At 58.5% G+C, this 55,856-nt stretch carries 48 protein-coding genes (1 of these 48 cut by a window edge); 28 read left to right on the top strand and 20 right to left on the bottom strand.

Translation table 11 applies throughout. The features are described 5' to 3' along the window. The first annotated feature begins 50 nt into the window (after positions 1-50). Both GY33_RS0108515 and GY33_RS0108510 read left to right on the top strand, forming a co-directional pair. Positions 51-1,040 carry an HD-GYP domain-containing protein gene (locus GY33_RS0108515; protein ID WP_031386928.1) on the top strand — a complete coding sequence of 330 codons (990 nt, stop codon included), beginning with the start codon at positions 51-53 and terminating at the stop codon, positions 1,038-1,040. Positions 1,041-1,206: 166 nt separating this feature from the next. Further along, positions 1,207-2,061, top strand: a complete 855-nt coding sequence (locus tag GY33_RS0108510) for a hypothetical protein (protein ID WP_031386927.1) — start codon at positions 1,207-1,209, stop codon at positions 2,059-2,061. Between the two features lie 10 nt (positions 2,062-2,071). Here the strand turns inward: GY33_RS0108510 and GY33_RS19105 are convergent, their stop codons facing one another. Continuing rightward, positions 2,072-2,551 (bottom strand): rhodanese-like domain-containing protein, encoded by a 480-nt coding sequence (locus GY33_RS19105; RefSeq protein WP_051822429.1) that lies wholly within the window; start codon positions 2,549-2,551, stop codon positions 2,072-2,074. Between the two features lie 76 nt (positions 2,552-2,627). Between GY33_RS19105 and GY33_RS0108500 the strand changes: the two genes are divergently transcribed. Both GY33_RS0108500 and gnd read left to right on the top strand, forming a co-directional pair. After that, positions 2,628-3,017, top strand: a complete 390-nt coding sequence (locus GY33_RS0108500) for a DUF1622 domain-containing protein (protein ID WP_200874852.1) — start codon at positions 2,628-2,630, stop codon at positions 3,015-3,017. Positions 3,018-3,049: 32 nt separating this feature from the next. After that, positions 3,050-4,519, top strand: a complete 1,470-nt coding sequence (gene gnd / locus GY33_RS0108495; protein ID WP_031386924.1) for a decarboxylating NADP(+)-dependent phosphogluconate dehydrogenase — start codon at positions 3,050-3,052, stop codon at positions 4,517-4,519. A gap of 13 nt (positions 4,520-4,532) precedes the next feature. Here gnd and pspC read toward each other — a convergent pair whose 3' ends face one another. Genes pspC through GY33_RS0108480 form a run of 3 tightly spaced genes read right to left on the bottom strand, consistent with a single transcriptional unit; the run spans position 4,533 to position 5,935 of the window. Next, complete coding sequence (gene pspC / locus GY33_RS0108490) at positions 4,533-4,910, bottom strand: envelope stress response membrane protein PspC (protein ID WP_031386923.1); 378 nt, start codon at positions 4,908-4,910, stop codon at positions 4,533-4,535. Next, a complete protein-coding gene (locus GY33_RS0108485) occupies positions 4,907-5,155 on the bottom strand; it encodes an envelope stress response membrane protein PspB (RefSeq protein ID WP_031386922.1) in 249 nt (82 codons plus the stop codon). The genes pspC and GY33_RS0108485 overlap by 4 nt, the downstream gene beginning before the upstream one ends. 51 nt (positions 5,156-5,206) lie before the next feature. Continuing rightward, positions 5,207-5,935, bottom strand: a complete 729-nt coding sequence (locus GY33_RS0108480; protein ID WP_031386921.1) for a PspA/IM30 family protein — start codon at positions 5,933-5,935, stop codon at positions 5,207-5,209. 160 nt (positions 5,936-6,095) lie between these two features. Here GY33_RS0108480 and GY33_RS0108475 point away from each other — a divergent pair, with 160 nt between their 5' ends. From GY33_RS0108475 to GY33_RS0108440, 7 genes are all read left to right on the top strand, one after another. After that, the gene (locus tag GY33_RS0108475; protein ID WP_031386920.1) at positions 6,096-7,193 is read left to right on the top strand and encodes a sigma 54-interacting transcriptional regulator; all 1,098 of its coding nucleotides are present in this window, start codon (positions 6,096-6,098) and stop codon (positions 7,191-7,193) included. A 265-nt stretch (positions 7,194-7,458) separates the two neighbouring features. Beyond that, entirely contained in the window at positions 7,459-9,312 is a 1,854-nt protein-coding gene (gene treZ, locus GY33_RS0108470; RefSeq protein WP_051822428.1) for a malto-oligosyltrehalose trehalohydrolase, read from the top strand. 26 nt (positions 9,313-9,338) lie between these two features. Beyond that, complete coding sequence (locus GY33_RS19100; RefSeq protein ID WP_035271615.1) at positions 9,339-9,680, top strand: sll1863 family stress response protein; 342 nt, start codon at positions 9,339-9,341, stop codon at positions 9,678-9,680. 365 nt (positions 9,681-10,045) lie between these two features. Continuing rightward, on the top strand, positions 10,046-11,302 hold the full coding sequence (locus GY33_RS0108455) for a response regulator (RefSeq protein WP_051822427.1): 1,257 nt from the start codon (positions 10,046-10,048) through the stop codon (positions 11,300-11,302). 29 nt (positions 11,303-11,331) lie between these two features. Further along, a complete protein-coding gene (locus GY33_RS19740; RefSeq protein ID WP_051822426.1) occupies positions 11,332-12,948 on the top strand; it encodes an ATP-binding response regulator in 1,617 nt (538 codons plus the stop codon). A gap of 59 nt (positions 12,949-13,007) precedes the next feature. Next, positions 13,008-14,201 carry an HD domain-containing phosphohydrolase gene (locus GY33_RS0108445; protein WP_031386915.1) on the top strand — a complete coding sequence of 398 codons (1,194 nt, stop codon included), beginning with the start codon at positions 13,008-13,010 and terminating at the stop codon, positions 14,199-14,201. A gap of 83 nt (positions 14,202-14,284) precedes the next feature. Beyond that, positions 14,285-14,797 (top strand): nitroreductase family protein, encoded by a 513-nt coding sequence (locus tag GY33_RS0108440; protein ID WP_031386914.1) that lies wholly within the window; start codon positions 14,285-14,287, stop codon positions 14,795-14,797. Positions 14,798-14,975: 178 nt separating this feature from the next. On the opposite strand, the gene GY33_RS0108435 is transcribed toward GY33_RS0108440, so the two are convergent. Continuing rightward, positions 14,976-15,188 (bottom strand): hypothetical protein, encoded by a 213-nt coding sequence (locus GY33_RS0108435; RefSeq protein ID WP_031386913.1) that lies wholly within the window; start codon positions 15,186-15,188, stop codon positions 14,976-14,978. A 69-nt stretch (positions 15,189-15,257) separates the two neighbouring features. After that, entirely contained in the window at positions 15,258-16,397 is a 1,140-nt protein-coding gene (locus GY33_RS0108430) for a LeuA family protein (RefSeq protein ID WP_084184973.1), read from the bottom strand. Between the two features lie 422 nt (positions 16,398-16,819). Between GY33_RS0108430 and nifH the strand changes: the two genes are divergently transcribed. The 10 genes from nifH to GY33_RS0108380 all read left to right on the top strand — a co-directional run bounded on the left by nifH (position 16,820) and on the right by GY33_RS0108380 (position 27,914). Then, positions 16,820-17,644 (top strand): nitrogenase iron protein, encoded by an 825-nt coding sequence (gene nifH / locus GY33_RS0108425; protein WP_031386911.1) that lies wholly within the window; start codon positions 16,820-16,822, stop codon positions 17,642-17,644. A gap of 70 nt (positions 17,645-17,714) precedes the next feature. Beyond that, entirely contained in the window at positions 17,715-18,074 is a 360-nt protein-coding gene (locus tag GY33_RS0108420) for a P-II family nitrogen regulator (protein ID WP_031386910.1), read from the top strand. Continuing rightward, positions 18,071-18,445 (top strand): P-II family nitrogen regulator, encoded by a 375-nt coding sequence (locus GY33_RS0108415; protein ID WP_031386909.1) that lies wholly within the window; start codon positions 18,071-18,073, stop codon positions 18,443-18,445. The genes GY33_RS0108420 and GY33_RS0108415 overlap by 4 nt, the downstream gene beginning before the upstream one ends. Before the next feature lie 184 nt (positions 18,446-18,629). Continuing rightward, entirely contained in the window at positions 18,630-20,273 is a 1,644-nt protein-coding gene (gene nifD / locus GY33_RS0108410) for a nitrogenase molybdenum-iron protein alpha chain (protein WP_031386908.1), read from the top strand. A 70-nt stretch (positions 20,274-20,343) separates the two neighbouring features. Continuing rightward, complete coding sequence (nifK, locus tag GY33_RS0108405) at positions 20,344-21,723, top strand: nitrogenase molybdenum-iron protein subunit beta (RefSeq protein ID WP_031386907.1); 1,380 nt, start codon at positions 20,344-20,346, stop codon at positions 21,721-21,723. Positions 21,724-21,792: 69 nt separating this feature from the next. After that, positions 21,793-22,071 carry a (2Fe-2S) ferredoxin domain-containing protein gene (locus GY33_RS0108400; protein ID WP_035271647.1) on the top strand — a complete coding sequence of 93 codons (279 nt, stop codon included), beginning with the start codon at positions 21,793-21,795 and terminating at the stop codon, positions 22,069-22,071. Between the two features lie 97 nt (positions 22,072-22,168). Beyond that, on the top strand, positions 22,169-23,560 hold the full coding sequence (gene nifE / locus GY33_RS0108395; RefSeq protein ID WP_031386905.1) for a nitrogenase iron-molybdenum cofactor biosynthesis protein NifE: 1,392 nt from the start codon (positions 22,169-22,171) through the stop codon (positions 23,558-23,560). Further along, positions 23,557-24,927 (top strand): nitrogenase component 1, encoded by a 1,371-nt coding sequence (locus GY33_RS0108390; protein ID WP_031386904.1) that lies wholly within the window; start codon positions 23,557-23,559, stop codon positions 24,925-24,927. Before nifE ends, GY33_RS0108390 begins: the two co-directional genes overlap by 4 nt. A gap of 14 nt (positions 24,928-24,941) precedes the next feature. Beyond that, on the top strand, positions 24,942-26,219 hold the full coding sequence (locus tag GY33_RS0108385; RefSeq protein ID WP_031386903.1) for a radical SAM protein: 1,278 nt from the start codon (positions 24,942-24,944) through the stop codon (positions 26,217-26,219). 210 nt (positions 26,220-26,429) lie between these two features. Continuing rightward, positions 26,430-27,914 carry a sensor domain-containing diguanylate cyclase gene (locus GY33_RS0108380; protein WP_051822425.1) on the top strand — a complete coding sequence of 495 codons (1,485 nt, stop codon included), beginning with the start codon at positions 26,430-26,432 and terminating at the stop codon, positions 27,912-27,914. 74 nt (positions 27,915-27,988) lie between these two features. Here the strand turns inward: GY33_RS0108380 and GY33_RS0108375 are convergent, their stop codons facing one another. Then, positions 27,989-31,885 carry a response regulator gene (locus tag GY33_RS0108375; RefSeq protein WP_051822424.1) on the bottom strand — a complete coding sequence of 1,299 codons (3,897 nt, stop codon included), beginning with the start codon at positions 31,883-31,885 and terminating at the stop codon, positions 27,989-27,991. A 595-nt stretch (positions 31,886-32,480) separates the two neighbouring features. On the opposite strand from GY33_RS0108375, the gene GY33_RS0108370 reads away from it, so the two are divergent. Next, positions 32,481-36,524 (top strand): DEAD/DEAH box helicase, encoded by a 4,044-nt coding sequence (locus tag GY33_RS0108370; protein ID WP_200874851.1) that lies wholly within the window; start codon positions 32,481-32,483, stop codon positions 36,522-36,524. A 55-nt stretch (positions 36,525-36,579) separates the two neighbouring features. Beyond that, positions 36,580-37,380, top strand: coding sequence for an ElyC/SanA/YdcF family protein (locus tag GY33_RS0108365; RefSeq protein WP_031386899.1), 801 nt, complete (start codon positions 36,580-36,582; stop codon positions 37,378-37,380). 25 nt (positions 37,381-37,405) lie between these two features. Here GY33_RS0108365 and GY33_RS0108360 read toward each other — a convergent pair whose 3' ends face one another. The 11 genes from GY33_RS0108360 to GY33_RS0108310 form a co-directional block, all read right to left on the bottom strand. After that, positions 37,406-38,497 carry an AI-2E family transporter gene (locus GY33_RS0108360; RefSeq protein ID WP_031386898.1) on the bottom strand — a complete coding sequence of 364 codons (1,092 nt, stop codon included), beginning with the start codon at positions 38,495-38,497 and terminating at the stop codon, positions 37,406-37,408. A gap of 30 nt (positions 38,498-38,527) precedes the next feature. Next, on the bottom strand, positions 38,528-39,478 hold the full coding sequence (locus GY33_RS0108355; protein ID WP_031386897.1) for a YbgA family protein: 951 nt from the start codon (positions 39,476-39,478) through the stop codon (positions 38,528-38,530). Positions 39,479-39,538: 60 nt separating this feature from the next. After that, positions 39,539-40,711 (bottom strand): ATP-binding protein, encoded by a 1,173-nt coding sequence (locus GY33_RS0108350; protein WP_084184971.1) that lies wholly within the window; start codon positions 40,709-40,711, stop codon positions 39,539-39,541. Further along, positions 40,696-41,949: a diaminopimelate decarboxylase gene (lysA, locus tag GY33_RS0108345; RefSeq protein WP_031386895.1), complete on the bottom strand. Its 1,254-nt coding sequence runs from the start codon at positions 41,947-41,949 to the stop codon at positions 40,696-40,698. Before lysA ends, GY33_RS0108350 begins: the two co-directional genes overlap by 16 nt. A 15-nt stretch (positions 41,950-41,964) precedes the next feature. Next, positions 41,965-44,721: a DNA mismatch repair protein MutS gene (mutS, locus tag GY33_RS0108340; RefSeq protein WP_031386894.1), complete on the bottom strand. Its 2,757-nt coding sequence runs from the start codon at positions 44,719-44,721 to the stop codon at positions 41,965-41,967. Continuing rightward, positions 44,714-45,835: a tetratricopeptide repeat protein gene (locus GY33_RS0108335; protein ID WP_035271606.1), complete on the bottom strand. Its 1,122-nt coding sequence runs from the start codon at positions 45,833-45,835 to the stop codon at positions 44,714-44,716. Before GY33_RS0108335 ends, mutS begins: the two co-directional genes overlap by 8 nt. 266 nt (positions 45,836-46,101) lie before the next feature. Beyond that, positions 46,102-46,512, bottom strand: coding sequence for a LapA family protein (locus GY33_RS19095; protein WP_035271603.1), 411 nt, complete (start codon positions 46,510-46,512; stop codon positions 46,102-46,104). After that, the gene (locus tag GY33_RS0108325) at positions 46,500-47,027 is read right to left on the bottom strand and encodes an HIT family protein (RefSeq protein ID WP_051822423.1); all 528 of its coding nucleotides are present in this window, start codon (positions 47,025-47,027) and stop codon (positions 46,500-46,502) included. Before GY33_RS0108325 ends, GY33_RS19095 begins: the two co-directional genes overlap by 13 nt. Positions 47,028-47,042: 15 nt before the next feature. Further along, positions 47,043-47,783, bottom strand: a complete 741-nt coding sequence (locus GY33_RS0108320) for an amino acid ABC transporter ATP-binding protein (RefSeq protein ID WP_031386890.1) — start codon at positions 47,781-47,783, stop codon at positions 47,043-47,045. Continuing rightward, on the bottom strand, positions 47,770-48,597 hold the full coding sequence (locus GY33_RS0108315; protein WP_031386889.1) for an amino acid ABC transporter permease: 828 nt from the start codon (positions 48,595-48,597) through the stop codon (positions 47,770-47,772). Before GY33_RS0108315 ends, GY33_RS0108320 begins: the two co-directional genes overlap by 14 nt. A 106-nt stretch (positions 48,598-48,703) precedes the next feature. After that, a complete protein-coding gene (locus tag GY33_RS0108310; protein WP_031386888.1) occupies positions 48,704-49,447 on the bottom strand; it encodes a basic amino acid ABC transporter substrate-binding protein in 744 nt (247 codons plus the stop codon). A gap of 250 nt (positions 49,448-49,697) precedes the next feature. On the opposite strand from GY33_RS0108310, the gene GY33_RS0108305 reads away from it, so the two are divergent. Continuing rightward, on the top strand, positions 49,698-50,183 hold the full coding sequence (locus tag GY33_RS0108305; protein WP_031386887.1) for a hypothetical protein: 486 nt from the start codon (positions 49,698-49,700) through the stop codon (positions 50,181-50,183). Between the two features lie 13 nt (positions 50,184-50,196). Here GY33_RS0108305 and GY33_RS19090 read toward each other — a convergent pair whose 3' ends face one another. Continuing rightward, positions 50,197-51,183, bottom strand: coding sequence for a DUF362 domain-containing protein (locus GY33_RS19090; RefSeq protein ID WP_161788456.1), 987 nt, complete (start codon positions 51,181-51,183; stop codon positions 50,197-50,199). Further along, a complete protein-coding gene (locus GY33_RS0108295) occupies positions 51,180-52,031 on the bottom strand; it encodes a rhodanese-like domain-containing protein (RefSeq protein WP_035271600.1) in 852 nt (283 codons plus the stop codon). The genes GY33_RS19090 and GY33_RS0108295 overlap by 4 nt, the downstream gene beginning before the upstream one ends. Before the next feature lie 217 nt (positions 52,032-52,248). On the opposite strand from GY33_RS0108295, the gene GY33_RS0108290 reads away from it, so the two are divergent. The 4 genes from GY33_RS0108290 to GY33_RS19735 all read left to right on the top strand — a co-directional run. Next, the gene (locus GY33_RS0108290; RefSeq protein WP_031386884.1) at positions 52,249-52,905 is read left to right on the top strand and encodes a site-2 protease family protein; all 657 of its coding nucleotides are present in this window, start codon (positions 52,249-52,251) and stop codon (positions 52,903-52,905) included. A 72-nt stretch (positions 52,906-52,977) separates the two neighbouring features. After that, entirely contained in the window at positions 52,978-54,000 is a 1,023-nt protein-coding gene (gene trpS / locus GY33_RS0108285; protein WP_031386883.1) for a tryptophan--tRNA ligase, read from the top strand. Positions 54,001-54,149: 149 nt separating this feature from the next. After that, positions 54,150-55,286, top strand: a complete 1,137-nt coding sequence (locus GY33_RS0108280; protein ID WP_161788455.1) for a LapA family protein — start codon at positions 54,150-54,152, stop codon at positions 55,284-55,286. 142 nt (positions 55,287-55,428) lie between these two features. Beyond that, positions 55,429-55,856, top strand: the beginning of a protein-coding gene (locus GY33_RS19735) for a tetratricopeptide repeat protein (protein WP_031386881.1). The gene runs 736 nt beyond the window's last position; only the first 428 of its 1,164 coding nucleotides appear in the window; its start codon is at positions 55,429-55,431; its stop codon lies beyond the right edge, outside the window.

Raw genomic sequence — 55,856 nt, 5'->3', positions numbered from 1 at the left:
AGCAACCCCGAAAGTTGAGATAATTTACTTTAATCCAATCAATACTGTATATGATAGAAAATCAATATTTTCATATTTCTCCGCTTTTGCTGGTCACTTCAGAGCAACAATTTGACTTCAAGATCTATCTTTTTCAGGATAACAACTATATCCTCTACGCAACACCAACGAATTTTACGGAAGAGCATCGGAAAAGACTCGTTGATAATGGAATTGGGAATATATATATCAACAACAAGGATAAGATGAAATATGAGTCTTTTGTTCAGAAAAATCTCCATGTGCTGCTTGATAACCCAAAAATTTCACTGGATAGCAAAGTTGAAATTCTCTACGACCATTCCATGATCGTCGTGGAAAAATTTTTTAATCAAATCAGTAAGGATTATCCAAATAGCGACAGCTACGAAAAGCTGGTCCAGGTCGTTGATAACATTTATAGATTATTCAATAATAATCAAGGTGCGATACAATCCTTACGCAACTTAATCGCTACAAACTACAAAGAGTATGTTCATTGCATAAACACTTCTCTTTATGCAATTTCTTTGCTAATTCATCATCATCGTGAGCAGTCCGATCCCCAGGTCCTGAGAAAATCAACTGTCCGCCAAATCGGAGTTGGAGCTTTGCTCCACGATATCGGTAAGTCAAAGGTTAGACAGAGTATTCTTGAAAAATTCGGTGTTTTGACTCCGAAGGAGTTCGACGAGGTCAAGAAACATCCCATTCATGGCGTCGAAATGTGTCAGTATATGGACCTGGACCAGTCAGTGGCCCAGTGCGTTTTGTTTCATCATGAAAAGCTGGACGGCTCAGGGTATCCGACCGGGACAAGGAACATACCCAGGCATGTGCAGGTGATCACCATTGCGGATATGTACGACGCCATTACCTGTGAGAGACCCTACCGCAAGTACAAAATCACTTCCTTCGAGGCCTTGAGGATTTTATCTAAAGATGTGGAGCGAGGACGGCTCGATCGAGAACTCGTGACTTCCTTTATCAGGATGATCAGCCAGGGCGGGATACAGCTATGACGTTATCGTGTTTTCAAAAGGATAGGACTTGATCAACTCGGAGTCGGTTCGGAATCGGCGTCGGAATGTCCATGGTTGACGTGCCGATGAGATATGGAGTTGCTTCATATCTCTTCCCGTATCTTCGAAACAAATCTGGTCTTCCACCCATCACCAGGGGGGCAACATGGCTTTGAGCGATCTGCAACGGCTCGTGGTTTTCGATACAGCCAATCAGCTCTGGCAGCAGGACATGCTGATGAATGCCTACTTTCATGGCTCCAGCGTGGGTGCCAATCTGCGGTCCATGATCCTGGGCCGTCAGCCGGTCCAGCCCCTGACTAATCCTTTCGACGAAGCCATCACCGGCAAGCTCCGCGCGGATAGCCGGACCATCCGGCAGAATGCCCGGAACGTGAAGGAGGCCGGGGCCATGATGGGTATTGCCAAGGAAGCCGTGAGTACGCTCAAGGGATTGTTGAAAGAGATGGAGGCGTTGGCGAAGAAAGTTAAGGAGGAGCGCGATAATCACGCTGGTCCAGATCCATTTGAAGCTTCGTCAGCGGACAAGAAGGATTACGAGGCGCTCCGTAATCGTATCACCAGCACCGTCGAGTCCACGCGCTTCAACAACATCGCCCTCCTGGACGCAAGCCAATGGGATTCCCAGCAGATTACCTCGGATGGCAAAGTGCATATCCAGGGTTTCCCGGATGGCGGATTTGATCTGAATTTTCGTGCACTCAACAAGGGTGATTCCGATTTTGATTGGGATATGCTGACAGGTGTCGCCCTCGAAGCCGACCCGGATGCTCAATTACAGGCTCTGTCCGGCTATATCGGCGACATGACCCTCATCGAAGACATCTACACTCGCCGTGAGGACGGCTTGGAATACCAGGCTTCAGCCCTGGTATCCCAGGCTGATCTGCTGGATCAGGCCGTGGAGGCCAGGCGGCATGTGCCGACGAAGTCATTGGAACAAATCCTGCTGGATTTGTTGTTTCGCAATTCCGGGCGAATCGTGGACGAGACGGGGTGAGGGGCCGGCTTCAGCGGTCCACTGGCAGGCCGTGACGTAGCCAGCCGCGTCCATGGCTGCTTCCGGTCATGCCTTCGGGGATAGCCTGGGCCTTGGTGAATCCGTTGGCGTGCAGGAAGGGAAGCAGCAGGCCGGTGCGGTTGCCGGTGCGGCAGATAATGGCGAAAGGTCGGGTTTTATCGGATTCCAGGGCCGCTTCCAGGTCGCGGAGGAAGCCTTCCGGTCCTTGGGGGTGGGTTTCGAAGGACAGCCGGATCGCGTCTTGAGGCGTTCCGGTTTGCTGCCATTCTTCCGCGCGCCGGATGTCCACGATGGTCAGCTTCCTCTCCTGAACCATCTCCCAGGCGGCATTGGCCGTAAGGTTGTCTCCCGAAACGGTTGTTGACGAGGACTGGGTCGCGTATTGAAAAATCAGCACCGCGACCAGCATGGCCAGAAGCACGGCGGGGATCAGGAAGCGTGTTGAGGGCTTGGGATGTGAAGTCGGCATGGAGGTCTCTGTAAGACCTCTCCGGGCAGGAATCAAGGCTCTTTTTGGTTGAAACATTTGAGGGTTGGAGTGCGACATGGTTGGAGAGCCCAGCGGGGTGTTCATGAGTTTCATGTATTACGCCGCCCTGAGCATGGAAGCCCTGGGCGTGGCGGTAATTTGCGTCGGCGTGGTGGCCACTACCGGACTTTTTTTGTACCGTTCCTGGGTACATCGGAGCACGGATCATTTCTATCACACTTACCGGCGCGGCATGGGCAAGGCCATTTTGCTGGGGTTGGAACTCCTGGTGGCCGGGGACATCATCCTTACCGCCACCCATAATTTCAACTTGCAGCATGTCGCCCTGCTGGGGCTTTTGGTGCTGATCCGGACTTTCCTCAGCTTTTCCTTGGAAATCGAGCTGAACGGCCATCTGCCCTGGCGACGGCCTCGTGAAGACCAGGAGAACGGAAATTTTGTGTGACGCAACCAGCAATTGCAAGAGAGGATGAACGAATGGACAAGCTGGCGGATATCGGGGTGATCGGTTTGGCGGTGATGGGTGAAAACCTGATCCTGAACATGGAGAGCAAGGGGTTCCGGGTGGCCTGCCATAACCGGACCGTGGACAAGGTGGACGCTTTTTTGGCCGGTCGCGGCCAAGGGAAGAATTTGATCGGATGCCGGACCCTGGAAGAACTGGTCGCCAGCCTGGAACGACCTCGCCGGATCATGTTCATGGTCCGGGCCGGAGCGGCGGTGGATCAGCTCATCGACGCCCTGGAACCAATGCTGGAGCCGGGGGACATCCTTGTAGACGGCGGCAACAGTTCCTACCTGGACACCACCCGGCGCTGTACGGATTTGGCCGCGAAAGGGTTACTGTATGTCGGGGCCGGGGTTTCCGGGGGAGAAGAGGGGGCCCTGCTCGGGCCGTCCATCATGCCCGGCGGCAATGCCCAGGCCTGGCCGGCGTTGAAGCCGATTTTCCAGGCCATCGCGGCCAAGGTGGCGGACGGGACCCCGTGTTGCGACTGGGTCGGACCGGACGGGTCCGGGCATTTCGTGAAGATGGTCCACAACGGGATCGAATACGGCGACATGCAGTTGATCTGCGAGGCCTATCATTTGTTATCCCAAGGCCTGGGTATGAGCGCGGACCAGATCCAACCCATTTTTGCGGCCTGGAACACCAGGGAATTGGACTCCTATCTCATTGAGATCACCGCGGACATCCTCGGGCACGTGGACCCGGAAAGCGGGACGCCCACCGTGGATCTGATCCTGGACACGGCCGGTCAGAAAGGCACGGGCAAGTGGACCTCCCAGGTTGGCCTGGACCTGGGTGTGGCCATCCCCCAGATCGCCGAGGCGGTCTTTGCCCGCTTCCTCTCCGCGATCAAAGATGAACGGGTCGCGGCCGGTCCCTACCTTTCCGGCCCTGGCAAGGCTGCCTCGCAAGGCAGTGACGGCGACATGTCCGCAGTAGTGGATCAATTGGAAAAAGCCGTTTACGCGGCCAAGATCTGCTCCTACGCCCAGGGCTTTCAACTTTTGCGCGCGGCGTCGATGGAATATGGATGGAATCTGAATTTCGGGGAGATCGCCCTGCTCTGGCGGGAAGGATGCATCATCCGGGCCCGCTTTCTGGGCACAATCAAGGAGGCCTACGACGCTGACCCGGATCTGGCCAACCTGGTGCTGGCTCCGTACTTCCGCGAAGTCCTGGCCGGGGCTCAGGCGGCGTGGCGTACGGTTCTGAAAACTGCCGTGGACCTGGGCGTTCCGGCCCCGGTAATGGCCGCGTCCCTGTGCTACTATGACGGCTACCGCTGCGAACGCCTCCCGGCCAACCTGCTCCAGGCCCAACGCGACTACTTCGGCGCGCACACCTACGAGCGTGTGGACAAACCGAGAGGGGAGTTCTTCCACACCAACTGGACGGGAACGGGAGGCGAGACGGCGTCTTCGACGTATAACGTTTGATCGGACCTTCGACCTACCGCCTGAATCGGCGATCCCAGTCGAATTCCTTGGATGTGACCACGTTTTCCAGGCGGCGGATGCGTTTATCCAGGCGGTCGAATTTGCTTTTGATTCTGGATAGGCCTTCGTTCCTGGAGCGGGCGTAGGCCTGGTAGAAATCGCTTTCCTCGTCGTTGTTCAGGGGCAGTACGGGCTCGGGCTTGAGTAGGAACCCGGCCAGCAGGTAGATGCCCACCAGGGGCCAGAAGCCGGTGAAGAACATCAGCATCACGGCGATGACCCGGGTCCAGAACAGAGACACGTCGAAGTACCGGGCCAAGCCCTTGCACACCCCGAGAATCATGCCGCTCCTGGAGCGGTAGAGCCTATCCCGGCCCGCTTGATTGATCATTTTGGACCACCTTCATCGTTTTGGCGCATCAGGATGGATTCCAGGTTGTCCACCCGGGCGTCCAGTTTTTCCAAGCTTTGATAGATCTCCTGGATCATGCGGGCTTCGTCGGTCTCTTCCGGCGATAATCCTCCGTCCGGGCCGGAACGGAAATGGCGGATACCTGTGAGTACGATCACGCCCAGGAAGAAAACGATGATCAACGCCGTTCCGGCGAGAACCAGGGTGGTCAGAAAACCCATCATGGTCGTATTCCTTGGTTGTGGTTGGGGAGTAGGCAACCGGCTAGAGGCCGATTAGAGCCCCGTCTGGTCAGGCCCGGACGGAGCAGCGTTTCTGGCGCGCAAGGAGGCCAGTTCGCGTTCGATATCCTCGTCCGCGGCCAACTTGGCGAATTTTTCCTCCAGCGTAAAGGCCTCCTCACTTTTCCCCTGTCGTTGACGACTAGTTGAGGAGGTTGCCCAGGGACCGGCCAGATCTGCTTCGGCCTCCATCCGGTCGATGCGCTGCTCGAACTCCTCGAAGCGCAACATGGCCGCATGGGAGTCGGCCCGGCGCATATCCAGCCCGGCTCGCTTGCGGCCCTTGGCGCGCATGTGTCGCTGGATGAGAAGACGCTGTTTGTCCTTGGCCGAGAGCAGCTTTTCCTCCAGCGTGGCGATATCGGCCTTGTAGCCTTCGATAATTCCCTCGCTTTCGGCCAACTCCCCGGCCAACCGATCTGCCTTGGCCTCCAGCTCCCGTTTCTCCAGCAGAGCCTCTCTTGCCAAGTCTTCGTAGCCCTTGTCCACGGCCAAGGCGGCTTTATCTCCCCAGCCCAGCACCTTGGCGTCAACCTGTTCCCATTCCCGGCGAATTCTGACCGCCGTGGCCATGGCTCCGGCGCAGGAGGCCTTGAGTTCTACCAGGGTTTCCTCCATCTCCTGGATCATCAGGCGCAGAAGTTTTTCCGGATCCTCGGCCTTCTCCAGCATGGCGTTGATGTTGGAGCTGATGATATCTCGAAATCTGGTGAAAATACCCATACTATGGTCCTCCTTGCGGTTTCCGGGGCGATGTGGTCGTTTCTCGAAAAAGCATATGGCGTGCCAAAATATGATCATCCGGTATTTCAGTGTATTGCGGAAAAAGAATAGCGATGGTGCTTGACGAGCTCAGATACTATTCGGCAGAAAGAAACAATCTATGGCGAATATCACCACAAGCATCTCCACGATACCCGAAGCCCTGGGGGGTTCAGACGCCTTCCTAGCCTTGCAAGAGCACATTGTTGCCGTGGCCAAGGTGAACCGGCCCGTAATCATCGTCGGTGAGCGGGGTACGGGTAAGGAACTGGCCGCGATTCGGTTGCACTACCATTCCCATCGCTGGCAGGGGCCGCTGGTGGCCGTGAACTGCTCGGCTTTGTCCGAATCGCTTCTGGAATCCGAACTCTTCGGCCATGAGCCGGGAGCCTTCACCGGAGCGGTCCGGTTGCGGCGGGGTCGATTTGAGGCGGCGCACAAGGGTACCCTGTTTTTGGACGAAATCGGAACCATGCCCCTGAACATGCAGGAAAAGATTCTGCGCGTGGCCGAGTACCAAGTCGTGGAGCGCCTTGGCGGCTCCTCGCCCCTGGAGGTGGACGTCCGGATCATCGTGGCCACCAACGCCGATCTCGTCGCCCTGGCGGCCCAGGGGCGGTTTAAGCCCGACCTGCTGGACCGTTTGGCCTTTGAAGTCCTGCGCGTCCCGCCGCTCCGCGAGCGGCACGGTGACGCGGTACTGCTGGCCGAGCACTTCGCGGCCCGGATGGCCGTGGAACTGGGCCGTTTCGAACCGCCACGCCTGTCGGCGTCCGTGGTCAAGGCCCTGGAAACGTATTCCTGGCCGGGCAATGTACGGGAATTGAAAAACGTCGTGGAGCGGGCCGTGTTTCGGGCCGGTGACGCGACAGTGATCAAGGAGCTGACTCTGGACCCTTTTGCCGCGATGCCGTCAGCGGGAAGGGTCGCGACCGTTGGAAAAACAGCACATGAAGCATCATCCCCACGATCTCCTCTGTCCGACGCATCGACCGATCACGCCAGGACTCCGGAAGAGCCCATTCCCGAACAGCTCAGCCTGCCCGAAGCCGTGGACGAACTGGAACGCCGCCGCCTGCGCCAAGCATTACGCCAAGTCAGGTTCAACCAGCGTCGGGCCGCTGAAATCCTCGGCCTTCGCTATCATCAATTCCGCGGTCTGTACCGGAAACATAGGGAGGCTCTTGAGTTGGAGGGGGAAGCTGGCTCAAGAAAGTGATGAATCGTGGGGTGACGGTGAAAATAACTGTCACGGAACGCGGATCTGGTCACCCTACCGAGTGGGCTGGAAAACATTCGGATGATCCGGGCTGAGGGCAAAGGCATGGATTAGGAGCCAAGGCTTGCCGTTTATCAATCCGTCCGTGTGTTGCGTAAAGGATTCCGCCAGGTATTGGTTGTGTATGGTAATAACACATTTATTTTCTTCACGACCACACAAAGCGGCTTTTTTTCACTCACGCACTGAACAAGGAAAGCAAACCATGAACAATCAGATTAGATCCTTCTTGGAAAGGTGTTCCTTTGGCCCGAGTCTCGAAGACGCCGGCGTACGTTTTCGGCTTTGGGCTCCGGGAGCCAAACACGTGGACGTGGTCCTGACGGGAGAGGGAGCGGAGCGGAGCGTGGCCATGGCGGACGCTGGAAACGGCTGGCGCGAGGTTTTGGTTCCCGAGGCCGGGGTCGGCTCCTTGTATCATTTCAAGATCAACGGCGAGACTCTGGTCCCGGACCCGGGTTCGCGCTTTCAGCCTGAGGACGGCTTCGGGCCGAGCCAGGTGGTGGATACCGCCGGGTTCACCTGGGAGAATTCGGACTGGAAAGGGCGGCCCTGGGCGGAGACCGTGCTCTACGAGCTCCATGTGGGCACGTTCACGCCGGAAGGCACCTATGACGGAGTCCGCGCCCGCTTGCCATATCTCAAGGAACTGGGCGTCACGGCCGTGGAGCTGATGCCTCTGGCCGATTTTCCGGGTCGCCGCAATTGGGGGTATGACGGGGTGCTGCCCTTTGCCCCGGATTCGGTCTACGGCTCGCCTCAGGATTTGCGGCGTCTCATCGACGAGGCCCATGGGCTGGGGCTGATGGTTTTTCTGGACGTGGTCTACAATCATTTCGGCCCGGAAGGAAACTACCTCCATCTCTATGCTCCCCAGTTCTTCACCGAGGCCTACCAGACCCCCTGGGGATCGGCCATTGATTTTTCCGTGCGTCAGGTCCGGGACTTTTTTATTGCCAACGCCGTGTTCTGGCTGCGGGAGTATCGGTTTGACGGCCTACGCCTGGACGCGGTCCATGCCATCCAGGATGACGGTCCCGTGCATATCCTGGAGGAATTGGCCCAGACCGTGAGCAAGGTGCTTCCCCAGGACCGACACGTGCACCTGGTTTTGGAAAACGACGCCAATCAGGCTCGGTTTCTGGGGCGAGCAGGAACCGGGGAGCCAAAATACTACGTGGCCCAGTGGAACGACGATATTCACCATGTCTACCATGTGCTGGGTACCGGGGAGACCCAGGGCTACTACGCGGACTACGCGGACAACGCGCTGGACCGGCTGGGCCGATGTTTGGCCGAGGGCTTCGCCTATCAGGGCGAACCCTCACCCCACCGGGAGGGCGAGGCCCGGGGCGAGCCCAGTGCCCATCTCCCGCCCGAAGCCTTCGTGGCCTTTATTCAGAACCACGACCAGATCGGCAACCGGGCTTTGGGAGAGCGGCTGACCTTGCTGGCCCCGGTGGAAAAGCGCACGGCCCTGACGGCCATGTATTTGCTCAGCCCCCAGATTCCGATGCTCTACATGGGCGAGGAGTGGGCCACGGAGCAGCCTTTTCCGTTTTTTTGCGACTTCCAGGGCGATTTGGCCGATGCGGTCCGGGAAGGCCGGCGCAAGGAATTCGCGGCCTTCCCGGAGTTCGCCGACCCGGCCATGCGCAAGCGCATCCCCGACCCCAACGATCCTGCCACGGCCCGGAGCGCCGTGTTGAACTGGGATGAGCGCTATTCCGTGGGGCACGCCCAGTGGCTGACCTTCTACCGGGATCTTCTGGCCCTGCGCCGGGAACGCATCGTGCCCTTGCTGGGTTTGATGCAGCCCGGAGCCGCCACATGGCAAATCCACGAATCCAGCGTGCTAATCGTGGACTGGCCATTGACCGATGACCGTGTTCTGCGCATGACGGGCAATCTCGGTCCCAAGTCATTCCTGACTAACTCTGGCCCGAAAAATGCTCCCGATTCACTGGATATCATCTATGTTTCGCCTTACGCTCAACGAAAAGGAAACGACGTGGAATTGCAGGGCTGGGGAATAATGTGGACCGTGGTCCCTAAATGAGGAATTATACAGGGAGGTGACAGATTATGTCGGAAAAACGTGATGCGTATGTCCAGAGGTTGAAAGCCAAGGTTGACGAATGGAACGCGGACATCGACAAATTGACGGCCAAAGCGGACCAGGCCGAAGCGGACGCAAAAATCAAGTGTCAGCAGAAGCTTGAAGAGTTGCGGTCAAAGCGCCAGGAATTGGAAGAGAAAATCGTGGATCTGCAAAGCGCGGGAGAATCAACCTGGGAAGAACTCAGGCAGGGCGTCGAATCCTCCTGGGGAGTATGGAAGGCGAGTTTTGCCAGGGCGAAAACAGCATTTGAAAAGGGGTATCAGGAAGGTCGGGAAGAGAGGCAGAGCAAAGACCGTGACGAGTAGCCTTTGCTGCAATTTTGCATTTCCTGACGTTGTCTCACAGCATGTAACCACGCCAGGAGGTTTTCATGTCCCTCATAAATCCGCTCAGGTTCCGCGAGAAGGGTTGAAGTCGTTCAGTTATTGATTCCGCCCAGTTATATTCACGTAAAGTCAGACGGTTGCCTCTTCAAGGAAAATGCCCTCCTGGAAATCCTGCACATCGTTTTCTCGTCCGGCTGTTTTGCAAGAACATAACCCGGGCCATTCGCCTGGAACCCAAGCTGCTTTTCAAGAATGCCGACTTGGACATTGGCTATGAGGGAATCGACGAACCGTATTGACACGACGGCGAGAACGTGATGCCTGGAATCGAAAGGATGATTGCAATGGACATCTCATCAACCGCCAAGGAGCAGGCCATGAAGTACCGCATTCTGTTCGTGGACGACGAGCATCAAGTACTGCACGGGTTGCGGCGGATGCTACACAGTCAGAGTCGGGAGTGGGAGTTGCATTTCGCGCCCGGCGGGAAAGAAGCCTTGGAGCTGATGGCCGCCACGTCCATGGACGTGGTGGTTTCGGACATGCGCATGCCGGGCATGGATGGGCTCCAGCTGTTGACCGAGGTCAAGGAGCTGTATCCCAATGCCGCCCGGGTGGCCTTGTCAGGGCATATGGACGAACGGATGATCATGGGCTCCACCAAGGTGGTGCATCAGTATCTGAGCAAGCCGTGCAGTCCGGAAGCGTTGATCGCCGTGCTTCGCCGTCTCCTGGCCCTGCGCCGCTATCTGGCCGAGGAAGCCCTGACCTGTCTGTCCTCCAGCCTGGAACAAATCCCCAGTCTGCCCAAGCTGTACGTGGCGATTCAGGAAGAATTGCAATCCTCCCACTGCTCCTTGAAGAAAGTCGGCGAAATTATTTCCACGGACGTGGGCATGTCCGCCAAAATTCTGCAACTGGTCAACTCGTCCTTTTTCGGAATGTACACCAAGGTGACCAGCCCAGCCCAGGCCGTGAATCTGTTGGGTACGGAAACGGTCAAGGCCCTGGTGCTGCATGTCCAGATTTTTTCACAATATGATCCCAGGAAATGCCCGCGCTTATCCCTGGCCCGGCTTGCCCGGCACAGCCTGATGACCGCCACCCTGACCAAGCGGATCTGTGCCATGGAAAACGAGTCTCGGGATATCCAGGAAGATGCGTTCCTGGCCGGAATTCTCCATGACGTGGGCAAGTTGATTTTTGCCGTGAACTGTCCTGGATTGTACGATGAGATACTTGAAATGGTCGCCGCGAAAAACATGTCGCTACCCGCCGTGGAACGAGAGGTTCTGGGTGCCGGACATGCCCAGCTTGGGGCCTATGTCCTGGGCTTGTGGGGCATGTCCGATCCGGTGCTGGAAGCCATCGCCTTTCATCATGAACCCGTTCTGAGCACCACGACGCAGTTTGTTCCCTTGACGGCACTGCATGCCGCCAACGCATTGACCATCCAGTTGCAACCCGAAGGCCCCACCGGAATGCCCGAAGGGCTGGATGCGGACTACTTGGCTTTCTGTGGCCTGTCGGACCGGATATCCCTCTGGGAGGGAATGGCCAGAGATCTCTTCGGAATGGCCGAAGTCGAGAGCGCAACCTGATCAATGGTGGTCAAGGAGGATCAGCGGAAATGGGCGAAACGGAATCTATTTTGATCGTTGACGATGAAGAAATTCTGCTGGAACTCTATGCGGAGATCCTCACGTCCCAAGGGTACGAGGTCAGCCTGGCAAGAACCGCCTCCGAGGGGCTTGCCCTGACCCGTGAACTGCAACCGGACCTGGTGTTGCTGGATGTGGGACTGCCCGACGGCAACGGCGTGGATGTGTGTCGGCGGATCAAGAATGATCCATCCTTGTCCGGGACGTCAGTCTTTCTCTTTTCAGGCAAGTACGTCGATTCAGAAAAACAGGCCGACGGTCTGGAGATCGGGGCGGACGAGTACCTGGTCAAACCGATGAAGGCCAGGGAGTTTTTGGCCCGGATTGCGGCTTTGTTCAAAATGAAAAAAGCCGAGCGAGAGGTGCGCCGCTCGCACTTGGAAATTTACCAGATTTTGGCCTCCATCCAGTCCATGTTGGTGGTCATCGACGAACGGGGAAGGATCTCCCGGTGGAACCATATTGCCACGAAACTGTTCGGTCTGCCCTATGATCACGTCAAGGATCGTGTGCTGGAAGATTTGAGCCTGAGTTGGGAGTCCGAGCGGGTTTTGGAGGGGATTCGCTCCTGTCGGGATACCATGGCCAGCGTTCGCCTCGAAAACGTCCGGTTTACACGTCCGAAAGGCTACGAAGGCTATTTGAACATCAATATCGATCCGGTTTTTTCCTCTTTGGCGCGGGGGTTGGGCGGGGCGGTCCTGCTAGGCGAGGACATTTCCGAACGTCGTCTGCTGGAAGCACATCTGCTGCAAGCTCAGAAACTTGAATCCATCGGTCAGCTCGCCGCGGGCGTGGCCCACGAAATCAACACGCCCATTCAGTTTATCAGCGATAACATGCGCTTCTTGCAGGATGCTTTCAAGGATCTGCGCTTCCTGATTTCCACTTGCCGGGAACTTCTCGGCGACGAATCGACAAGCGGTTTTTCGGTCAATAACGTCAAGGAGGCGCAAAACAGGTTTTCCGCCATCGACGTCGAGTACTTGCTTCGTGAAACCCCTCAGGCCATCGAGCAATCCCTTGGAGGTTTGGAACGAGTGGCCCACATTGTCCGATCCATGAAGTCCTTCGCCCATCCTGGCGAAAAAAATATGGTTCTGGCCGACATCAACAAGGCCCTGACCGATACGGTCACGGTCTCCCGCAACGAATGGAAATACGTGGCCGAAATGCACATGGATCTGGATCCGGAGCTGCCCAGGATGTCTTGCTATCTGAGTGAGCTGAACCAGGCTTTCCTGAACATCGTGACCAACGCGGCCCAGGCCGTCGCCGAAGCCCATGGCGAGCACTCCCAGGAGCAGGGGCTGATCACTATTTCCTCCCGCTACGACGGAGAGTGGATTGAAATCCGAATCTCGGACACCGGAGCCGGTATTCCGGATGATATCAAGCCGCGACTCTTCGATCCGTTTTTCACTACCAAGGAAGTGGGCAAGGGTACGGGGCAGGGACTGGTGATCGTGCACAACGCCATTGTCAAGCGCCATGGAGGAACCGTTGCCGTGGAGTCCGAAGTGGGACGCGGCACGACGTTTGTTTTACGATTACCGGCCTCCACGGCGGACGATCCTTTTTCGTAATTCACCACATGACTCTGATTTTTCCCCGAATACTTCCAGTGTCCTAAAGGAACTCGACCATGAGCGATCAATGCACCATTCAGGATAAAATCCTTTTCGTGGATGACGACCAGAACATCCTGGACGCCTTGCGTCGAAACTTCCGCAAGGAATATATATTGGAAACCGCCACCAGCGCTCGGGAAGCCGCGGGGGTCATCGCCCGCAAGGGGCCGTTCGCCGTGGTGGTTTCGGACATGCGCATGCCTGGGGTGGACGGGGTGCAGTTTTTGACCCGGCTCAAGGAGATCAGCCCGGACACGATCCGGATCATGCTCACCGGCTACGCTGATGTTCAATCTTCCATCGCCGCTGTAAACGAAGGCAGCGTATTCCGGTTCCTGACCAAGCCCTGTTCGGCCCAGCATATGAAGCGGGTTCTGGATGACGCTTTGCGTCAGTACCGGTTGGTGACCGCGGAAAAACAGCTCCTGGAGCAGACCCTCAGCGGCAGCGTCAAGGTGCTCACCGAGCTACTGGCCCTGGTGAACCCGGACGCCTTTGGCCGGGCCAACCGCATCCATCGCCTGGTCCGTCAGATCGCCTTGCATCTGGGCGTGGCCAAGACCTGGGAAATGGAAAACGCGGCCCTGCTCTCCCAGATCGGCTGCATGCTTTTGCCCTCCATGGCCATTCAGCGCATCATTCAGGGCGAGAGCCTGGATGGCGAGATGCAGCAGGTCTATGACATGCATCCGGCCATTGCCGCTGATCTGTTGAGCCATATCCCCCGCCTGGAAAATGTTCGGGAAATCATCCTTTACCAGGAAAAACATTATGACGGACAGGGGGCGCCCATTGGCGGAAAAACCGGGCCGGACATCCCCCTTGGCGGACGCATCCTGAAAATCCTGGTGGACTTTGACCAGTTAGAGAATTCCGGCAAGTCCGCGGAACAGGCCCAGAACATTCTGCGCGGCCGGGAAGGGTGGTATGACCCTCAGATTCTGGATGCCCTGGCTAAAGTGCTCAGCAGCAAGACCGGGTATGAAATGCGGGAAGTGCGCGTGGATCAGTTGGAAAGCGGGATGCTCCTGGCCGAGGACGTACAGAGCCAGAGAGGCATGCTGCTGGTGGCCCAGGGCCAGGAGGTCACTCCGGTGCTGATCACCCGTCTGCGGACCTATGCCGGGATCAGCGGCGTTCACGAACCGATCAAGGTCCTGGTGCCGCCGATGGAAGAACGCGGCAAACAGAAACAAGAACAGTGCTGAAGCCGCTTAGAGACTCGCATGACGCATCCGACCAGAGGACACCTCACGGACACACCTCGACCAATTCAAGGAGGGAACACGATATGAACGTTTTTGAAGCAATGCACACTCGGCGCAGCATCCGCAAGTTCGACCCGGACAAACCGGTCAGTGAAACGGATTTGGAAAAGATCCTGGCCGCGGCCATGACCGCTCCCAGCGCGGGCAACGCCCAGCCCTGGCATTTCGTTGTGGTTACGGATGCAGCCTTGAGGGATGAGCTGTCCCGGATCCATCCCTACGTGGGCATGCTTCGGCAGGCCCCGATCGGCATCGTGGTCTGCGCGGAACTGGCCCTGGAGAAGTACCCCGGCTACTGGGTCCAAGACTTGGCCGCGGCGGTCCAGAACCTGCTCCTGGCCGCCAGGGGGCTGGGCCTGGGCACGGTCTGGACCGGGGTCGCTCCGATCCTGGAACGGATGGACGCCGTCCGCCGGATTCTCGGCCTGCCTGGCGGCGTGGAAGCCCATGCCATCGTGCCTCTGGGCTGGCCCGCCCAGGAGTTCACGCATAAGGATCGTTTCAAAGCGGACCGGGTGCACAAGAATGGATGGTGATATTTAGCACGGATTCAAAAAACATCCGGCCGGTCACGGGACTCCCGCGACCGGCCGGTTGTTTTGGCGGAAAGCCGACTTCATCCGTCGTCATCCCATTTTATCAGGTTGACGAATAATCGAAATCGTTGCTCTCCGCGCTTCATGAAAGCGGCATCGTGAGGGATTGGTTCTGGATTTATACCGCCGCGTCGATCCTCAGACCCTTTCCGGTAGCTTCAGCCACCGCCCTGGTGTCTACGGGTTGTGCCGCGCCACCTGCCCCGGCATTGAGCTGATTGACCGCTCCGAGAGTTTTGGTGACGATATCCGCCCCCATGGTAGCGTTTTGCAGGGTCTGCGCCATCATGGCGATGCCTGTTTGACTTTGCGCTGCTGTTCCAAGTTCCATAAAACCTCCTTGTTGGCTGATGAAAAAAACGATGCCTCCAAGTCTTTATCGGACATGCGCGAGGATTCTTTAGGGGGCGTAGCATGACTCTGAGCTTGAGGCCGCGGAGTCAGCGGTCATGGCCAAGGCCCTGAACTCTTCGTTAAACAGTGGTCGAGCCAAAGCCTGAGAAAGGAGACGGACGCGGCGGGTCAAGTTTTCGATTCCGTGACTGGGCACGGCGATGCCTTGCTGGTGGGCGGCGTGGCGGACGGCTGACTTTCCGATTTTGTCGCCCAGACCCAGCTTTCTGCTTGCGCCGATTTTTTCCGGGGCATAGGGTTCGAACAGGCTTTGGTCTTTCGACAACCCTTGCAGGTGCAACCCGGTTTCGCAGGCGAACAGATCCTCTCCGACCAGGGCCTTGTTCCGGGCCAGGGGCACCTGGGCCGCCTCGGCGACCATACGGGCCAGGCGGGCGCACTGCTTCAAATCATAGCCGGCTCCCCGCCTGAGGTTCAGGTGACCGGCGACCTCTTCCAGGGCCGCGATCCCGGCCCGTTCCCCGATTCCCAGCACGGACACATCCACGCTTTCGGCCCCCGAGGCCAGGGCGGTGATGGCGTTGGCCGTGGCCATGCCGAAGTCGTCATGGCCGTGAAATCCAATTGCCAATTCGGTCCGGTCCGTGAACCAGCGTGTCAGTTCCGCCGTTTCCAGCGGCGTGAGCAGGCCCACGGTGTCTGAAAGGCGAACCCGCCTGCCTCCGCATTCCTCCACCACCCGAACGACCTGCAAAGCGAAATCCCGGTTCGCCCGGGATACGTCCTCCAGCCCGACCCCGACGAACGCCATCTCCAACTCCGCTGCTCGGCGCAATATGTTTTGAAGTCGAAGCAATAGTCCTGCCCGATCCGTGCCAAGCCGATGCTCAATGTGGGCGTCCGAAACCGGGACGCCGAACTGGATGCGCCTGACGCCCATGGCGTTCATGCGATCCAGATCAAGCAACCGTAGCGGCGACCAAACCGTAAGTCTGGTCCGTTCGGACGGATATTCCTTTCTTCCGTGCCGGAGCAGATCCTCCAGCCCGTCCTGCCCTACCCAGCCGATCTCCACTTCGTCTATCCCTGCCTGGATCAACCCGGAGAGGATGTCCCGGCGCTGGGCGTCCGAGAAGTAGACGCCGAACATCTGCGCGCCTTCGCGCAATGTACTGTCGATGAGCATATGGTTTCCTTGTCGTTGTTTCGGGCCTGACTATCACGCCCCTTGACCGGAACAAGCAGGATCGGTGCCAGGGTACGTTTACCACGTTTCCACCGCCAACCTGTAGGGGCACGGCGCGCCGTGCCCCTACGGAATTCCGTGCCCTGGCCATCACCCCGCAACATTCTCGCTAACCTGTAGGGGCACGGCGCGCCGTGCCCCTACATAATCACGGGCTCCTACAAAACCGTGGCGTCTTACAAAATTGTTGCTCACCTTTGTCGGGTCTGCATGGGAGACCAGCTGAACTCGTTTCGGCAAAACAATACTTCAAAAATCTAAAATAATTAATTTTAATTAGTTCTGGCGATTTGGTTTTCGCCTCTGGCATGCTCCTTGCCCTATGGCTTGCATTCTCAACACTCAATCTCCGGGAGGAACGTATGCGCAAGGTTGCTATTTATGGAAAGGGCGGGATCGGAAAATCCACCACGACGCAGAATACCGTGGCCGCTCTCGGCGAAATGGGTCGCAAGGTGATGATCGTAGGCTGTGATCCCAAGGCGGACTCCACCCGTTTGCTGCTCCACGGTCTGCATCAGCGAACGGTCTTGGATACCCTGCGGGAAGAGGGTGAGGACGTGGAACTGGACGATGTGCTGCTGGACGGCTTTGCCGGAACCGTCTGCACTGAATCCGGAGGTCCGGAGCCTGGCGTGGGCTGCGCGGGCCGGGGGATCATCACCAGCATCAACCTGCTGGAACAGCTCGGGGCCTACAAGGAAGACAAGAACCTGGACTACGTCTTTTACGACGTCCTGGGCGACGTGGTTTGCGGCGGATTCGCCATGCCCATTCGCGAAGGCAAGGCCCAGGAAATCTACATTGTGGTTTCCGGTGAAATGATGGCCATGTACGCGGCCAACAACATCTGCAAAGGCATCGTAAAATTCGCCGAGGCAGGCGGGGTGCGCCTGGGAGGGCTGATCTGCAACAGTCGTAATGTGGACAACGAACGGGAGATGATCGAGGAGCTGGCCAAGCGTCTGGGAACACAAATGATTCACTTCGTGCCTCGAGAAAACATGGTCCAGCGGGCGGAGATCAATCGCAAGACGGTCATCGACTTTGATCCCAAACATCCCCAGGCCGATGAATACCGCACCCTGGCCAAGAAGATCGACGGCAACGAGATGTTCATCGTGCCCAAACCAATGGAAATCGATGAACTGGAAAAACTGCTTATTGATTACGGCATCGCCAACTAGATCTCTGATTATTCGGATTAATCCGCTGTATAGTTGCCCACATTTCAACCAACCATAAGGGAGAAGCGATATGTTGATCATGGTCCGAGCGATTGTCCGGCCCGAAAGGGTGGATGCGGTTTTAAAAGCGTTGATGGATGCCGGGTATCCGGCGGTGACCAAGTTTTCCGTGGCCGGTCGCGGCAAGCAGCGCGGCATCAAGATAGGGGAGATCACCTACGACGAGATTCCCAAGGTCCTGCTGATGAGCGTGGTCGGCGAAAAGGACAAGGACTTCGTAGTCAAGACGATCATGGAAGCGGCCCGAACCGGGGAAAAGGGCGCATTTGGCGACGGGAAGGTTTTTCTCAGCCCGGTGGAGGAAATGTACACCATCAGCTCCGGGATCAAGGAAACCGAAGGCGCGGACCTGAAGGGGGTCGGGGTATGAAGGAGATCACCGCCGTCATCCGGATGAACATGGTCAACAAGACCAAGGAAGCTCTGGCCGAAGCCGGCGTGCCCGCGTTCTTCGCTCTGGAGGCCCAGGGCCGGGGCAAGGGATTGATCAATTCCGCTCTGCTCAAGGGCGCGGAAAAGGGATATGAGGAAGCCGCCGAGCTGCTTGGAGAGAAGGGCAGGCTGTACCCCAAGCGCGTTTTTTCCGTGGTCGTCACGGACGACCAGGTAGAAGACGTGGTGAGCACGATCATGGACGTGAACAAAACCGGCAAGCCCGGCGACGGGAAGATATTCGTCAGCCCGGTCTTTGACTCCGTCCGGGTGCGCACTGGGGAAAAGGGAAACAAATCCATAGACTAGCAGTCCGTTGAAAAACTCCCAATTGCCGCGTCGCCGCAAGAAAATCAAACTCTCACGTATGAAGAAATACGCTTCGACCTTGATTTTCTCTTGCTCCTTGCACTTGGGGTTTTTGAACGAACTGTCGTCATGTGAGGACTGTCTCAAAATTGAGTAGGTAAGCTAGGCCCTGCCAGGAGGAAGCATGACCACAATCACGAAGAAGAAAAAAATCGTTCAGATGGATCCAACCGATTTGGTTCAGGATCTTCTGAAAAAATATCCGACCAAGGTGGCCCGGAAGCGGGCCAAGCAGATCATGGTCAAGGAGGCCGAAGGCGCGGAGACTCCGGAAATGGGCGCCAACGTCCGGACCATCCCGGGCATCATCACCATGCGCGGATGCACCTACGCCGGGTGCAAGGGCGTTATTCTCGGCCCGACACGGGACATTGTGAACATCACCCACGGGCCCATCGGCTGCGGATTCTACTCCTGGTTGACCCGGCGCAACCAAACCTACACCGAGACGGATGCCGAAGAAAACTTCATGCCCTACGCCTTCTCTACGGACATGAACGAAAACGACATCGTCTTCGGCGGGGAAAAGAAGCTCAAGCAGGCCATCAGGGAGGCCTACGAACTGTTCCATCCCAAGGCCATCGCCATCTTCTCCACCTGTCCGGTGGGTCTGATCGGCGACGATGTCCATGCCGTGGCCAGAGAGATGAAAGGGGAGCTGGGCATCAACGTCTTCGGGTTCAGCTGCGAGGGATACAAGGGCGTCAGCCAGTCCGCGGGCCACCACATCGCCAACAACCAGATATTTAAGCATGTGGTGGGTACCAAAGAGGAAATCAAGGTCGGGGAATTCAAGATCAACCTGCTGGGTGAATACAACATCGGCGGGGACGGCTTCGAGATCGACCGGATACTGGATAAGTGCGGGATCACCGTGATCTCCACCTTCAGCGGCAATTCCACCTACGACCAGTTTGCCACGTCCCACACCGCTGATCTGAACACGGTCATGTGCCACCGCTCCATCAACTACGTGGCCGAGATGATGGAGACCAAGTACGGGATTCCGTGGATCAAGGTGAACTTTATCGGCGCGGAGGCCACGGCCAAGTCCCTGCGCAAGATCGCCCAGTACTTCGACTCGCCCAAGCTGACCGAGCGGGTGGAAGCGGTGATCGCCGAGGAAATGCCGACGGTCAAGCTGGCCATGGACATGGTCCGCCCCAGGACGGAGGGCAAGACGGCCATGCTCTTCGTGGGCGGCTCCCGTGCCCACCATTATCAGGAGCTGTTCAAGGAACTGGGGATGCGGACCATTTCCGCGGGATACGAGTTCGCCCACCGCGACGATTACGAAGGACGCCACGTGATCCCGGAGATCAAGATCGACGCGGACAGCCGGAACATTGAGGAACTGGAAGTGGAGCCCTGCGCTGAGAGCTATAATCCGCGTAAAACACCGGAAGAAATCAAGAAGCTGGAAGAGTCCGGTTTCAAGTTCAAGGAATACGAGGGAATGATCCCGGATATGCCGACCAAGTCCCTGGTGATCGACGATCTGAACCAGTACGAGGCCGAGAAGCTGATAGAAATCATGAAGCCGGACATCTTTTGCGCCGGAATCAAGGAAAAGTACTCGGTTCAGAAGCTGGGCATCCCCCTGAAGCAGTTGCACAACTACGACATCGGCGGCCCCTACGCCGGGTTCAAGGGGGCCGTCAATTTCTACCAGGACATCGATCGGATGGTGAACAGCAAGGTCTGGTCCTATCTCAAGGCCCCCTGGCAGGAAAAACCGGAATTGTCCGCGACCTATGTCTGGGAATAGTCCCGAGGCGCGATGAGCAAACCACTGACGCGATAGTTTTTTAGGCATCGCTTTAAGAGAGGAACGGAACATGACGCTGCTTCGACATACACCCACGGAAATCAAGGACCGCTCCGCGCTGTCCGTCAATCCGGCCAAGACCTGTCAGCCGGTGGGGGCCATGTACGCGGCCCTGGGGATTCACGGCTGTCTGCCCCACAGTCACGGTTCGCAGGGCTGCTGCGCCTACCACCGCAGCGCTTTGACCCGGCACTACAAGGAGCCGGTCTCCGCTGCCACCAGCTCGTTCACCGAAGGCGCTTCCGTGTTCGGCGGTCAGGCCAACCTGCTTCAGGCCATCAACAACATCTTCACTGTGTACGAGCCGGACGTGATCGCCGTGCATACCACCTGCCTGTCCGAAACCATCGGCGACGACGTGCCCCAGATTACGGAAAAGGCCCGTCAGGAAGGCAAGATTCCCGACGGCAAGTTCGTGGTCAGCGCTTCCACGCCCAGCTACGTGGGCTCCCATGTGACCGGTTTTTCGAACATGGTCATGGGCACCCTGAAGGGCTTTGCCGCAAAAACCGGCAAGAAAAACGGCAAGGTAAACATCATCCCAGGGTTCGTGGAGCCCTCGGACATGGAGGAGATCAAGCGTCTGGCCGCGGCCATGGGCGTGAAAACGATCCTCTTCCCGGACACCTCCGGCGTGCTCAACGGCCCCCTGACAGGTGAATACAAGATGTTCCCGGACGGCGGCACGACCGTCGAGGAACTGCGTTCCACCGGTGATTCCATCGGTACTTTGGCCCTGGGCGAATGGGCCTCGGCGGACGGGGCCAAGTACCTGGACTCCACCCACAAGGTTCCGTGCAAGATTCTGGATCTGCCCATCGGTCTGAAGGCCACGGACCGGTTCATCGACGCTTTGCGCCTGATCTCCGGCCGCCACGTCACCGACCTGATCGCCCATGAGCGCGGTCAGCTGGTGGACCTGATTTCGGACATGCATCAGTACTTTTACCACAAGAAGGTGGCCCTGGTGGGCGACCCGGACCAGGTCATCGCCTTGACCGAATTTCTAACCTCCATCGACATGAGCCCGGTACACATCGTCACTGGCACCCCGGGCAAGAAGTTCGAGGCCCGGATCAAGGAACTCACCGCGGACAGCCCATTCCCGGTCAACGTCAAGGCCCACGGCGACATGTTCCTGTTGCACCAGTGGATCAAGAACGAGCCGGTGGATCTGATCATCGGCAACACCTACTGCAAGTACATCGCCCGTGACGAGGACATCCCCCTGATTCGCCACGGCTTTCCGATCCTGGACCGCGTCGGCCATCAGTATTTTCCCACGGTGGGCTACAAGGGCGGATTGCGGCTGCTGGAGAAGATTCTGGATGCGCTGCTGACCCGGATTGATCGGGATGCCACGGAAGATCAGTTTGAGTTGGCGATGTAGTTTTTTTGGCAGGTATCGATTTGAACGTTGCAATCAAGGAGAGAAAGCGTGGAAAAGCCGAAGCATCATATGTTCGTCTGCGCCAGTTTTCGGACCAAGGGCGAACCCAAGGGCGTGTGCCACAAGAGCACCATCGGCTTGTTGCCTTATATCGACGAGGAAATTCTGGACCGGGGCCTGGACGTGTTGGTGACCAGCACCGGTTGCCTGAAGCAATGCGAGAACGGACCGGTCATGGTGGTCTATCCCGAAGGATGGTGGTTCGGCAAAGTGGACGGCGAAGACGCCGTGGACGCCATCCTGGACGGCCTGGAACAGGGCGAGCCAGCCCAGGACTATCTCCTTTAGGGCGCACCAGAATTCCCATAAATCCCATACCTCCCATCCACTCCCAAGCGCCGCCTCCCTTTGGGGAGGCGGCCAAAAGAACCCAATGAGGTCAACCATGGAACCCGTGATCTTTGAAGAACGAAAAACGCAGATACATCGCAAGGGAGCGGAGCCGTTCTCCATTTCCTGCAACAAGAGCAGTCTGGCCGGGGCCGTGAGCCAGCGGGCCTGCGTGTTCTGCGGATCCCGGGTGGTGCTCTATCCCATTGCCGACGCCCTGCACCTGGTGCACGGCCCCATCGGCTGCGCGGTGTACACCTGGGACATTCGCGGGGCCTTGTCCTCCGGGCCGGAGCTGCACCGGCTCAGTTTTTCCACGGACCTGCGCGAAAAAGACGTGATCTTCGGCGGTGAAAAAAAACTCCACCAGGCCTTGATCGAACTGATCGACCTGCACAAACCCAATGCGGCCTTTGTCTATTCCACCTGCATCGTGGGGATCATCGGCGACGACTTGAAGGCCGTGTGCAAGAAGGTGCAGGCGGAGAAGGGCATTCCGGTGATTCCGGTCCAGTCCGAAGGGTTCAAGGGCAACAAGCGCGAGGGCTATCTGGCGGCCTGCGAGGCCATGTTTCAACTGGTGGGCACCGGGGATACCTCGACCATTTCTCCCCTGAGCGTGAACATTCTGGGCGATTTCAATCTGGCCGGGGAGATCTGGATCATCCAGGACTACCTGAAGCGGATGGGCGTGGAGGTGGTGGCCAACATCACCGGCGACGGCCGGGTGGCGGACGTGCGCCGGGCCCACGGCGCGGCCCTGAACCTGGTTCAGTGTTCCGGAGCGACCATGGATTTGGCCAAAATGATGAAGGAGAAGTACGGCATCCCGTTCATCCGGGTGTCTTATTTCGGCATTGAGGACATGTCCGACGCGCTCTACGACGTGGCCAAGTTTTTCCAGGACAAGGACCCGGAGATCATGGCCCGGACCCAGGAACTGGTCCGGGAAGAGCTGACGGCTCTGTACCCGAAGCTGCAAACATTTCGCAAGGACCTGGAAGGCAAGAAGGCCGCCATCTACGTGGGCGGCGCGTTCAAGGCTTTTTCCCTGATCAAATCCTTCCGGCATTTGGGCATGAACGTGGTCATGGTCGGCTCTCAGACCGGCACTGAGGAGGACTATCAGGAATTGGCCGAGATTACGGACGAGGGCACGATCATCGTGGACGACACCAACCCGCTGGAGCTGTCCGCCTTTATCAAGGAAAAGGACGTGGACATCTTCGTGGGCGGGGTCAAGGAGCGGCCCATCGCCTTCAAGCTGGGCGTGGGATTCTGCGACCACAACCACGAGCGCAAGGAGGCCTTGGAGGGTTTTTTAGGCATGTACAACTTTGCCAGGGAAGTCCACGCCACGGTGACCAGCCCTGTCTGGAACTTCACTCCCAGGCGGCGCAAGTCGCCCATCGCCGTGGGCACCGCGGAGGAGGCCTGTTTGTCATGAAAATAGCCGAACCTTTCGTCTCCACCACCAACGCCTGCAAGATGTGTACGCCCCTGGGCGCGGCCATGGCTTTCAAGGGCCTGGAAGGCTGCGTGCCCTTTCTGCACGGCTCCCAAGGCTGCGCCACCTATATGCGCCGGTACATCATCAGCCACTTCCGCGAACCCATGGACATTGCCTCCTCCAGCCTGGGCGAAAAGGACGCGGTCTACGGCGGCAAAGCCAATCTGATGCAGGGTCTGCTCAATGTCATCGGCAAGTACAAGGCCCCTGCAGTGGGCATCGCCACCACCTGTCTGACCGAGACCATCGGCGACGACGTGCCCACGATCCTGCACGAGTTCAGGAAGGAATGTCCGGCCGACCTCAACGGCGAGATGCCCGCGCTGATCCACTGCAGTACTCCGTCCTACGGCGGTTCGCACATGGAAGGCTTTCACGCCGCGGTTCGGGCCATGGTCGCCCAGTTGGCCGATCCGGAGACGGCAACGCACCGTGGGATCAACATTTTTTCCGGGTTCGTCTCGCCGGAGGACATCCGGCACCTCCAGGACGTGTTCGCCCATTTCGGACTTCCGGCGACCTTGTTGCCGGACTATTCCGAAACCCTGGATGGGCCGGCCCTGGAAGACTACCAGAACATTCCCGGAGGCGGGACACCTTTGGACGCTGTCCGGGCCATGCCCGGGGCCGGGGCGAGCATCGAGTTTGGCCGGACCATCAAGCCCGAGCGCAGTGCCGGGACCGTGCTCCGGGACAAGTACGGGGTACCGCTCCATTCCCTGGGCCTGCCCATCGGTCTGCGGGAAAGCGACGCTTTGTTCACGACCCTGGAAACCCTGGCCGGATGCTCAGCTCCAAGACGGTATGCCCTGGAACGGGGTCAACTCTTGGACGCCATGGTGGATGGCCACAAGTACGTGGCCGGGAAAAAGGCCATTATCTACGGCGAAGAAGACTTGGTGGTAGGTCTGACCTCGTTTTTGAGCGAAATCGGCATCAAGCCGGTTTTGGTGGCCTCCGGCGGGGAATCCGGCTTGTTGGCCGAAGCCGTGGCCGCGGTGACCGGGGAATTCTCCGGCGACCCGCCTCTGGTCCGCGACGGGGTGGATTTCTACCAGATCGTGGCCGAGGCTGAAGCCTTGGAGCCGGACTTGGTTGTCGGGAACAGCAAGGGCTACCGCGAGCTGGCCAGGGCCCGGAACATTCCGCTGATCCGCGTCGGCTTCCCCATCCATGATCGCTTTGGCTCCCAGCGCGTCCTGCATCTGGGCTACCGGGGAGCACTGAGTCTCTACGACCTGATCGTCAACGCGCTGATCGAGAAAAAACAGGAAGATTCGCCCATTGGGTACGGGTATATATGAAAAAAGGATACGCCATGAACACTCCAGACAGCACAAAGCACCCTTGTTTCAACGTCGCCGTGAAGGGCGAATGTGGACGGATTCATCTTCCGGTGGCCCCCAAATGCAATATCATGTGCAATTATTGCAACCGGAAATACGACTGCATGAACGAATCGCGTCCGGGAGTTACCTCCGCGGTGCTCAAGCCGCATCAGGCCGTGGAGTACCTGGCCCAGGTTTTGGAAAAGGAGCCGCGCGTCACGGTGGTGGGGATAGCGGGCCCAGGCGATCCCTTCGCCAACCCGGAGGAAACTCTGGAAACCCTGCGCCTGATTCGGGAGCGTTTTCCCCAGATGCTCTTCTGCTTGTCCAGCAACGGGCTGGGCGTTCCGGCGCACTTGGACAGGCTGAAGGACCTGGGCGTGACGCACATGACCATCACGGTCAACGCCGTGGATCCCGAAATCGGCAAGGAATTTTACGCCTGGGTCCGGGACGGAAAGAAAATTTATCGCGGCCTGGACGCGGCCAAACTGATGTGGCGGCGGCAGGAGGCGGCCATCCGGGGGCTCAAGCAGCTGGGGATCACGGTCAAGGTGAACACCATCATCACTCCGGGGGTGAACGACCAGCATGTGGAGGCCATTGCGGCCAAGATGCGCGAACTGGACGTGGATCTGCTGAACTGCATGCCCTTGTATCCGACCGCGGAAACCATTTTCGAGGATGTTCGCGAACCCGGCAAGGATGAGCTGGAACGTATCCGAACCATGGCCGAAGCCTACCTGCCCCAGATGCGCCACTGCAAGCGCTGCCGGGCCGACGCCGTGGGGTTGCTGGATCAGGACAAATCCCCGGAGTTTGCCTCCTGTCTGAGTGCCTGCTCCAAGACCCTGCCGCCCATGCGCACCGAAGCCAGACCCTACGTGGCCGTGGCCAGCATGGAAGGCGTGCTGATCAATCAGCATCTGGGGGAAGCCCCGTCCTTCCAGATTTGGGGCCGGGAAAACGGCGGTTACGCCATGCTGGAAGTCCGCACGGCTCCGCCCAAGGGAGGAGGGGGCAATCGCTGGTACGCCCTGGCTGATTTGCTCAAGGACTGCCGGGCCGTGCTGGTCTCCGGAGTCGGCGACACGCCCATGGCCATTCTCAGCGAAGAGGGCGTCACGCCACTGGAAATGAGCGGGTTCATTCAGGAGGGTCTGGAAGCGGTCTATACTGCCGGAAACGTCAGCGCGTTCAAGCGCCGTCGCGAAGGCAAGGCCTGCCAAGCCATGGGATGCACCGGCGACGGGGAAGGGTGCGGGTGACCCCGACCCCCCCCTATTAACTCGGACCATCTTCAAAACGGGCCGCGAAGTTCATGTTTCGCGGCCCGTTTTCGTTCTTGCTTTTTTTGGGGGGGGGTGACGACAGATTAGAAAGGCGATTTCTTGAATTCGGGATGTATCAGTTTTGGCTTTGCATTTGCATTGGTCCCAGGCAGGAACATCAAGTTTCTCAACCAGGAGTAAATCAAAATGCGAATGAGCGAGTCTCAGAGCCAATTCAGCATCCTTTCCATCGGGCTGAGCCCGAGACAGGAAGAGGACATCCAGGCGATTCTCGGGCCGGATTATTCCTTGGAAAGGTATCAGTCAACAGGGACGGCCAGGCACGCCAACCAAAATCAACGCCTCATGGCCTTGATCTCTTGGAAAGGGATCAACGGGCGGATTTCGGCTCTGCAACGCGGGGAATTTCAGGAGGATGACGCCCCCCCTCGTGTGTTGGTCTTGGATTCCGACGTGGCTCAGGCCGATCTGGAACGAGTCGTGGACGCCGGTTTCGCGGCTGTTTTGCGCTATCCTTTCGAGCCGGAGCGGGTCAAGGGGCTGGCGAAAGAACTCCAGGAATCTCAAGGCTTGTACAAGGACCTGTATCACATGGCTCGGGAAATCTGCCTGGAGCGAGAGATTTTGTCACGACAGGCGGACTTGTTGCAATTCTTCAACAAAATTCTCACTAACGCCAGCTTTTCCCTGGACCCCGTGGAAATTCTGCATCAAGCCCACCAGGACCTTCAGATTTTGCTCCCGGTCAAGGGCGTGGACGCGATATTCTGGCAGGCGGGCTCGGAGCAGCAGCTGGAGGCGGAACTCTTCATTCATGAGTACTCTGGGAAGGACATTCAGGATATAATGATCGGTTTTCTGTTGGAAAACGCGGCCAAACACGCCGACGAGCTCATCGGAAGCTACCACGTCAACTTCATGTCCAAGCTGGACGGCGGGGAGGAGCTAAAGGAGATCAACAGTAAAAATCTCCTCGTGTTGCCCTTGCGATTCGGCGGCAAGAGCTTTGGATGCGTCAGCATCGTATCGGAAAAAATTGCCCGACTGGGCCGGGATCGCCTGCAAACCATTCTGGCTGCCGTGAACCATCTGGCTCTGGCCCTGCGTAACGCGCTGATGTACCGAGAAATGCGTACCAGGGCTGACCGGGACGCCCTGACCCGTCTGCCTAATCGTCATTTTTTTGACGAACGAATGGTCCAGGAGCTCAAACGCCACCAACGCTATCGCAACCCGCTATCATTAATGGTCATGGACCTGGACCACTTCAAGCGGATCAACGACACCTTCGGCCACCAGGCCGGGGACTTGGTCCTGCGGGATGTCGGACGCATGTTGCAGGAAATGCTGCGTAGCTCCGATCTCGCGGCAAGGTACGGGGGCGAGGAGTTCGTGCTCCTGCTTTCCCATACCACTGAAGAGCAGGCCTGGGTCCTGGCCGAACGTATCCGCGAGGCCATTGCCAAACGTCGCTTCAACTTTAAGGGGAAGTTCTTCAAGGTTACCGCCAGCATCGGCATCGCCTCCCTGGAAACGGGCCTCTTCGGTCAAAGCGTCGACCTCTTCGCCGAAGCCGACGCAGCCCTCTACCGAGCCAAGGCTGGTGGACGGAACATGGTATGTCTGGCTGGTGAGGAGGAGGGTGAGGAGGAGTGCCGTCAATATGCCTGAGTAGACGGATCGTGTTCGCTGAAAAACGCCCAATTGCCGAGTTGCTGTAAAAGTTCACATTCCCACGTCGTTGTTCATGCGTGGAAATGTGAACTTCTTTTTTCCGCGCCCAGCAGATCCAGCAGAAGATCGACCTGATGTTCCAAATCCGTAAACTGACCCTGAATTTGCTTCAGGTCGCCTTGGCGGCCGGCCTGTTCCATCCGTGCGGCGACGTCGGCCAGAGCCGGACATGCGGAGTTCATGGCCATGCCTTTCAGGGAGTGGGCCTCCAGGGTCGTGGCCTGGATATCGTTTCGTTCGAGTGACTCTTGGAGCGTCGCGACCCGCTTGGGAGCGCTTTCCAGGAGGGTGCGCAAGACATCCTCCGCCAACTCGGAATCGCCCATGCACCTTTGGAGCAATTCCTCCCTGATAAATAGCGGGGGCTCGGTTTTGTCGACCTCGGCCGGCGGCACGATGACGGATTGAGCCTGGCGGTCATCAGTTAGAGACGGTGTGGTTCGATCCATGTCGTCGTGTTCGCGACCATTTTCTTCCGGCTGGGCCTCGGGCAGCCATTTGGCCAAAACCCTGCCCAGTTCCAACGGCGCTACGGGTTTGGGTACGTAGTCGTCCATTCCCGCTTGCAGGCACTTTTCGCGATCCTCGGGCATGGCCCTGGCGGTCATGGCGATGATCGGCGTACGCCGAGAAGGCTGAGGGATGAAGCCTGAAGCCAGAAGCTCGGAAGTCCGATGTTCGACGGAAACCCGATCTCCGTCCGACGTCCGACTTCTGTCTTCCGGCTCCTGACTCCTGTATTCTGACTCCTGACTTCTAATCCTTCTCGTCGCCTCCAGTCCGTCCATTTCCGGCATCATCACATCCATGAGCACCGCGTCAAAGGCCGTGTGACGGAGAGCTTCCAGGGCTTCGACGCCGTTGTTCACTATCCGCGCCTTCAAACCCATTTTACCAAGAATGCCCAGGGTGACCCGCTGATTGACCGGGTTGTCCTCGGCCACCAAGACATGTCCCATCAGGCGGGGCGGCGAAACCTGATTCCGAAACCGTTCGCGTGCGGAATGGCGGGTAATGATCGGTCCTTTCCCCGCGTCCGGGGTGTTGAGCACCGTGACCAGGGTTTCGTACAATTCCCCTTGGCGGACGGGTTTGTTCAGGTACGCGGCGAATCCCCGTTCAGTGAACAGCCGGGCATCACCCGGGCGGCCCACGGAAGTGAGCATGACCAGGGGCAGATTTTTGAATCGCGAATCGGCCTTGATGATCGTGGCGAGTTGGGTTCCGTCCATGTTCGGCATTTGCATGTCCAAAATCGCCATGGTGAAAGGATCGTTGGAGGTTGCGGCGCTGTCCAGGACCGTCAAGGCGGAGGCTCCGTTCGGCACGGCGATGGAGCGTACCTTCCAGGATGAGAGCTGCTTGGTCAGGATCTCCCGATTGGTGGCGTTGTCGTCCACAATAAGGACATGCGCGTCGGACAAGGGCGTCTCCTCTAATCGTGGTCCGTCTTGTCCAGGCCGTTGTCGGCGGAATCTGGCCGTGAACCAGAATTCCGACCCTTGTCCCAGCGTGCTTTTAATCCCGATTTCTCCAGCCATCATTTCGGCCAGTTGCCTGGAGATGGCCAGCCCCAGGCCGGTGCCGCCGAACCTGCGGGTGGTGGAGGCGTCGATTTGAGAGAACTTGGTGAACAGGTTCGGAATGGCGTCGGCGGAGATGCCGATGCCCGTGTCCCGAATGGAAAAGCGGACCAAGACCTCGTCTTCGGTCTCCTCAAGGCATTCGGCCAGAACGACCACTTCGCCCGCTTCCGTGAATTTGACGGCGTTGCCGACAAGATTGGTCAAAACCTGGCGCAGCCTGCCCGGGTCGCCGTTGAGCAGTTCAGGAACCTCGGGCTCCATGTGACAGATCAATTCCAGTCCCTTGCCGTGGGCTTGGCCGGCCATGGCGGCCGCGAAGTCGTCCAGGAGATGCCGGAGGTTGAAGTCCAGGCTCTCCATGGTCAGCTTGCCGGCCTCGATCTTGGAAAAGTCCAGGATGTCGTTGATCAAGGTCAACAGAGTGTCCGCGCTGCTCTGAATGGTCTCGGCCAGGTGTCGTTGCTCCAGGTCAAGGCCGGTGTCCAGCAATAGTCCGGTCATGCCGATGACGCCGTTCATGGGCGTGCGGATTTCATGACTCATGTTGGCCAGGAATTCGCTCTTGGCCCTGTTGGCCGATTCCGCCGCTTCTTTGGCCGCGACCAGTTCCCGTTCCAGGGTGCGCAGATCACTGATGTCCGCCTGGTATTCCATCCCCCCGATCACGTTGTTTTCTTCGTCGAAAATCGGGGCGGCGTAGATTTTATAGGACTTGCCGAGGGAGGCTTCTTCCTCGGGGGTGGTGAAGCGGGTCAAGGGCCTTTTTTCAGCGATGCTGACCGTGAGAATGCAATGGTCGCAGACGTTTTCCCTCTTATACAGGACTTCGTGGCAAAGACGGCCGCGGACGGCCTGCTGGTCGGAAATGCCGAAAGACTCCATCATGCCGCGACTCAGGCCGATGATTCGGAAATCCTTGTCGATGATGTTGATGTTGCCGGGGATGTTCTCGAAAAAGGCCCGCAGGCGGTTGTGCGCGTCCCGCAGATCAGCCGTCCGCTTGGAGACTTGGTCTTCCAGGCTTCGATTCTGCTTCGAGATGAGCTTGTTTTGCTCGTTCAGTTTGGTGAAGAGCGTTTGGAGCTGACGGCCCATGCCGTGAAAAGCCTGGCTCAGGCGGTTCAGCTCCGTGATGCGCGATGCGTAGGGCGGTATGCGCCATTCTCCGGCGGCCAGCTTGTCCGCATCCTTGCTGATCGCTTCAATGGGCGCGAGGATGCGCGAGGCCAGCGCCACGCCCAAAATCGCGGCCAACCCCAAGGCCGCGATGATGATCACCAGGGTTTGGCCGGTATTGGCATGGACCAGGCCCATGAAGTCCGCTTCCGGAGCCACCACCGCCATGACCCAGTCCAGCCCGGAGCCACCCTGGAACGGAGCGGCTTGCAGGTAGTAAGGTTGTCCGTCCAGGGAAAAGGTCAGGAACTGTTCGGCGTCAAGGTTGTCGATGCCTCCCGGCAGGGCGGCCAGGCGGTGGACCGCCCCGCGAACCGTCGGTTCATGGAATTGCTCCGCCCGGACCAGGGTAAAGGCGCCGTCGACTTCGCGGATCAGGGTGCTGGAGGGTTCCGTGGATACGGCCACCAGGTTGCCGGAACGTTCCATCACGAACACGAGGCCGTGCTCGCTGACCGTAATGCCTCCCAGGAAATCATGAATCTGATCCAGCACGTAGTCCACGGCAAAGACGCCCAGAAGTTCTCCGGATGCGTCGTAATGAGGCCGGGAAGCCGTCAGAGCCAGGTCGTGGATCACGAAGTGGCGATAAATGGGCGTCCAAACCGGGCCCGTCGCGGCGACTCCGGCCTGATACCAGGGACGGGTCCGGGGATCGAAGCTGGGATAGACCTGCTGCAGCTCCAGGGCGTCGCCCTGGGTGTTGGTCGCGAAGTTGTGCGAATCTCCGCCGGTGACCGCCCCGGCGCGAACGATCTGGAGCGTACCGTCGCGCAATCGCCTGGCCCCGTAAAAATCGCCGTCCGGCGTGCCGATGAAGGAGTAGGCGAGGGAAGGGTGAGCCTTGAGCACGGAATAGAAATATCGCTGCACGCTGCGAGGTTCGTCCAGGCGAAGAATTCCGGCCTCCAGGGCCTGGGCGTTGACCGCATTCACCTGGTGGGGAACCTGCAGATACTCCCGGAGTTGGCCTTCGACCCGTTGCAGGATTTCGCCGCGCAGCTGCCGGGCCACCGTGTTCACGGCGGTGCGTCCGTCCAGGAGCGCAAGCCAGGCCACGATGACGGACGTGCCCAGGATCAAGAGCATCGTGGGCGGAATCAGCAGCCAGCGTAAGGAAATTTTGTCCGGGATGGTGAAGCCCATATGATTGTTCCTGTTGCGCCCTCATGGGGGCGGGTCATTCGGTGACGGTCTGGTTCCCGTCTTTCTTTTTCGTCAAGTACGGAGCGAAAGTGAGCCAACCAGAAACCGTTTCGTGAATTCATTACACAACAGGCCGGATCAGAACAAGAAGCCCTGGACAGTCCAAATTCTCGCCAGTAAGGGCAGAGTGAGTCGGGGCGGATTCAGGAGCGTCTTATGCATCAACTGAGCAAGACGCACTTGCCGCGGCCCTTGGCCGAATGTCCGTAACCGGGGCATTGAATCGGGTCGTCGGGTCCTTGCTGGAGGGCGGCCTGATCGAATACACACTGCCACACAAGCCCAGCAGCAGGCTGCAAAATATCATCTCACTCCTGGCGGTACAGCGCGTCCGTCCATGCGATGAAAGACCGTCCGAGAGCAACACGAGTCAAACCCTCTACGTGGAATCACATCAATGAACCAACCAGAAATCCTCACGGAAAACTCAAAGCTATCCAAAACTTTTCAAAAATTGACACCTGATGAACAGCGGATTTTTCAAGTCATGGCCATGTGTTCGCGGCATGTGACTCAAACTGATTTGAAAAGTATCTTGCAAAAGCTGGATTGGAAGGATGCCCGCGGGCGAACGCTTGCCGGGATGGTGGGCAAGGAATGGCGGGAAAAAATGGCCCGGCTCAAGCTCTTGTCCGTCAAACAGGGACGCCTTCAATTGAAGATGGAACTGCGCCTGGAGCCTTTGCGGGTGCTGGATATGGAAGGGCGCTATTCCGAGGTTCTGAGGGCCGTGGAACGAGTCGTCCGGACACCGAGCTATACCGTCTACGACATGGACGTATCCAGGGAATGGATCGGGCTGCGCAACGCCTTGTTTGTCCGGGACGAAAAGGAGGTACTGAAACTGATCGGGGCCGCTCAGGATCCCTGGTCATTGGCACAGTCGAACAGGATCGACGATCTTGTCGGGATGTGCCTTGTTCCGTTGAATATGGAATGGCTGGAGCGTTTGCCGGATGTGATCAAGTTTCAGGCCGTTGGAACCTACTTGAGCAACGGCCAGGCCTTTCTGATCGACACCCGTGACGTCTGGGAGTTGGCCCGACGCTGGTTTCCGGCCATGGCCGGGAAGCACGCCGGACCGCGCCATGTTCTGGCCGCCCAGTACCTGGCCCGAGGAGAGACGGACCAGGCCCGGGAACTGCTGCGAGACGATCAAAGCGCCGCGGGCCTGGCCCTTTTCGGATGGCTTCTGTTTCTTCTTGGGGAGTATGATGAGGCAGGCAAGGTGTTCGATGACGCATTGGTCGCCGTGAAGAAGGGCACCAGGAAACGCAATGTCCGCATCCCCGGCATGCCGGGGGTGTTTCAAAACCTGGCCCTGCTGCGACGAGGACGGCCTGAGGATCTGCGGCTGGTCAGGCATCAGGCCTCGCTCATTGAGAAGGAAACGCACAAGGATGTATATCGGTTCGTTTTCTTTCTGCTGGCGAAATTCGCCTCGGTCCTGCTTGGGGAGCAGAAACCGGAGCAGTTCAAGCAGTCCCTGTTCAGTTCGTCTCCCGCGGGGACGCATACGTTGCTCTTTGGCTGTCTTGCGCAACTCTGGACCGGGGAAAAGCCGAAACCGGCGGTTCTGGGGCAGTTGGCCGAACTGGGGGTGCATGCCGAGCATGTCGGGTACCGGTGGTATGCCGAAGAGACGCGACGGATTCTGGAAGCGACCAAGAGCGGGAAGTTGCTGTCCGTCTTTCCAGGCTCGGAGGGAGTGGTTTCCTGGAAAACATTGACGTTTCTGTTCAAGCCCAAGGAAGAATGGGAGTTGGCCCTGGAAGCCCTGAAGAATCTGGGCTCCGCCTCCACGTCCGGCGGCGGGGCCAGGGGGGCGGTGGTGGGGGAACAACGTCTGACATGGCGTTTGTATCAAGCCGGAAAACAGTTCGGGCTGGAGCCGCGGGAACAGAAGCTCAAGGCCAATGGGACGTGGACCGCCGGCCGTCCTGTGGCCCTGAAGAAGCTGCGCCACTCCCCGGAGAGCTATTCCTATCTCACCGAGCATGACCGCCGTCTGTGCCTGGCCATTTCCGAGGACACCTATTCCACCTACTACGGATACTACAACAAGACCGAATACTCCCTGGTCGGTGACCAGGCCCTCCTGGCCGCGGTGGGGCATCCGCTGATTTTTCTTGAGGATGATCCGGAACGACCGGTGGAGATGGTCCAGGCCGAGCCGTCCTTGCAGGTTTTGGACGAACAAGACGGGCTGCGGGTGCGCGTCGAACCGCCGTTGCCGGAAAACGGCACGGTGGCGATTCATCGGGAAGGTCGACATCGGCTTCGGGTGGTCCGCTTTGACGGTCAACACGCCAAGATAGCCACGATTCTCGGAGAAAAAGGCGTGAAGGCGCCGGCGGCGGCCAAGGAGCAGGTTCTGGAGAGCATCGCGGAAGTCGCTCCGCTGCTCACCGTGCATTCCACCATCAGCGGTCTGGGCCAGGCTGAAAGCGTCCCGGCGGATTCCCGTCCGGTACTGCGTCTGCGCCCGGTTGGCGATGGGCTGTTGATCGACCTGTTTTTTCGGCCCGTTCCTGATGGCCCCTTGCTGGTCCGGCCCGGAGAGGGCGGCAAGACTTTGTTCACCGAAGTGGAAGGTCGTCAGGTCTGCGCTACCAGGGACGACAAGACCGAGCGGGAGGCGGTGCAGGCCCTGCTGGAGCACTGCCCACCCCTGGGTCTGGACACGGACGCGAACTGGTCCTGGCGGCTGGAAGATCCGGAAAGCGCCCTGGAAACTCTGCTCAGCCTTCAGGAGATGGGGGACGCCGTCGTCCTGGAGTGGCCGGAGGGAAAACAGGTGCGTATCGCCGCTGAGAGCGGCTTGAATCGGTTCAAGATCGGGCTGTCCCGAAAGCAGGACTGGTTCGCCATGAATGGCGGGCTGGATCTGGACGACGGTACGGTGATGGAAATGTCCCGGCTGTTGTCCCTGCTGGAGAACAGCCCGGGCCGTTTCGTCCGCCTGGAGGAGGGAGATTTTTTGTGCCTGACCCGTGACTTGCGCAAGCGCCTGGACGCTCTGCGCGCCTACGGCGACGGCGGCAAGGTGCATCCCCTGGCCGCGCCGGTTTTGGATGAAGTGCTGGACGGAATGCGGGTCACCTCGCCGAAAGCATGGAAGGATTTGCTGCGTCGTGTCCGGGAGGCCGCGGAACTGCGGCCAGAGGTTCCGTCAACTCTGCGGGCTGAACTGCGTGAATATCAGGTGGAAGGATTTCAGTGGCTGGTCCGTCTGGCTCATTGGGGGGCCGGGGCCTGTCTGGCCGACGACATGGGGCTGGGCAAGACCGTCCAGGCCCTGGCCTTGATTTTGACCCGGGCCAAGCAAGGGCCGACGCTGGTCTTGGCTCCGACTTCTGTCTGCATCAACTGGATGGAGGAGGTGGCCCGGTTCGCCCCGAGCCTGCGGCCGGTGCGGTTCGGGCCCGGCGAACGGGAACGGATGGTGGAGCAGGCCGGGCCTTTTGATCTGATCGTTTGCAGCTACGGCCTGCTGCAAACGGAATCCGAACTGCTGGCCAAGATCCGATGGACCACGCTCGTCGCGGACGAGGCCCAGGCCATCAAGAACGTGGTCGCCAAGCGTTCCCGAGCGGCCATGACTTTACCGGCGGACTTCAAGGTGATCACCACGGGCACGCCTATTGAAAACAACCTGGGCGAACTCTGGAACCTGTTCAATTTCATCAACCCCGGCCTGCTGGGCTCCCTGGAACGCTTTAACCGGAACTTCGCCGTACCCATTGAGCAGAACCGGGACGCCGAAGCCAAACGGCGACTCAAGAGCCTGATTCGTCCGTTCATTCTCCGCCGCCTGAAAAGCGAAGTCCTGGCCGAGCTGCCCTCTCGGACCGAAGTGGTGCTTTCCGTGGAACTCAGCCCGGAGGAGGCGGCCGTCTATGACGCCCTGCGGCGCAGAGCCCTGGAAAAGATGGCCGAGCCCGATGACGATCAACCCGGACAACAACGGATCAAAATCCTGGCTGAGATCATGCGCTTGCGCCGGGCCTGCTGCCATCCGGAACTGGTCATGCCCGGCGCCGGGCCAAAGTCCGGGCCGGGCAGCGCCAAGCTGCAGGCGTTCGGCGAAATCCTGGAGGATTTGCTGGAAAACAAGCATCAGGCCCTGGTCTTCAGCCAGTTCGTGGACCATCTGCACCTGGTGCGCGACTACCTGGATCAGCGCAAGGTCCGCTACCAGTACCTGGACGGCTCCACGCCCATCAAGAAGCGTCAGCAGGCGGTGACCGCGTTTCAGGCCGGAGAAGGCGATCTGTTCTTGATCAGCCTCAAGGCCGGAGGTTTCGGCCTGAACCTGACAGCCGCGGACTACGTGATCCACCTGGACCCCTGGTGGAACCCGGCCGTGGAGGACCAGGCCTCGGACCGCGCCCACCGCATCGGTCAGCAGCGCCCGGTGACCATCTACCGTCTGGTGACCAAAGGAACCATTGAAGAGAAAATCCTCGACCTGCACCGCCACAAACGCGATCTGGCCACAAGTCTGCTGGAGGGTACGGACAGCGGAATCAAACTGTCCGTGGAGGAGATGCTGGATCTGATCCGGGGGGCGGAGTGAGCACCATGTCTTTTTCTGGTCAACGAAGAGATGACAAGCGAGATATGGGGCGACGATGTTCCTACTGAAAAAAATTATCGGCCTGCTCTGCATGCCCCTGAGCGTAGCCGGACTGCTGCTGGTTGCCGGGCTGGTGCTGTCGTGGTTCGGGAAGAGCCGGAAATTGGCTGGGGTATTGCTGCTCCTGGGGACAATGATGGCGATGGGCTTTGCGTCGTCCCCGGTGGCGGATCGCCTTCTGACTCCGTTGGAGCTTCGCTATGAACCCGTGACGAGTGCTTGGGACTTGGCGGACGTCAGGTTTGTCGTCGTGCTGGGCGGAGGGCATCGCTCTGATCCCCGACTGACCGCGACCATGCAACTGTCCGACGCTTCGCTGGCCCGACTCATCGAAGGAATCCGGCTGCATCGACAGCTTCCGGAGAGTGTTTTGATTTTTACGGGAGGAGCGATTTTCGATGCCTTTTCCCATGCCTGGGTCATGGCTGCAGCGGCTGGAGAGCTGGGGGAGTTGGAGCCGAAAGTGCTGTTGGACCAGCCCAGGGATACGGCGGAAGAGATGCTGGCTTTGCGGGAGGTGATCGCGGCGGACGAGCCTTTTTTATTGGTGACCTCGGCCTCGCACATGCCCAGGTCCGTGGCTTTGGCCAAGGCCGCCGGATTGGCCCCGGTTCCGGCTCCAACGGATTTTCTGGTCAAGCAATCCTTGGAGAGGGAGCGCCATCCTGGTGACTATTTCCCATCCGCCGTCGCGCTGCGTCGGAGCGAACGGGCCGTTTACGAATATCTCGGGCTGATTTGGACCGAGGTTCGGGAGGCTCCCCGGTTGCGCCGCATCGCGGAGGGAAAGCAGTAGCGGGAAGTTAGGAAAGTGGAATTCTTTACTCTCCCCGCGGGAGGCCGGGATCGGTCGATTCCGGAGGCGGGGGGATGGACCTGGGCCAGGCACGGAGTACGGCCTGGACCACCGTGGCCAAAGGAATTGCGAAGAAGATGCCCCAGAACCCCCAGAGCCCGCCGAATACCAGGATAGCCAGGATGATGGCCACGGGGTGGATGTCCACCACTTCGGAAAAGAGCAGGGGCGCGAGGATGTTGCCGTCAATGGCCTGGATCACGGCGTAGGCGATGAGCACGTACAGCAGTTCGTCGCCGAACCCCCATTGGGCGTAGGCCACAATGGCCACGGGCAAGGTGACCACGGCGGCCCCGATATAGGGAATCAGCACGGAAAGGCCCACCACCAGCCCGAGCAGCATGGCGTACTGCAGACCGAGCCAGAGGAAGGTGGCGTAGGTCGCGCCCCAGACTATCAGGATTTCCCAGAATTTTCCCCGGATGTAGTTGCCGATCTGGTTGTCCACTTCCTGCCAGACCTGTGAGGCCAGGGTGCGCTCCTTGGGCAGGAAGGCCCGCAGCCAGCTCACGATTTTCTCTTTGTCCTTGAGGAAAAAGAAGATCAGCATGGGCACGATGATCAAGTACACGATGATGGTGATCAACCCGGTGACCGAGGCCACGGAAAAGGTCAGCAGTTTTTGGCCGAAGGTGAACAGTTCGTTGCGCAGCGCCGTGGTGAACTGGACCACCTGTTCGTCGGTGATGAATTTGGGATAGCGCTCCGGGAGCTGGAGCAGCAGGGCTTGGGTGTGGGTGATCAGGCCGGGAATCTGTTGAACCAGTTGGGCGATCTGCTTGGTCAACATGGGCAGCAGCCAAAACAAGGCGAAGAACGACCCGGTCATGAATCCGAAAAAAACGATCAGCACGGCCAGGAGTCGAGGAACGCGCCAACTGGTCAGAAACCTCACCAATCCTTCCAGCAGATAGGCCATGACCAACCCGGTCAGAAACGGCACCACCATCCGTCCCAGGAAGTAGATTCCGGCAAACACGACGATCAGCATGCCCACCAGGATCACAACCTGGGGGTCGCTGAAATGTCGTTGAAACCAGTCTCGTATCAGGCGCATGACGTGGGCATGGGAGAACGTGGGAGAGGATCAGGCGTGGTTGCGCAGTTTGAGTTCCAAGGGATGCGGATTGAAGAAGAACTGTGTTTTGAGATACGGCTCATCATACTTGCGGATGTAGTGGTTGAGCAATGTCACCGGTACGATCAGCGGAATTTGGCCTTCCTTGAAGCGTCGGAAGACATCCAGCAGTTCCTGTTTTTCCCAGGCCGTAATCTGCTTTTTGAAATGGCCCATGCTTTTTTCCAGCACGTTGAACAATTTGGCCTTGGTGGTGCGTATCCGCAGGGCCTCGGACAGCAGGCGTCCATACTCGGCGAAGACATGGTCCCGATCCATTTCCGAGGCCTGGGCCACCAGGCGGCCCAAGGCCGTGTAATGCTTCGGGCTGTGGGCTAAAACAAGATACTTGTGGTGCGCCTGAAAGGCAACCAGCGGCCCCAGGGCCGGCTTGGCCGCGACCACGTCCTGCCAGCGCCGAGCCGTGAAAATCCGTTCGATGAAGTTTTCCCGCAGGCCCGGGTCGTTCAAACGTCCGTCGTCCTCCACCGGGATGTCGGGGAAGCGAGTGATGAACGTCTTGGCGAAAATGCCCACTCCTTTTTGTTGGGGCATGCCTTGCTCGGAGTAGACCTTCACGCCTTGCAGGCCGCTGGATGGGGACTTGCTCTTGAAGATGAAGCCGCACAAATCCTGTCCGGCCAGCCATTCGTTCTTCTCCGCGGCCCAGGCCAGCATCTGGTCCGTCAGATCCTCGCCGGACCGAATGGTCCGCAGCCGGGGGGCCTCGATGTCTCCCACCAACCGCATGGCCTCCCGGGGCACGGACATCCCACACTCCACCTCCGGGCAGACCGGCACGAACTCCACGTACTTGCCCAGGGTGTCCCGCAAGAAACGGTCCAGCTTGTGCCCGCCGTCATAACGGACGTTGTTGCCCAATAAACATGAGCTGATGCCCAAGCGCAGCGGTTTTTCCATGTCGTCCTCCTCAGGGGAGTTGAAGGGAATCATTGCCGAAGTTTCAAAAAAGGGCTGAAGTCACGTCGACAACGTGACTAGGCAGGTCGTGCCTTCCTCCGGCAGGGACCGCAAGGTTAGGTGGCCGTGGTTCTTGCGCACGGCCAGTCTGGCGATGGGCAGGCCGAAGCCCGTGCCCAGGGCCTTGGTGGAGTAAAATGGCGTGAACAGGCTCTCCAGGCTGTCCGGATCCGGGGTCGGGCCGTTGTTGAAGATGTGGATATCCAGAAAGTCGCCGTTTGTTTCGCTTTGGGCGGATGCGATCCGGACCATGGGGGCGGAGGCGTCCACCGCGTTTTCCAGGCTGTTTTGGATCAAGTGGTACAGGATGACCCGCAAGTCTTCCGGGTCCGCCAGCACGTTGGGATGGCGCGGGTCCAGCCGGATCTCCACGGTAATCCCTTCCCTAGGTTGCAGTTCCTTCAGGGAGGCCTTGATCGCGGAGTCCAGATCGCAGGAGTTGGGTCGGGGCTCGCGTTGGAAGACTTCGTTGTAGGTGGTCACATTGCGAACCATCCGTTCCAGCCGGTTGGCTTCCAGGAGCATGGTCTCGTAGACTTCGTGTCTGGGGTCGTCCGCGGGAAGCTGTTTGCGCAAGCGCAGGACATTGCCGCCAATGACCATCAAAGGGTTGCGGACCTGATGGGCTATGCCGCGAATGATCTCCAAATCGCACTTGGTCAGGGAGGTAATGAAGGCGTCCGTCTCCACCAGCAGGCAGAGATCCAGGAGGCGGTCCATCAGATCGATGGCTGTTGAGCAGGGTTCCGGATCCAGCTTGGCAAAGGCCGTTTCATGAATAAATTTGCGGGCCATGGCGTAGGCCAGGCTGATGTAGCGATGATCGATGCCCGCGGCCACATGGTTCAGGCCGCTGCGCCATTGGGCGATTAGAAAAGCGTCTTGGTCGCGGTTCTGGAAAAAGGATTCGTACCAATGGGACCAGATCCGCAGCATCCGTTCTTGGGATGGGCCGTGATCCAGGACGATACGAGTTGCCGGGATGCCGTGAAAATGGTCGAAGACCCGCTGGGCGAACCGTTCTTTTTCCGGCAAAAACGTGTCCGAAAGATGATCCATCCGAGCGAAGTCCTCTTGATGGATACCAAGTTGGCTTTGAAAGCCGCGCAACCGGTCCATGGGGGTCGGTATGGACGGCATTCGCTCAAAGAGGACGTTCATTCCTTGAGGCATTGACGCTCCAGGGCAACCAAGTCGTTGTAGGTTTCGCGTTTGCGGGCCAACATGACCTGGGAGCCGTCCACCAGGATTTCAGCGGCACGGGGGCGGGAATTATACTGAGAAGACATGGTGAAACCGTAAGCCCCGGCGGAAAAGATCGCCAGCAGCTCACCAGAACGTACTTCGGGCAGATCTCGATCCCGGGCCAGAAAATCACCTGATTCGCAGATGGGCCCGACCACGTCCACGTTCCGTGTCGACCGACCTTGGGGCCTGACCTCGGCAATGGTGTGATGGGACTGGTACAGGGACGGGCGGACCAAGTCGTTCATGGCGGCGTCCACGATTACGAAGTGCTTGGTTTCCGTGGATTTGGTGTACACGACTTCCGTGACCAGAATGCCCGTGTTCCCGGCGATGACCCGACCCGGTTCGAGAATCAGGGTGACGTCCATGTCCTGAAGTTCCCGGACCAGGATCTGGCCGAAATCCTTGGGGTGCGGCGGCTCTTCCTGATCATAGGTGATGCCCAGGCCGCCGCCCAGATCCAGAAAGCGAACATCCACGCCCATTGTTTTGAGTTTTTGATTGAAGTCCTTGATCCGGTGCAGGGCTTCCAGGAACGGGTCGATGGAGGTGAGCTGGGAGCCGATGTGGCAGTCGATGCCCACGGGCTCGATGCCTGGAAGCTTGAGGGCCAGTTCGTAGCCTTCCAGTGACTGTTTGATGTCCAGACCGAACTTGTTGTTTTTCATTCCCGTGGAAATGTAGGGATGGGTCTTGGGGTCCACATCCGGATTGATGCGCAGGCTGATCCGGGCAACCTTGTCCAGTTCCAGGGCAATATCGTTGATCCGTCGCAGTTCGTCCATGGATTCCACGTTGAACATCAGGATGTCGGCCAGCAGGGCTTCCCGGATTTCCTCGGCTCGTTTACCCACTCCGGAATATACAATCTTGCGTGCCGGAACCCCGGCGGCAAGAGCCCGGAACAGTTCGCCTCCGGAAACGATGTCCATGCCCGCGCCCAGTTCGCTGAGCAGACGCAGTACGCACAGGTTGGAATTGGCCTTGACCGAATAGCACGTCATATGAGGCAGGTCGGCGAAGGCCGAATCAAAGGCTTGGAAATGACGCCTAAAGGTAGCCGTGGAATAAACGTACAGCGGAGTGCCGTACTCGGCGGCCAGATCCCGGACCGCCACGTCTTCGGCGTACAGCTCGCCATCGCGATATGTGAAGTGATGCATGGGTTTGAGTCTCCTTCAGTTGGGTTCCTGTCTTGTCCGCTCTCCGCCTTCCAAGCGTTCCTTCCATTGCTGGAGCAAGGTCAAGGCCTGCATGGGGCTGAGGTGCGACGGGTTCAATTGGCGTAAGTGGTTCAGTACTTCGGTCTCCTCCCGGTTGTCACGGTCGGCGGGGGGGATTCCCAGGCCGGGCAGAGGCTCGCGGGTGGAGTTTCGTCGCTTAGGCCTGGACGATGGGAGCCCTGTTCGTGGGTGTTTCGCGGCGTCCAGGTCCTCCAGGATTTCCTTGGCACGGGCCACGACTCCGCGCGGCAGGCCTGCCAGTTTGGCCACTTCGATGCCGTAGCTGCGGTCAGAAGGACCGGGGACAAGTCGGCGTAGAAAAATGATATCGCCTTTCCACTCCTTGACCGCGATGTTGTAGTTGCGCACCCCGGGTAGCCGGCCTTCCAGGGAGGTCAGCTCATGATAATGGGTAGCGAACAGGGTCCGCACCGAACCTCTGGATTGTTTCATCCCCTGGCCGGAGAGTTCCTCCACCACGGCCCAGGCCAGGGCCAGGCCGTCGTAGGTGCTGGTTCCCCGGCCGATTTCATCCAGGATGACCAGACTGCGCTGGGTGGCTTGGCGCAGGATGCGCGCCGTCTCGATCATCTCCACCATAAAGGTGCTTTGCCCAAGACTCAAGTTGTCCGAAGCCCCTACCCGGGTGAATATCCGGTCCGTGAGGCCGATGGTCGCCTGAGCCGCCGGGACGAAGGAGCCGATCTGGGCCAGGATGCAGATCAACGCGGTCTGGCGCAGCACCGTGGACTTGCCGCCCATGTTCGGGCCGGTGATGATCAGTACCCGGCGCTGGTCGTCCAGGTGCACGTCGTTGGGGATGTAGTCCGCGCTGCCCTGGCAGGCCTCGATGCCTGGATGGCGTCCGCTGATGATGGAAATGTTCAGATCCGTGGCAATGTCGGGGCGGGACCAGGACCACTTCCTGGCCGCCTCGGCCAAGGCCAGCCAGACGTCCAGGCGGGCCACGGTCTCGGCCATGCGCATCACCCGTGAACGGAATTGGTCTACCTTGTCACGCAGTTCCTGAAACAGTTTGTGCTCCAGAATCTTGCGCCGATCCGAGGCTCCTAGCAGGCGATCTTCCAGTTCCTTGAGCTCTTCGGTGACGAAGCGTTCGCTGGAGACCAGGGACTGCCGCCGCTGGAATCGCTCGGGCAGTTCCCTGGTCTGGGATCTGGGCAGCTCGAAATAATACCCGAACACCCGGTTATAGCCCATCTTCAGCTTCGGCTGGCCGGTCAACTCCTGTTCCCGGGCCAACATCTCCCGCAAGGTATCCTGCCCGTGCTCCACCAAGTCCAGTAGCGCGTCCAAATCCTGGTCGTATCCAGAGCGGAAAATGCCGCCGTCCGTGATCAGCAAGGGAGGGGTGTCTACCAGGGCCCGCTGGAGCAGGTCGGTCAGGTCGTTCAGATCATCCCAGGAACGCAGATGCTCCTGGAGCAGGATGGGCGGCGAGTTGTCGTCAGAAGCCGGGGAAGCGGGAGTACCGTTCTCCGACGTATCATTATATTGCTCGCCGTAGGTTTGAAGCAGGTTTCCGAGGGTCTCCCGGAGTCCGGGCAAACGGGCCACGCCTTGACGCAGAGCCGCGAAATCCCGAGGTGAGGTCCGGTTCATGGAAATCCGGGTGGAGATTCGTTCCAGGTCCGTGGTGGTGGACAACCGTTGGGCAAGCTCGGACCGGGATGCATCGTTTTCCAGTAGCGCGGCGACCACGGCCTGGTTTTGGAGGATCGGCTCCGGGTCCTTCCAGGGGTAATGCAGTCGGGACTCCAGCAGGCGGCCGCCCATGGGCGTCAGGGTCTGGTCCAGGACGTGGCGTAGGGTGCCCGGGCCGCGTCCGCCGTCCAGGCGGCGAAAAATTTCCAGGTTGCGCAGGGTGACTTCGTCCAGAAGCAGAAAATCGCCGGGCTGGATGACTTGGATCGACTGGAGGTGGTTCGGGTCGCGCTTCTGGGTCTGCTTCAGGTAGGCCAGTAGGGCCCCGAAGGCCTGGATGAGTTGGGGCTTGTTCTCCAGATCCAGGACGTGCGGATCGGCCACGCCCTGGGTGCGCAGGATCCGTTCCCTGGCCTGTCCGAACTCGAAGAACCCGCGCACGGGCAGCGGGGTGATCCGGGCGGCGACGTCCCCGGCCTGGACCGGAGGGCGGAGATGCTCGGGCAGCAGAAGTTCCCGGGGCTGAAGTTTGTTTACCCAGGACCAGAGCGGCATCTGGCCGCGTATCCGGATGCCCCGGCATTCCCCGGTGGACACGTCCACCCAGGCCAGTCCGCCGAAATCCGCCTGAGCGTCCCAGAACAGAGCGGCCAGAAAATGGTGTTCCTTGGCCTCCAGTCCGGCATCCTCCACCAGGGTACCCGGCGTCAGAACCCGTGTCACGGCTCGCTTGACCAACCCCTTGGCCTCGCGAGGGTCCTCGACCTGGTCGCAGATGGCCACCTTGATGCCCTTGTCCAGGAGCTGGGTCAGATAGGATTCGCAGGCGTGATAGGGCACCCCGCACATGGGTACGGGATTTTCGGCGTTGGGGTTGCGGCTGGTCAGGGTGATCTGCAGCTCACGGGCCGCGGTTTCGGCGTCTTCGAAAAACAGTTCGTAGAAGTCGCCCATGCGGAAAAAAAGCAACGCGTCCGGATGAGCGGCCTTGATGCCCAGATACTGCTCCAGCATGGGCGTCAATTTTGGCGGGGTTGAATCACTCATTCAAATTGCGGCGAAAGGTGATGGAATGCCAGGAACCGCAGCGGGGACAGATGAAAAAGATTGATTCCCGCTTAAGACCGCACTGACGGCAGGAAAAGCGTTTGACTTCACGAGCCCGTGAAATGAAGAATTCCAATTGTACGTCCAGAGTCTGGGGCAGGTCGTGGCGCTCTTTGGCCAGGTTCAAAATTTCCAGGCGAGCCAGCCAGAAATTCGGCTCCAGGATCAGACAGCGCTCGAACCAAGCCAGGGCATCCTGTACATGGCCTTGATTCAGCAGCAACAGGCCTCCGTAATACTGGAGGAGCATATCCTGGGGGTAGCCGGAAAGCACGGCCAGAGCGGCGTCCAGGTCCGGGGTGGAAGGAGAGGAGTTACCGGAACGGTTGTTGGTACTTGCGGTGCTCAGAAGTCCTTCGAGCAACATGAATCGCATCTGTTCCGGAACCAGGGCCATTGCGAGTTCCAGGATCTTGGCCGGCTTGGTTTTCTCCTGCCCGCCCCAGGCACGTTGCAGTTTTTCCAACCAAGCCTCCATGCATCCCGAATAAACCTTCAGGGCCCGGTCCAGCCATTTTCCGGCCTGGGAGCGCTTGGGGTCGTCCCGACATTCTTTCTGGGCCTGCCGAACCAGGTAATGGGCTTCGGCGATGGAGTTGCCCAACTCCTGGTAATACTTGGCCGCTTGGACGTATTCCTCGGATTCGGCGCTGAGTTTGGCCAGCTCCAGGGTGATGGCCGGATTGTTGCCGGCGATCTTACGGGCCTGGCGCAAGGCGTCGAAGGCCCGGTCCACGAACCCGCCGCGCTTGTAGTCCCGGCCCAGCTCATAATATGCCCGGGCTTTGAATTCCTGATGCAGACCGGGGCGCAGGATCAGGTTCTGGCGGATATGTACGGCCCGCTCGATCTCCCCCTGGGAGCGATACAAATTGCCCAAAGCCAGATAGATTTCCACGGCGTCCGGATTGTTCTTGACCACCCGGCTCAACTCGTTGATGGCCGCGAAGGTGTCCTCGGAGGGAGGCAACAGCCCGTCCATGTGGGTTTCATTGGGAAAATGATCCAGGCCCTGGGACCTGGAGGAAAAAACCGTTTTTATCCAATCCCGCATCACTTCAGCTCAATGGTTAAAATGGTGAAATGGATGGTGCTCGGGTGAGCGTGTTTCAGGCAGATATTCGACATTCAAACAAGAGCGCCATGTCGTGTCAATGCATAACAATAGCATAAGAACAATGCCGGGAATGATTACGGTTTGTCCCGAAAAAGGAAACACCACCGAGTTCACGTGCGACTCCCGATATGCCGGGACTCGCTTTCGTGAACTCGATGGCGATCGCCAACGCGCCAAGAAGAGGCGCGACGGGGAACAATGAGCTATGCCGCGCTTTCTTCGCGTTTCTTCTCGGAATAGGGCTGCGTCGACTCGTCAGAATAGGACGTGTTTTCGGTCTTGGATGCGCTGGAAGGATAGACTTCCTCTTCCAATGGCAGGTTGCGCAGGGAGGTCACTTCCTGCTCCAGGGCTGCCAGCTTGGCCTTGGAGGACTTCAACTCATGGGCAAGCCGGATTTTTTCCGCCAGGAAGTAACTCATGCTGAAAACCGAGCCGACCACGAAGCTCACCAGGACGATCAGGTAGAAAGGCAATTCGCGGGAAACGAAGCTCAGGTCGAACAGTTCCAACTTGAGAACGAGTTCGTTGGAAAGCATTTCGTTGTTCTGGATGAAGAACACCATGGAAACGAAGAAAAACAGCGTCAGCAGCAAGACCTTCAAGTAGCGCATACAGCCTCTCCTTGTGCGGGGTTAGAGGGTGAGGGAGAAGGAAGAAACAGTGGAGCCAATTTCGCGTGCGTCGCCGAGAGGTGCTCGGAAACGACGCGGGTCTGGCCGCAAACCGTCATAAATGAGGTGTCTCCGTGCCAGCGCGGGACGATGTGCATGTGCAGATGGTCCTGAATGCCGGCACCGGCGACATTTCCCAAATTCAAGCCAATATTGAAACCGTCCGGCCCAAGCGCCTCCCGGAGAACCCGGACGGAGCGTTGCAGCAAAGCCGTCATTTCATCGGCCTCCGCTTTGTCCAGATCCGTCAAGTCCGGAACATGGCGGTAGGGAGCCACCATCAGGTGGCCGTTGGTGTAGGGATACCTGTTCATGACCACAAAGCAAAGCCTTCCGCGAACTAGAACCAGTTGGTCGTGATCTCGCTCGGTGGACTCCGGAAGACAAAAAATGCAGTTGTCCGCCTTGGGACCAAGAACATACTCCATTCTCCAGGGGGCGAAAAGGGTGTCCATTGGGGGGGGCAGGGGTTACAAAATCTGGCTCAAAAATTTCTTTAATCGGGGATGCTCGGGGCGTTCGAAAAAGTGGTCCGGCGTGCCGATTTCCACGATTTCTCCCTGGTCCATGAATACAATCCGGTCCGCCACCTCACGGGCAAATCCCATCTCATGGGTGACCACGGCCATGGTCATGCCTTCCTTGGCCAGGGTGACCATGACGTCCAGCACCTCTCCGATCATTTCCGGGTCCAGGGCGGAGGTTGGCTCGTCAAAGAGCATAATCTTGGGGTTCATGGCCAGGGCCCGGGCAATGGCCACCCGTTGCTTCTGGCCGCCGGAGAGCTTGACCGGATAGACCGCGGACTTCTCGTCGATGCCCACCTTTTTCAACAGGGCCATGGCCCGTTCTTCGGCCTGGGCGCGGGGAACGTTCTTCAGCTTGATGGGGGCCATGGTCAGGTTTTCCAGCACCGTCTTATGCGGAAAGAGGTTGAAGCTCTGAAAGACCATGCCCATTTCCATGCGCAGAACGTTGATGTCGTTGCTCGGGTCGTTGACGTCCTTGCCGCCTACGGTGATGGTGCCCCGGTCAATGGTTTCCAAACGATTGATGGCCCGCAGGAGAGTACTTTTTCCGGATCCGCTGGGCCCGATGATCACCACTTTCTCCCCGGAATGGATATCCAGAGACACGTCGCTCAGGGCCTTGAGGTCGCCAAAGAATTTGGAAGCATTCCGGATGCTGATGATTTTTTCAGCGGCGCTCATAATAATTCAACCTTTCTTCCATGGTGCTCACGATTTTGGACAGGAGCAGGGTGATCACCAGATAAACCAGGGCGACCATGGTGTACGTTTCGAAGTAATTGAACGTCACGCTGGCGAATTCACGGCCGCGGCGCAGGATATCCGACACCGCCAGGATGGAGACCAGGGAGCTGTCCTTGAGCAGGGCGATGAATTCGTTGCCAACGGGCGGTAAAATGGTCCGCCAAGCCTGGGGCAGAATGACGTAGAACATGGTCTGGGCGCGGTTGAAGCCCAGGGAGCGGGCCGCTTCAGTCTGGCCGTGGTCGATGGACTGGATTCCGGCCCGGAAGACTTCGCCCATGTAAGCCCCGTAGCAGATGCCCATGGCGATCACCGCGGCCACCAGGGGGGGCATGTTCTTGAGGAAGATGAACAGGGCGTTGGAGTCCGGAAGGTTGGCAAAGACCTGACCCAGAGCGAAATAGATGTAGAAGAGTTGGACCAACAGTGGGATGCCGCGTACCACTTCAACATAGGTGGAAGCGATCAGGTTGATGACCCTGTTCTTGGAAATCCGGCCCAGACCTGTGAACAAGCCCAGAACCAAAGCCAGGAGAATGGACAGGATGGTAACCTGAAAGGTGACCACGATCCCGTCCGGGAGAAATTTGAGCACACGCCAATATGGATCAGGTCGAGAGATGCACAGGTAGGCAATGATGCCCAGAGCACCGATCAGGGCAATCCACCAGGCGTTGAAGAGTCCCTGGTCCTGCTTGCGAGGCAGGGCCGCTCCGTCTCCCACGTCAATGACGACTTTTTTTTCGGCCATCGTTTACCTTTGGCGTCGATTGAGGATTCGAAAAGGCTGAAGCCCCTTCATGCCGGATGCGGTCAGCTTCCGGCATGAAGGGGGAGGTGATCATCAGGAAATTGGGTTATTCCCCGCCGAACCATTTCTTGAAGATCTGATCGTATTCTCCGCTGGCCTTGACCGCGGCCAAGGCGCTGTTGATCAGTTCCAAGGTTTCCGTATCTCCCTTTTTCACGGCAAAGCCCAAGTACTCCGGCTCGTCCGGCTCGATCAAAAAGGCCAGGGTCAGGTTCTTTGAGAATTCCGGGTGGGTCAGGGCGTAGTCCGCGGCCACGGCGTCGTCGGCGATCACGGCGTCCAGGCGGCCGTTAGCCAGGTCGGTGATGGCCAAACCCACTTCGTCATAGCTCTTGGCGTTGTTTCCGGCAATGCGCATGGCGGCGAAGTAGCCTGTGGTCCCGATCTGCGCGCCGAGGGTCTTGCCTGCCAGGTCGGCCTCGGACTTGATCTCCGAGCTGGCCTGGACCACGACGCCCTGCTTGACTTCAAAATAAGGATCGGAAAAATCCATGGCGTTCTTGCGTTCCTCAGTGATGGACACCGAAGAGGAGATGGCGTTGTAGCGCCCGGCGGCCAGTCCCGCGAAAATGCCGTCCCAAGCCGTGTTCTGGATCACGGCCTCGAATCCTCCGGCCTTGGCCATGGCATTGACCAGATCCGGTCCGAATCCGACGCATTCGCGATCCTCGCTGATCATTTCCATGGGTGGCCACGTGCAGTCGGACGCGAAGGTGATCGTGCGCTGCGCCCAGGCCGTGGACGTCATCGCCGCCAACAGCAGTCCCGTCAGAAGAAAACGCTTCAACATGCTCAAAACCTCCATTCGTTTGCGTTGAGATGAATATCATGTGGAGAGAAACATCATCTTCCACACCGTGTGCCTCTAAAGAGTTGGCACCGTCAGGTCAAGAACCTGGACGGAAATGAGGCGGGTTCGCGAAGCCCTGGGTGAGTTTGATTTTGTTTTAGGCTGGAGTTGCGAAGCTTCCCGGCCCTGGGTAGTTTATGCTTGTTTGAGCGGGCTCAGCTTTCTATACACTTTTAAGAATGGAGGAAGTATGTCTCAGATTAATCGAGCGACCACTGCGAGTCGGTGGTTCATGGGCATGGTGGTCTTTTGGGCGGTTTCCCTAACCGGCACGGCATTCGCCGCTGCTTCGTATGACGAAACATTAGAAACCTTTTATGCGTTGCTGGCTGAAGGCAAAGCATCTGAAGCGATTACCGGCTTGATAGCAACAAATCCAAATTGGTATGCGACAGGAGAGGGACTTGAGGAGACCACTTCCAAACTGGCTCTGTTGCCGGAAACATTTGGTGCATACACCGGTCGAGAACGCATTGGGCTTTACGAATACAGCAGCCGAATCCATGTCCTCACATACCTTATGTACAACGCGGAAGCAGCCCTGCGGATGGAATTCATTTTCTACAAGCCGGAAGGTGATTGGAAAATCATTAACTTCAACTTCGGAGAGGTCTCTTCCGAAGAGCTGATCGAAAATGCCAGGGCAGGGGTTTTTCTTGGCATTACGGACAAATGACCTAAGCCTGTTCTCACCTGCCTGCAGCCACCGCGCGCAATCCCAGCCAGGCCCGGCGGCACATGCTTTTGACGACTTGCCGGGGATGGAAGGAGACCGGGCTGAGGCATTCCGGGGGATGGAAGGCGGAGAGGTCCAATTCCTCCAGGGAGAGCAGAGGAGTGGTGATCTGGTCTGAATGGTGGCCGGGCAGATTTTTGCGGCGGGCCTCACGCCAGAGAGGGATCTGCTCCGGATGCAGGCCCAGGGCCGTATAGATGGCTGTATCCAGGGCCACGGGGTTGTCCGAGGCGGCCAGCAGGCCCAGGTGGCAAGGCTCCCCGCTGGCCGGTCCGGAGACATGCATGGCCGTGACCGCGTCCAGCAGGGAGATGGTAGGCGGCAGGTGAGGCTGAAGGTCCAGGATCAGCGCGGCCAAGTCGTCGCCCTGACCATGGCGCATGTGGGCCAGGGCCTTGCGCACCCCGCAGACGCACCCGAACAGATTCTTGACCGCGGCGGTGATGAACATTTGGGAATGGGCCTTGAGCCGGGGCAGGTTGAGCAGCAGGTCGGCCTCCAGGGCGTGGCGGGAGATGCCCACCTGGAGGCCGCCGGCCAGGCGGATCGAAACCGGTCGGTTCAGATTGCGCACCGGCACGGGCAGGTCGGCCAGAGCCTCGGTCAATCCCGCGGCTCTGGCCACCTGCCCGGCGGTGCCGAAAGCCGGGGAGTCACCCACCTGGACGCGGACGCCGTGATCCAGCAGCAGGACGCACACGGCCCGGACCACCTGAGGATGGGTGCAGGAAAGGTGGGCCCGGCGGGAGGTGACCAGATTGGGCTTGACCAATACCGTGTCTCCGGGGCGAAAGACGCGGCCCAAAGCCTTCCAGCAAGCCTGAATTGACTCGGCCAACCGGTCCGGCTCGTAAGCCGGGCAGCGGGCCAGGGCCACGGGGATTCGCGGCCTCTCCTTGGGGGTGGTTTGTTGCACGTCCGCGGCGGAGCGCGTCGTCACGCCGCGCACTCCGGCAAGAGCCGGGCCAGCAGGCGCTGGTGCTTCAGCTCGTCCTCGGCCAGTTCCAGAAAGACCGGTTCCAGTTCCGTTCCCGCATGGACTCCGGCCAGGTTTTTGTAAAGGTCGTAGGCCGCGATTTCGATCATCAGGGCCAGTTCGGTCACGGACAGGCAAAAGCCGCCGTCCCTGCCGTCGGGACCAGGGCTGTCAAGCCGGGCCACGGCTGCTTCCAGCGATTCTCCGCCCTCAAGTATGTCTCCGGTCAATTCGTCAAAGCAGGTTTCAAAATCCCTCCGGGCATAGTCCGCGTCTGCGTGTTGCAGGCGATGGAAGATCACCCGGGCGTGGGTGCGTTCCACCTTGCCCAGGGTCGCCAAGGTCGCGGCCATTTCCGAGGATTTGGCCTTGCTTTCCGCAACCAGGTAAAATCGCTGGGCGGCTTTTTCCAGTTCCATGGCCTTCAGCAGGGCTTGAGACGTGGTATCAAACGACTCCCGGCCCAGGTCGAACACCTCCAGCCGGGGCATGTCGGTCAGCGCCCGCCCGTCCCAAGCCATGAACCCGCCGATCATATTCACGATGCGAATACCCGCTGGAAGGGCAGCCTGGGCCAGGTTGGCCGCGGCCATGGAGCGGGCCCCGCTTCGGCAGTAAAAAACGAGGTTCGGGGTGGTGCCCAGTTCGTTCAGGTGGGCTTCGATCTCCGGCAGCGGCAGCAGCCGGGCGCCGGGGATATGGCCCTCCTGGTATTCGCCGGGCTGGCGGACGTCTACCAGGGCATAGTCGGCTTCTTTCAGCTTGGCGCTGAACGCGGGGAGTTCCTCGGGGTAGATGGATTCGACGGGCATGGTTTGGTCCTTTGGTTTATGTGAGACAGTGGGGCAAGGTGGGAATTCCCCGTGTGGTTTGAAAACGTAACCGAGAAGCTTGACGTTGTTCAAGGTGGGAGTCGGCCAGAGAGTCGTTTTGAGAGCCGATCAGTCCAAGCTTGCAAGAGCCTTTGGAAAAGGACGCTACACGGCCATTCCTTGCTTCCATCGGCCAAGCGTGGTATTTTGATGAAATATGTTCGACATAGCATCTTTCATCCGCGAGCTGGCAATTATGGCCGTGCCGGTACTCATTGCCATAACCTGTCATGAAGCGGCCCACGGCTACGCGGCATGGCGCCTGGGCGACCCCACCGCCAAACATGCCGGAAGGCTCACCCTCAATCCCATCCGCCACGTCGATCCCGTGGGCACGATACTCTTTCCGCTCATTCTCGTTCTCATCAAAAGCCCGTTTCTTTTCGGCTGGGCCAAGCCTGTTCCGGTGGATCCCCGCTATTTCCAGAATCCGGTCAAGGGAATGATGCTGGTCTCCCTGGCTGGTCCGGGTACCAACTTCGCTCTGGCATTGGGCTTCGCTTTCCTGTTCCACGCCCTGATTTTCCTGGCCATGATGCTTGGCGGGGCCGGGATGAGCGTGATCGAGCCGCTGGCTCTGATGGCCCAGTACGGGGTACTCGTCAATCTGATTCTGGGGATTTTCAACCTGCTCCCCATCCCGCCCTTGGACGGAGCAAAGATCCTGGCCGGATTTTTGCCCGCCAGCGGCGTTCGCATGATCTACAGTTTCGAGAGATACGGCTTTGTCGTAATTATCTTGCTGCTGATGACCGGCGTACTGCAAAGTGTTCTGTTGCCGATGGTCAGATTTTTTACCAATATTCTGCTTTGATCGATCCATTTGAGCAGTTGGTCGGGTTTTTAAGACTGTTTTAACCACTTATTATCGAGGAAGATCGGTTTCATGTCCACGACCCCGCAACGCATTGTTTCCGGAATGCGGCCCACCGGGCCGCTGCATTTGGGCCATTACTTCGGCGTACTCGTCAACTGGATCGCCCTGCAGGAAGAGTACGAGTGCTTTTTCTTCGTGGCCGACTGGCACGCCTTGACCAGCGAGTACGCCAGTCCGGAAAGGATCAGACAGTTCGTGCCCGAGCTGGTTATGGACTGGGTGGCCGCGGGGCTGGACCCGGAAAAATGCACGATGTTCCTGCAGTCCCAGATCAAGGAGCATGCCGAGCTGCAACTCCTGCTGTCCATGATTACCCCTCTGGGCTGGCTGGAGCGCAACCCCACCTACAAGGAAGTGAAGGGGGAGCTTGAAGGCTCCAAGGACTTGAGCACCTACGGCTTTTTGGGCTACCCGGTGCTCATGGCCTCGGACATCTTGATCTACCGCCCGCAGCTCGTACCAGTAGGCCAGGACCAATTGCCCCACCTGGAGCTGACACGGGAAATCGCCCGGCGCTTCAACTTCCTTTATACTCCGCTCTTTCCGGAGCCCCAGGCCAAGCTGACCGAGGCCCAGAAACTCCCCGGCCTGGACGGCAGGAAGATGAGCAAAAGCTACGGCAACGCCATCCATCTTTCGGAATCCATGGAGCAGGTGACGCCGAAAATCATGAGCATGCTCACGGACACGAACAGGATGCGCAAAAAAGATCCCGGCAACCCGGACCAATGCAATATGTTTCCCTATCATGTGTTGATGACGGATGCCGCTCAGCGTTCCGAGATCGTCTCCGGCTGCACCCAGGCCACATTGGGATGCGTGGACTGCAAAAAGATGCTTTTACAGAGCCTTGGAGAGTTTTTGGAGCCCATGCGGGAACGGCGGGCCGCTTTGGAAGCTCAACCGTCACGGGTTTGGGAGATGCTGGAGGCCGGCAATCGCAAGGCCCACGAACAGGCCCTGGAAACGCTGACCCTTGCCCGGGAGCGGGTCAACCTGGAATACAAGGAATTGGCCGCCCTGCGGGCCTGAGACACGGGCCTTTTTCGGGTGCTTTTTCGTGATGCCGGGAATATGGAGCCGATATGAAGCACGTCAAAATCCTGTTTTTCCTTTTGTTCTGCGGGGCCATAGCCCTGGGCGCGGTGCAGAACGCGGAAACCCTGTCCCCGGTGTTGCCCATGGTGATCCATTGGCCGGGGTTGCTGTCCGTCGAGTTCGGTCTCCCCACCTTTGTCCTGATCTCGATCCTTTTCGCGATAGGGGTGGTGTTGACCAGTTTGACTTATCTGGGCGAACATTTTCGCTTAAAACGCTCAGTGGCTGAAACAAAACAAAATATCGCCGACCTAGAGCGTGAGCTTCTTCCCGAACCCGAACCAGAGCCAGATACGGAATCCCAAGCTGTATCTCAAGCCGAGTTCAAGACGGAATCCGACTCGACGTTCGAAACCTCCGAACCGGAAGAGCAACGGGAAGACTCGTCGGCTGCATGGCTGCGAGGGGCTGTTGCCGCAGAAATTTCATCCACGGAAACTTCCACGCTAACCTTTCAGAACCCCACGGAGTCCACGATGGAAAAGACAACCGCATCGGAATCGGAAAATAAGGTCCTTGCCGAGAATACGGGACAGGCCGCTACTAACAATACCACAGATCCTTCCCCTGAAAATCAAGAAAAAACTCCTGAATCCCCCTCCCATCCTCAAGCATCCGATACATCAGACTCTTCCCAAACTGTTTTGGAATCGATCTCGGAATCTCTCGATAAACAATCTGCCAAATCTTCCCGATCCGACAACGCATCTGAAAACCGATCGGAATTTAAGGAGGACGAAGTCCTGGAACGCCCCTCCGGTCCAGGATGGGGGGCCGTTTTGTTCCTCTCCGCCGCTTTGGCCCTTGTCGTAAGCAGCGGGGTCTACATCGTTCTCAACAATCAAGTCAGCAAGATGGCCGAGCAACTCGGCGACCTGCACATTCAAAGCGGTCATATGGCCTCGACTCAGGAAGAGATGGGGCGGGTATGGGAACGGGAACGAGTGTCGGTTCGCGATGAAATCGAATCTCTGGGGCAAGGCCAGAAGCAATTGGGTGCCGGGATAGAGAGCCTGGAAGAGCAGATGTTGGCCTTGCAGGCCCTGCCGGAGATCATGCGCAAGCAGCTTGTGGCCGGATTCCTTCGAGACACGGCGGGTAAGACCGCGTTTTTAGGATCTCAGGTGGAGACTGAGGAACAGCGTGAGACCTTGGAACGGGTTGAGGAGATGCTCCAATCCTTGGCCAAGGAGCTTGAAAACGCTGAAAAAGGCCGGTAACTCACTGATCGGGACTTTTTTTCGCGTCCAAGCCGGTATTGCAACGGATCGCCGCCAGATCGCGGCTGGAGACAGGGCGTATGCAAACCGGGTTTCGTCCAAGCTCTTGTCTCCGAAGACATCTAAAGGGGGATGAATCAACGTGTCGAAGCAGAAAACAAGTAAAACCAGCTCCAGTAAATCCAGCGCAAGTTCCAGTTCCGGTTCAAAGCTGACCAAGGCTGAACTTGAAGCCATCGCTCTCGAATTTCGCGAGGAGTTGAAAAAGGTCACCGAAGGGCAGAAATCTTTTCAGGACTCCAACGGGAAGGAACTCGAAGCCTTGAAGACGGGACTGGGGCGCTTGGAGCAAAGCCTCGCGGATTTCGGCTCCCGGTGGAACATCAACGAGAAACAGCTTCAGACCGTCGGAGAGATGGCCGCGTTGGCCCAACAGCGTCTGGACAAGGAACTCGCGGCACAGGGAGATCGTCCTTGGGAGAAGACCGGCGAGAAGCTGCAAAGTGTTCTGGAAGCGAACGCTCAGAAAATTGATGCTCTGGAAAAAGGCTTACGAAAGGATATCGTCGA

Origin of the sequence: Desulfonatronum thiodismutans (assembly GCF_000717475.1) — a bacterium.
GTDB lineage: Bacteria > Desulfobacterota > Desulfovibrionia > Desulfovibrionales > Desulfonatronaceae > Desulfonatronum > Desulfonatronum thiodismutans.
The sequence above is the reverse complement of the archived record's forward strand: the minus strand, read 5'-3'. Positions and strand labels throughout refer to the sequence as shown.

Excerpts from the sequence above, each read along its gene's own strand:
- GY33_RS0108515 (WP_031386928.1), top strand. The coding sequence starts at position 51 with ATGATAGAAAATCAATATTTTCATATTTCTCCGCTTTTGCTGGTCACT.
- GY33_RS0108510 (WP_031386927.1), top strand. The coding sequence starts at position 1,207 with ATGGCTTTGAGCGATCTGCAACGGCTCGTGGTTTTCGATACAGCCAAT.
- GY33_RS19105 (WP_051822429.1), bottom strand. The coding sequence starts at position 2,551 with ATGCCGACTTCACATCCCAAGCCCTCAACACGCTTCCTGATCCCCGCC.
- GY33_RS0108500 (WP_200874852.1), top strand. The coding sequence starts at position 2,628 with ATGGTTGGAGAGCCCAGCGGGGTGTTCATGAGTTTCATGTATTACGCC.
- gnd (WP_031386924.1), top strand. The coding sequence starts at position 3,050 with ATGGACAAGCTGGCGGATATCGGGGTGATCGGTTTGGCGGTGATGGGT.
- pspC (WP_031386923.1), bottom strand. The coding sequence starts at position 4,910 with ATGATCAATCAAGCGGGCCGGGATAGGCTCTACCGCTCCAGGAGCGGC.
- GY33_RS0108485 (WP_031386922.1), bottom strand. The coding sequence starts at position 5,155 with ATGATGGGTTTTCTGACCACCCTGGTTCTCGCCGGAACGGCGTTGATC.
- GY33_RS0108480 (WP_031386921.1), bottom strand. The coding sequence starts at position 5,935 with ATGGGTATTTTCACCAGATTTCGAGATATCATCAGCTCCAACATCAAC.
- GY33_RS0108475 (WP_031386920.1), top strand. The coding sequence starts at position 6,096 with ATGGCGAATATCACCACAAGCATCTCCACGATACCCGAAGCCCTGGGG.
- treZ (WP_051822428.1), top strand. The coding sequence starts at position 7,459 with ATGAACAATCAGATTAGATCCTTCTTGGAAAGGTGTTCCTTTGGCCCG.
- GY33_RS19100 (WP_035271615.1), top strand. The coding sequence starts at position 9,339 with ATGTCGGAAAAACGTGATGCGTATGTCCAGAGGTTGAAAGCCAAGGTT.
- GY33_RS0108455 (WP_051822427.1), top strand. The coding sequence starts at position 10,046 with ATGGACATCTCATCAACCGCCAAGGAGCAGGCCATGAAGTACCGCATT.
- GY33_RS19740 (WP_051822426.1), top strand. The coding sequence starts at position 11,332 with ATGGGCGAAACGGAATCTATTTTGATCGTTGACGATGAAGAAATTCTG.
- GY33_RS0108445 (WP_031386915.1), top strand. The coding sequence starts at position 13,008 with ATGAGCGATCAATGCACCATTCAGGATAAAATCCTTTTCGTGGATGAC.
- GY33_RS0108440 (WP_031386914.1), top strand. The coding sequence starts at position 14,285 with ATGAACGTTTTTGAAGCAATGCACACTCGGCGCAGCATCCGCAAGTTC.
- GY33_RS0108435 (WP_031386913.1), bottom strand. The coding sequence starts at position 15,188 with ATGGAACTTGGAACAGCAGCGCAAAGTCAAACAGGCATCGCCATGATG.
- GY33_RS0108430 (WP_084184973.1), bottom strand. The coding sequence starts at position 16,397 with ATGCTCATCGACAGTACATTGCGCGAAGGCGCGCAGATGTTCGGCGTC.
- nifH (WP_031386911.1), top strand. The coding sequence starts at position 16,820 with ATGCGCAAGGTTGCTATTTATGGAAAGGGCGGGATCGGAAAATCCACC.
- GY33_RS0108420 (WP_031386910.1), top strand. The coding sequence starts at position 17,715 with ATGTTGATCATGGTCCGAGCGATTGTCCGGCCCGAAAGGGTGGATGCG.
- GY33_RS0108415 (WP_031386909.1), top strand. The coding sequence starts at position 18,071 with ATGAAGGAGATCACCGCCGTCATCCGGATGAACATGGTCAACAAGACC.
- nifD (WP_031386908.1), top strand. The coding sequence starts at position 18,630 with ATGACCACAATCACGAAGAAGAAAAAAATCGTTCAGATGGATCCAACC.
- nifK (WP_031386907.1), top strand. The coding sequence starts at position 20,344 with ATGACGCTGCTTCGACATACACCCACGGAAATCAAGGACCGCTCCGCG.
- GY33_RS0108400 (WP_035271647.1), top strand. The coding sequence starts at position 21,793 with ATGTTCGTCTGCGCCAGTTTTCGGACCAAGGGCGAACCCAAGGGCGTG.
- nifE (WP_031386905.1), top strand. The coding sequence starts at position 22,169 with ATGGAACCCGTGATCTTTGAAGAACGAAAAACGCAGATACATCGCAAG.
- GY33_RS0108390 (WP_031386904.1), top strand. The coding sequence starts at position 23,557 with ATGAAAATAGCCGAACCTTTCGTCTCCACCACCAACGCCTGCAAGATG.
- GY33_RS0108385 (WP_031386903.1), top strand. The coding sequence starts at position 24,942 with ATGAACACTCCAGACAGCACAAAGCACCCTTGTTTCAACGTCGCCGTG.
- GY33_RS0108380 (WP_051822425.1), top strand. The coding sequence starts at position 26,430 with ATGCGAATGAGCGAGTCTCAGAGCCAATTCAGCATCCTTTCCATCGGG.
- GY33_RS0108375 (WP_051822424.1), bottom strand. The coding sequence starts at position 31,885 with ATGGGCTTCACCATCCCGGACAAAATTTCCTTACGCTGGCTGCTGATT.
- GY33_RS0108365 (WP_031386899.1), top strand. The coding sequence starts at position 36,580 with ATGTTCCTACTGAAAAAAATTATCGGCCTGCTCTGCATGCCCCTGAGC.
- GY33_RS0108360 (WP_031386898.1), bottom strand. The coding sequence starts at position 38,497 with ATGCGCCTGATACGAGACTGGTTTCAACGACATTTCAGCGACCCCCAG.
- GY33_RS0108355 (WP_031386897.1), bottom strand. The coding sequence starts at position 39,478 with ATGGAAAAACCGCTGCGCTTGGGCATCAGCTCATGTTTATTGGGCAAC.
- GY33_RS0108350 (WP_084184971.1), bottom strand. The coding sequence starts at position 40,711 with ATGCCTCAAGGAATGAACGTCCTCTTTGAGCGAATGCCGTCCATACCG.
- lysA (WP_031386895.1), bottom strand. The coding sequence starts at position 41,949 with ATGCATCACTTCACATATCGCGATGGCGAGCTGTACGCCGAAGACGTG.
- mutS (WP_031386894.1), bottom strand. The coding sequence starts at position 44,721 with ATGAGTGATTCAACCCCGCCAAAATTGACGCCCATGCTGGAGCAGTAT.
- GY33_RS0108335 (WP_035271606.1), bottom strand. The coding sequence starts at position 45,835 with ATGCGGGATTGGATAAAAACGGTTTTTTCCTCCAGGTCCCAGGGCCTG.
- GY33_RS19095 (WP_035271603.1), bottom strand. The coding sequence starts at position 46,512 with ATGCGCTACTTGAAGGTCTTGCTGCTGACGCTGTTTTTCTTCGTTTCC.
- GY33_RS0108325 (WP_051822423.1), bottom strand. The coding sequence starts at position 47,027 with ATGGACACCCTTTTCGCCCCCTGGAGAATGGAGTATGTTCTTGGTCCC.
- GY33_RS0108320 (WP_031386890.1), bottom strand. The coding sequence starts at position 47,783 with ATGAGCGCCGCTGAAAAAATCATCAGCATCCGGAATGCTTCCAAATTC.
- GY33_RS0108315 (WP_031386889.1), bottom strand. The coding sequence starts at position 48,597 with ATGGCCGAAAAAAAAGTCGTCATTGACGTGGGAGACGGAGCGGCCCTG.
- GY33_RS0108310 (WP_031386888.1), bottom strand. The coding sequence starts at position 49,447 with ATGTTGAAGCGTTTTCTTCTGACGGGACTGCTGTTGGCGGCGATGACG.
- GY33_RS0108305 (WP_031386887.1), top strand. The coding sequence starts at position 49,698 with ATGTCTCAGATTAATCGAGCGACCACTGCGAGTCGGTGGTTCATGGGC.
- GY33_RS0108295 (WP_035271600.1), bottom strand. The coding sequence starts at position 52,031 with ATGCCCGTCGAATCCATCTACCCCGAGGAACTCCCCGCGTTCAGCGCC.
- GY33_RS0108290 (WP_031386884.1), top strand. The coding sequence starts at position 52,249 with ATGTTCGACATAGCATCTTTCATCCGCGAGCTGGCAATTATGGCCGTG.
- trpS (WP_031386883.1), top strand. The coding sequence starts at position 52,978 with ATGTCCACGACCCCGCAACGCATTGTTTCCGGAATGCGGCCCACCGGG.
- GY33_RS0108280 (WP_161788455.1), top strand. The coding sequence starts at position 54,150 with ATGGTGATCCATTGGCCGGGGTTGCTGTCCGTCGAGTTCGGTCTCCCC.